Genomic DNA, 57,671 nt, shown 5'->3' with positions numbered 1-57,671 from the left:
GGCTTGCCTTCGTGAACTTCCTCATCGCCATGTTCTTCCTGCCTGAAACGCTCGATGAAAAGCACCGCCGCCGCTTCGAGTGGAAACGCGCCAACCCGGTCGGCACGCTGCTGCAGATGCGCCAATATCAGGGCATCGGCTGGATCGGGCTCGCCTTCTTCCTGATGACGCTCGGCCACATGATGTATCCTGCGGTGTGGTCGTTCGTGTCCAATTATCGTTATGGCTGGAGCGAGCAGCAGATCGGCTTCTCGCTCGGCGCCTTCGGCCTGTGTGGGGCGATCGTCATGGCGACGGTGCTGCCGCGCGTGATCCCCAAACTTGGCGAATGGAGGACGGCGGTGATCGGCCTGACATTTACTGCGGCCAGCGCCTTCGGCTACGCCTTCGCCTCGCAAGGCTGGATGATCTATGCGGTGATCGTCGTCGGCTGCCTCGAAGCACTGGCCGATCCGCCGCTGAGAAGCCTTGCCGCCGCCAAGGTGCCGCCATCGGCGCAAGGCGAATTGCAGGGTGCGATGACGTCGATCTTCTCGATCACCTCGATCATCACGCCGCTGCTGTACACCGCGATCTTTTCCTGGTTCACCGGGCCTAATGCGCCCGTGGTGTTTGGCGGCGCGCCCTATCTGGTTGGCGCGTGCTTCCTGACGCTTGCCGTCATTGTCTTTGTAACGAAAGTTGCGAGGCCGACGGCGGTGAAAAGCGTTGCCACCGGCGCTGCGGAAGATGGAGCCCAGATATGAGCCATGACAGCCGCATAGAGCTGACCAAGGACGGAGTGTCGCTGTCGCGGCTGGTGTTCGGCGCCTGGCGCCTGCTCGACAACGCCGCGCGCCCGGACGCCGATCAGATCGCGCGGCTGATCGGCACTGCGGTCGATCTCGGCCTGACCAGCTTCGACCATGCCGATATTTACGGGCATTACCAGGTGGAAGCTGCCTTTGGCGCCGGCTTGTCGCGCTGGAAGGGCAAGCGCGACAGCATCGAGCTGATCTCGAAATGCGACATCATTCTGGCATCGGCCAACCGGCCTCAGAACCGGCTGAAGCATTACGACACCAGTGCGGCCCACATTGCCGCCTCGGTCGACCGTTCGCTCGCCAATCTCGGCACGGACTATCTCGACCTGTTGCTGCTGCACCGGCCGGATCCGCTGATGGATGCCGACGAGACGGCGGCGGCCCTTGCCGGGCTGGTCAAGTCGGGCAAGGTGAGAGCGGTCGGGGTCTCCAATTTCACGCCGTCGCAGTTCGACCTTCTGGCCTCGCGGCTGCCGTTTGCCTTGGCCACCAACCAGATCGAGATGTCGGTGCTGAAGACCAATGCGCTGATGGATGGCAGCCTCGATCACGCGCAACGCCTCGGCTATGCGCCGATGATCTGGTCGCCCCTCGGCGGCGGCTTGCTGTTCACCGGCAAGGAAGGGCGCGAGGCGCGGGTCAGGGCGGCAATCGCGGCGGTGGCTGCCGAGATCGGCGCCGGCGATCTCGCCGCCGTCGCCATCGCCTGGCTGCTGCGTCATCCGGCGCGGCTGGCGCCGGTGCTCGGCACGATGAAGCCCGAGCGGCTGGCCGCCATGGTCAAGGCGCTGGAGATCGACCTCGACCGCCAGCAATGGTTCGCCATACTGGAGGCCAGCGAAGGCCGGCCGGTGGCATAAGGTCACCCAGGCGCGAACTTCGAACCCGCCATAGGTGTGTGCTTCGTCCGTTAATGCGGCGCGCAACCGAAGCGATGAGGGGGGCTTGGGCTCAGGGGATGCCGTCGGCGCTCTCGAAGCCTTCGTCGCTTCGCGCCGTCACAAACAGACCGGTTGACCGGTTTATTCCATTGACCCAAGACAAGGGCAATCGCGCCGCGTTTGTAACTCCGGCTATTCGGAGCATCACGATCTGGGCAACGGCTAGGCGAAGACCTGTAAAATCAAACCCGTTCGGCCAGCAGTTCCTCGCCGCGCTTTTCGCGGATCAGATTGACGAAACGGCGGAACAGATAGTGCGAGTCCTGCGGGCCGGGCGAGGCCTCGGGGTGGTGCTGGACCGAGAACACCGGACGTCCGGTCAGCGCGATGCCGCAGTTCGAGCCATCGAACAGCGAGACATGGGTTTCCTCGACGCCCTCGGGCAAGGAGTCGGCATCGACGGCAAAGCCGTGGTTCATCGAGACGATCTCGACCTTGCCGGTGGTATGATCCTTGACCGGGTGGTTGGCGCCGTGATGGCCCTGGTGCATCTTGGCGGTCTTGCCGCCCAGCGCCAGGGCCAGCATCTGGTGGCCGAGGCAGATGCCGAACACCGGGATGTCGGTCTTGAGCAGATCCTGGATGACCGGCACGGCGTAGTCGCCGGTGGCTTCCGGGTCGCCGGGCCCGTTGGAGAGGAAGATGCCGTCGGGCTGCATGGCCAGGATCTCTTCCGAGCCCGTGCCGGCCGGAACCACGGTGACCTTGGCGCCGAGGCCGGAAAGCAGGCGAAGGATGTTACGCTTGACGCCGTAGTCGATGGCGACGACGTGCATCGACGGCTCGGCCTGTTCGCCAAAGCCTTCGTTCCACACCCAGGGCGTTTCACGCCAGACCGAGGACTGGCCCGAGGTGACTTCCTTGGCGAGGTCAAGCCCGATCAGGCCCGACCAGGCGGCGGCGCGCCGCTTCAAATCGTCGATGTCGAAGATGCCGTCGGGCGCGTGCGCAATGACGGCGTTGGGCATGCCCTTTTCGCGGATCAGCGCGGTGAGCGCGCGGGTGTCGATGCCCGACAGCGCGACGATGCCGCGCTTCTTCAGCCACTGGTCCAGCCCGGCTCCGGCGCGGTAGTTGGACGGGTTGGTGACATCGGCCTTGAACACCGCACCGACGGCGCCGGCGCGGGCGACCGGGTTGAGGTCCTCGATGTCCTCGTCATTGGTGCCGATGTTGCCGATATGCGGGAAAGTGAAGGTGACGATCTGGCCGGCATAGGACGGGTCGGTGAGAATTTCCTGGTAGCCGGTGAGCGCGGTGTTGAAGCAGACTTCGGCAACGGCGGAACCGGTGGCGCCGAGGCCGCGACCCTCGATGACGGTGCCGTCGGCCAGCACCAGGACGGCGGTCGGCTTTTCGGTTGCCCAAGGCGGGGTCAGTTCGGGGGTCATCTCGGCCATGGCGACGCTCCTGTCACGCTGCGCGCTTCGATGGCGGGCCATCTGCGCAGCAAACGGCGCGGCCGATCTCTCGAGCCTGCGCGCATCAATTCTTTGTCTTGTGCAAGGCCGAGTACATAGGGGAAGGCGCCAGAGCGGTCAATGATGCCCGTGCCAAAAACGGCGAGCATTTGTTTCGTCGAACGATATCAGGGCTTTGGCGCGTTTGCTTTGCGGATGGGCCGCGGTTATTGTCCGCGCCGTTCGAAGGAGAAAGCATCATGCGCGCAAAAATCGCCGAATCCCTGAAAAGCGCGATGAAGGCGCAGGACAAGCACCGGCTGCCGACGCTGCGGCTCATCCAGGCCGCCATTCACGACCGCGACATCGCCAATCGCGGCTCGGCCAAGGACCCCGCCAGCGACGAGGAGATCCTGCAGATCCTGGCCAAAATGGTGAAGCAGCGCGAGGAATCGGCCAAGGCGTTCGAGGACGGCAAGCGCCCGGAACTGGCGGCGCAGGAGCGTGGCGAGATGGAGATCATCCGCGGCTTCCTGCCGACGCAGTTGGACGAGGCGGCGGTGACTGCAGCAGCGCGCGAAGCGATCACTGCTACCGGTGCGACCAGCCAGAAGGACATGGGCAAGGTGATCGCTGTGCTGAAGCAGAAATATGCCGGCCAGATGGATTTCGGCAAGGCCAGCGGCATCGTCAAAGGCCTGCTGCAGTAGGAGCCGACACCACTTCAATGGCGAAGGAGAGCAGGGGGCGGGACATCACCTCTGGGCAAGAAACGGTCCGCACCGGCTTAAGCGAGCCAAGCCTTGACCTGCCGGAGAGCCCCACCATAATCGAAATCGTCAAACCCACGCTCGAACATCTGCCCTCCTACAAGGCGGCGCTCGAGCGTGGCTGGTCGCCGGACAATGTCCGGCTGATGGAAGCGACGCGCGAGCAACTTGCGGCGATCGACGAGGATCCCGCGGCGTTCCTTGCCAGCCTCGACGATCCCGAGGCCAAAGGAGGCCCGATTACCTTGCCGGACGGCACGACCGTGCCGCGGCTGCCGGGCTTCCGGCGCTGGATCTGGGACGGCGAGGCCGCTGGCTCGATCGGCTTTCGCTGGCAGCCGGGTACGGCCGCACTGCCGTCGCATGTGCTCGGCCATATCGGCTATGCCGTGGTGCCGTGGAAGCGCGGACGAGGCTATGCGACCGAGGCGCTGCGGCTGATGCTGGACGAGGCGAGGGCTGTTGGTTTGCCATATGTCGAGCTCACCACCGACCTCGACAATCCGGCCTCGCAGAAGGTGGTGCTGGCCAATGGCGGCCGTGTGGTCGGTCCGTTCATCAAGGACGCCGCGTATGGCGGCGCCGAGAGTTTGTTGTTCCGGATCGATTTGTAGTCCGACGCTATTCGGCCGCTGCTGGCAGCGGTGGCGCTGCCCGGCTGCGCCCCTCCCAGATGTAGGAGGCAAGTGCCACCACCACCGCCACCAGCATGGCGGCAGCGCCCACAACCGGCAGGCTGCGAAAGCCGTAGCCGGCATTGAGCATGGCAGCGCCCAGCGACGCGGCGAGCGCGATGCCGACATTGAAGCCGGAGGGGATGAGCGAGGAGGCGAGGTTGGAGGCGTCCGCCGTCCAGGCCAGGATGCGGGTCTGGATCGGCGTGCCTATGGCGAAGTTGAGGCCACCCCAGACAACGATGGCGATGACCATCGGCACGGGGTAGGGGCTGACGGCATAGATCACGCCCAACATCACCGCCTGCAGCGCAAGCATGGTGATCAGCGACGGCATCAGCTTCCAATCGGAAAGCTTGCCGCCGAGAAAGACGCCGACCGTGGCGCCGACGCCGTTGAGCAGCAGCACCCAGGGGATCAGGCTCTCGTCGAGATGGCTCACCTCAAGCAGTGTCGGGGTGATGTAGGTGAACAGGCCGAACTGGCCGATCATCAACATCAGCATCAGGATCAGCGAGGTCCAGACTTGCTGGCGCGCCAGCACGCGAACCTCGCTGCCAAGGCTGGTGGATGGGCTCGATGCGCCCGTTTTGCGCGGCAGGAGGGCGGCCATGGCGGCAAACGCCACCACGCCCAGCGCGCACATCACCCAGAAGGTGGCGCGCCAGCCCCAGAGATTGCCGATTGCGGTGCCGGCCGGCACGCCGATGACATTGGATACGGTGAGGCCGGAGAGGATCACAGCCACGGCCATGCCGCGCTTGTCCTCGGGCACGAGGCCGACAGCCACCACCATGGCGACGCCGAAATAGGCGCCGTGTGCGACGGCGACCGCAATGCGCAAGAGCAGCATCGAGGTAAAATCGGGCGCCAGCGCGCAAGCGGCCTGGCCGATGGTGAAGGCGACGGTCAGGCAAAGCAGCAGCGTCTTGCGGGAAATGCCCTTGGTGGCGAGCGCCAGCAATGGCCCGCCAATCGCGATGCCGCCGGCATAGCCTGAGACGAGATAGCCGGAGGTCGGGATCGAAACGCCAAGGCCGTCGGCCACTTGCGGCAGCACGCCGGCAATGACGAATTCGGTGGTGCCGAAAGCGAAGGCGGCGATGAACAGGGCAATGAGCGGAAGCATGGCGCGGAAGCGATCCTTGAATGAGTTGGCCTCAAATCATGGATGGCGCTTGCCGGCAATGCAGAAATTTTTGCGGCCGGTTTAGGTTTTCTTGATCAGCTCGCCTTCAACCTGGAGCCGCCGAGCAACCCGCGCTCTTCCAGCACCGGATAGGCCATCGACGCCAGCAGCGAGTTGATCTGCTTCAGGTCGCGGATGGTGTCGAGGTGGATGGAACTTGTCTCGACGCTCTTGGCGGTGCCGTCGCGCAGGCGCACGAAATGGCTGGCGCTGGTTTCCTTTTCGCGGTCGCGCAGCCGGTCCTTTTCCAGCACCAGCTGGCGGGCAGTCTCAGGGTCGCGCGACACCAGCACGTTGAAGGCAAGCCTGGCATTGGCCAGCACCGAGGTGTGAAAGGCGAGCAGCTCGCTCCAGCCCTCGGGCGTGAACTCCAGCCCGCGCTCGAACTTCTTCTTCACATGCACCAGCATGTTGCGCACGATGATGTCGCCGACCTGCTCGAGCTTGACGCAGGCGCCTATCAGCTCCTGGCAGCGCAGCGCCTCGTCCTCTGTGAGCGAGTTCCTGGTCAATTTGGCCAGATAGAGCTTGATCGCCGCGTGCTTCCTGTCGACGCGGTCGTCAAGGGCGGCCAGCGCCTTGATCTTGTCGCCGTCGGCGCTTTCATACAGCTCGATGATACGCTTGAGCATGATCTCGACCGTCTCGCAGACGCGGACCACCTCGCGGGTGGCGTTGGCCAGCGCCTGGCTCGGAACGTCGAGCGCGCCGTCGTTGAGGGCGGAGAGTTCGACCACATCGAGCTCTGTAGCCGGCGCCGGCTTGGTGCCCATTGCGACGATCTTCTCGGAAGCACGATAGATCAGGCTGGCAAGCGGCAGGCCGGCGAGCAGGATCAGCACATTGAACAGGATGTGGGCGTTGACGATCTGGTCGGGCACGGTGGCGCCGAGGAAGGCGACCGGTGGCTTCAGCGTCATGAACAGGATCAGCATCACCAGCGAGCCCATGCCGCGCATCAACAGATTGCCGATCGGCACGACGCGCACGCCAGGTTCGGCACTTCGGGTGAGCAGCGGCGCGATGATCGACGAGCCGAGATTGACGCCGAGCACCAGCACGATGCCGAGTTCGGGCGGGATGAAGCCGCGGCCGGCCAGCGTCACCATCAAAAGCACGGCGGCGATCGAGGAGTGGAAGAGCCAGGTAACGAGCGCGGCGAGCAGATAGGCGGTGACGTAGTCGCTGGAGAAATATTCGATGATGAGCGGCATCAGCGTGCTCTGGCGCAGCGGCTCCGAGGCCTGGCCGATCATCTCCAGCGACAGTACCAAAAGGCCGATGCCGACCAGGATGCGGCCGAACTGGCGCCAGTCGCGCCGCTCGGTGGCCATGAACATGACCGTGCCGGCGACGAGGCAGATCGGCACCAGCAGCGTCAGATCGAAGGTCAAGAGCTTGACCACCAGCGCCGAGCCGATCTCGGCGCCGCGCACAGCCAATTGGCCCGACATGCCCGAGACGATGCCGGCGCCGGCGAAGGAGCCGACGAGAAGCGTGACGGCGGTCGAGCTCTGCAGCGCGATGGACAGGCCGCAGCCGGCCAGCACCGCCATGATCGGATTGCGCATGGTGGAGCGCAGCCGGTGACGCAGCACGTCGCCATAGGCGCGCTCGACGCCTGTCTTGACCATGCGGGTGGCAAACAGCATCAGCGCCACCGAGCCCGCCAGATGCAGCAGGACGACGGAGCCGCTCATTTCGAAACCCGCACGCAGACAGCTACCGCGACGCGGAGGGCGCGCAGTGCAGGGATGAAAACGGGGCTGCGAATCATGGTCATGACAGTCTTGAACAATATCCGGAATATTTTAGCCGGGTAATAAAATCTTGTCGATTTCAAGAGCCGTCGCGGCGCGACAGGGCGTGTCGGAAAATGGACGGATGCGCAAATGGTTGCATGGCGGATCCCTGGTGATGGCAGCGGATCGTCCCGGTTTGCCGGACTCCCGGCAATCGCCTTTGCGATGATGTTCAAATATCCAGGATAAGCGCCGGATTTCATTGCGTAAATGTAATGCTAGTGTTCAGTTTCGGTTCATCCTTCGGGCGCTATTCCCTAGGCATCGACAACCAAGGAGCCCCGCTATGAAACGTATTGTTCTTTCCGCCCTCGCTTTCTCGATGCTGGCCGCCACTTCGCTTACCGGCCAGGCCGCACCGGTGAACGCACCGGTCGCACCGCAGTCGAATTACACGCAGGTCGACTGGCAGAGGCCCGGCAAGCATGTCGATATCAGGAAGCGCGTCGTGAAGAAGACGGTGGTCGTCAAGCGCAGCCATTGGCGCAATGGCCAGAAATATTCCAGCTGGAAGCGGCACCAGCCGATCCGCGATTATGGCCGCTATGGCCTGCATCGCCCCGGCCGCGGCCAGGAATGGATCCGCGTCGGCAACGACTATGTGCTGGTCAGCGTCCTGTCCGGCATCATCTTCGGCGCCATTGCCGCGCATTAAGCCCGGCCTCGCCGGCGCAATGCAGAGACTTGAAAGGAGGCGGCCCGAAACGGCCGCCTTTCTTTTGGCTGTAGAAACCGGGCTTTTTGGCTGTGGAAACCGGGTATGGTCCGCAATAAGGGTCGTCGGATTCCGCGAGCATGATTATATGAGGGACAAACGAGTTCCCCAATGCGCTTTCCGCCCGCCTTTCTCGATGAGATACGCGACCGTGTGCCGATTTCATCGGTCATCGGCCAGCGCGTCGCATGGGACAGGAAGAAGACCAACGCCTCGCGCGGCGACTATTGGGCCTGTTGTCCGTTCCATGGCGAAAAGAGCCCCTCCTTCCACTGCGAGGACAAGAAGGGCCGCTATCACTGTTTCGGCTGTTCGGTGTCGGGCGATCATTTCAAGTTCCTGACCGAGCTCGACGGATTAAGCTTTCCCGAAGCGGTCGAGAAGATCGCCGACATGGCCGGCGTGCCGATGCCGGTGCGCGACGAGCGGGAAGAACAGCGTGAGAAGGAACGCGCCAGTCTGACCGATGTCATGGAGATGGCGACTGCCTTCTTCCAGGAGCGGCTGCAAGGACCGGAGGGTGCAAAAGCCCGCGCCTATCTCAGGGATCGCGGGCTGACGCCGGCGACGCAGCAATCGTTCCGGCTGGGCTTTGCGCCCGACAGCCGCAATGCGCTGAAGGAACATCTTGCCGCCAAGGGTGTGCCCAAGGCCGACATCGAGGCCTGCGGGCTGGTGCGTCATGGCGACGACATCCCGGTCTCCTATGACTGGTTCCGCGATCGCATCATGTTCCCGATCCCGGATTCGCGCGGCAAGATCATCGCCTTTGGCGGCCGCGCCCTGGCGCCCGATGCGCTGGCCAAATACATGAATTCGCCCGACACAGAGCTCTTCCACAAGGGCAACGTGCTCTACAATTTCGCCCGAGCCCGCAAAGCGCTGGCGAAAGGCGGCACGGTGATTGCCGTCGAAGGCTATATGGACGTGATTGCGCTGGCGCAGGCCGGCTTCGAGAATGCCGTGGCGCCGCTCGGCACCGCGCTCACCGAAAACCAACTCGAACTTCTGTGGCGCATGGCGCCTGAGCCGATGCTGTGCTTCGACGGCGACCAGGCCGGGCTGAAGGCGGCGTGGCGCGCCGCGGATCTCGCGCTGCCGTCGGTGCAGGCCGGGCGGTCGGTGCGCTTTGCGCTGTTGCCGGAGGGCAAGGATCCCGACGATCTGGTCAAGGCAGAAGGGCCGGACGCGTTTCGTGCCGTGCTGGCGGAAGCGCGGCCTCTCGCTGATTTGTTGTGGATGCGTGAGACATCCGGTGGCGTCTTCGACACGCCGGAGCGGCGGGCGGGGCTGACAAAGACGCTGCGCGAACTGACCAGCCGCATCCGCGATGAGAGCCAGCGCTACCACTACCAGCAGTGGATGCGCGAGCGGGAGCTGACCTTCTTCAGCGCCCAGCGCGAAGTGCGGCAAGGTCGCCAGGACTGGAAACCGGGGCAGGGCAAAACGCCCGCACCCGGCGGACAGTTCGCCAAAGGCAGCGGGGCAGGCGCGCGCGCCGCGATCACCGAAAGCCTCGGCCGCTCCGCCATGGTCAAACGCGGTGGCGAGATGATGTCGGTGCGCGAGGCGACGATCATCGTAGCCCTCGTCAACCATCCGGCGCTGATCGACGAGAACTTCGCCCATGTCGAGTTCCTCGATCTCGCCAACACCGATCTGCAGCGGCTGCACGCCGCCATCCTCGATGCGATGGCGCACGACATGGCCAATGACCGTAGCGCGGTGATCGCCACCATCGAACGTGCCGGCTGCAGCGATATCTGGGGGCGCGCCGTGGCGCTGATCCAACGGGCCAGGCAATGGCCCGCGCTGGAAACCGCAGCGCTTGACGATGCCCGCGACGCCTTCAACCAGGCGCTGCACTTGCAGCGCAGCGCGCGCACCTTACATAAGGAGCTGAAACAGGCGGAAGCAGCGCTCGCCAGCGATCCCACTGACGAAAACTACCGGCACCTCATCGAGATTCAGGCGCAGTTCCGTGATGTACAAGCAACGGAAGCGCTGATCGAAGGCTTCGGTGTGTCCTCGGGCAGGGGTGGGCGCGTGTAGGTCGAAACCTGCGCAAGAATCGATGATGTACGTGCTGCGCGTCGAATCGACGCCTCTAAGTCGGGTAATTGATTCGCTTTTTTGATGCGAATCATGCGAGAGGCGCTTGACCTTCTGGCAGAATGACGGAATCAGGACGATTCGAAACCTTAACCCGTGCCGGCGTCGATGGAAATGCACTGACGCGAGGTGCTGATCACTGGACAGGCTGTCAGCCTGCCACAGATATCAGGGTTAATCTGGACTTAATGCATATCGCCCAAAAGTGAAAACCGGTTTTGGGGGCACGATATGAACAAACAAAAGAGTTGATTCGGTTACCGGCCCGGTTAAGCGCCACCAGCGCATGTAGTTTGACCGGTGCGGCAGCTACGCGGCTTCGATGCTCGGCCGCTAGGAGAAGATAAAGACTATGGCGACAAAGGAAAAGGAAGAGGTCGAGACCGAACGTGAAGGCGCCACCGATGGGCCTCTGCTCGACCTTTCCGATGATGCTGTCAAGAAGATGATCAAGGCCGCCAAGAAGCGCGGCTATGTGACTCTCGACGAACTGAACGCGGTGCTGCCGTCGGAAGAGACCGATCCGGATCGCATCGAAGACATCAATGCGATGCTGTCCGACATGGGCATCAACGTGGTCGAGGACGACGATCAGAGCGAGGAGCCCGAGGCCGCCGACAGCAATGCCGACGCCGAGGAAGACGCCAACGAGCTGGCCGAGCAGACCGGCACCGCCGTCGCCGCCACGACCACCAAGAAAGAGCCGACCGACCGCACCGATGACCCGGTGCGCATGTATCTGCGCGAGATGGGCTCGGTCGAGCTCCTGTCGCGCGAGGGCGAAATCGCGATCGCCAAGCGCATCGAGGCCGGCCGCGAGACGATGATTGCGGGCCTCTGCGAAAGCCCGCTGACCTTCCAGGCCATCATCATCTGGCGTGACGAGCTCAACGAATCCAAGATCCTGCTGCGCGAGATCATCGACCTCGAAGCCACCTATGCCGGCCCCGAAGCCAAGCAGGCGCCGGTGGTCGAGCGCATCGAGGAGGCGCCCAAGGCCGAGGACAAGCCGAGGCGTGGACGCGACGAGGAAGACGACATCACCAATGTCGGCGCCGACACGCGCGGCCTAGTCGATGACGACGAGGAAGACGAGGACGAGGCGAGCCTGTCGCTGGCGGCGATGGAAGCGGAACTGCGCCCGCAGGTGATGGAGACGCTCGACGTCATCGCCGACACCTACAAGAAGCTGCGCAAGCTGCAGGACCAGCAGGTCGAGAACCGTCTGGCCGCGACCGGCACGCTGTCGCCAAGCCAGGACCGCCGCCTGAAGGAGCTGAAGGACCAGCTGATCAAGGCGGTGAAGTCGCTGTCGCTCAACACGGCGCGCATCGAGGCGCTGGTCGAGCAGCTCTACGACATCAACAAGCGGCTGGTGCAGAACGAAGGCAAGCTGCTGCGCCTGGCCGAAAGCTATGGCGTGCGCCGCGAGGAGTTCCTCAAGGAATATCAGGGCTCCGAGCTCGACCCGAACTGGACGCGCTCGATCGGCAATCTGACCTCGCGCGGCTGGAAGGAATTCACCAAGAACGAGAAGGACGCGATCAAGGATCTGCGTTCGGAAATCCAGAATCTCGCCACCGAGACGGCGATCTCGATCCTGGAATTCCGCAAGATCGTCAACCAGGTGCAGAAGGGCGAGCGCGAAGCCGCTATCGCCAAGAAGGAAATGGTCGAGGCCAACCTGCGCCTCGTCATTTCCATCGCCAAGAAATACACCAATCGCGGCCTGCAGTTCCTCGACCTGATCCAGGAAGGCAATATCGGCTTGATGAAGGCGGTCGACAAATTCGAATACCGCCGCGGCTACAAGTTCTCTACCTATGCGACATGGTGGATCCGGCAGGCGATCACGCGTTCGATTGCCGACCAGGCGCGCACCATCCGCATCCCGGTGCACATGATCGAAACGATCAACAAGATCGTGCGCACGTCGCGCCAGATGCTGCATGAAATCGGCCGCGAGCCGACGCCGGAGGAACTGGCAGAAAAGCTCGCAATGCCGCTCGAAAAAGTGCGCAAGGTCTTGAAGATCGCCAAGGAGCCGATCTCGCTCGAAACCCCTGTGGGTGACGAAGAGGATTCGCATCTGGGCGATTTCATCGAGGACAAGATGGCGATCCTGCCGATCGATGCGGCGATCCAAGCCAATCTGCGCGAGACCACAACGCGGGTGCTCGCCTCGCTGACGCCGCGCGAGGAGCGGGTGCTGCGCATGCGCTTCGGCATCGGCATGAACACCGACCACACGCTGGAAGAAGTCGGCCAGCAGTTCTCGGTGACGCGCGAGCGTATCCGCCAGATCGAAGCCAAGGCGCTGCGCAAGCTCAAGCACCCGAGCCGGAGCCGCAAGCTGAGGAGCTTCCTCGACAGCTGATACCGGCAACAGGCCAGCATTCGAAAAGGGCGCCGATGGCGCCCTTTTTGTTGCCCGGGTGAGGCTCTTGTCGCCCATCTCCGTCGGGAGGATACTTGCCTGGTCGGATGCATGTTCTGGGCGAAAAACCGGATGTCCGCCCAGGCTGATGTCCTCAGCCGTGCTCCGTGGCGCCGGAGGGAGGTGTGTGATGACAACCTACATCCTGCTGATGAACTGGACGGAACAGGGCGCCAGAAATATCCGAGAGTCGCCGAAGCGGCTCGATGCCGCCAAGAAGCAACTGGCCGACATGGGCGGCTCGTTCAAGGCGTTTTACCTGACTATGGGCGAATATGACATGGTGGCGATTATCGAGGCGCCCGACGATGCTGTGCTTGCTCGTTTCGCGCTGATGCTGGCAACGGGTGGCAGCGTCAAGACGCGAACGCTCAAGGCTTTCCCGGAATTTGCCTATCGCGAGATCGTCACTTCGCTTGGATAGCGCTGGGCGCGGGTCCGTGCGGCTCGGCGTCATATTGCGGGGCCGTGCCGTCAGGGTGATAGTCGCGCCATGTCCAAGCCTGCGCTGACCGTCTGGTACAACACACGCTGCCCCGTCTGCGATGGCGGCATCACCCGGCAGAAACGGCGGCTGATCGAGGCGATCAAGGCCGGGCGGATCGAATTCCGCGACATCAACCTCGAACCGGCGGCGCTCTCTGGCTACAGCGCCTCGCTGGAGGACATACGCCGCCGGCTGCATGCCACCGATGCCGAAGGCAGGCTGCTGGTCGGCGCCGATGTCGCGGTTGCCGTCTGGCGGGCGACGCCGGGCGAGGGCTGGCTGGCGACGCTCTTCGGCAATCCGGTCGCGCTGCCGCTGACGCGCTTGGCCTATGATCGTTTCGCCGATCTTCTCTATGCCTGGAACCGGCGCAAGGGCCGCTGGTAGCGAGGCAAGGCCCGCAGATATCTGCGGGCCTTACCGTCATGGGCGTTACCGGGACGCCGGCTCGCAAAGCCAGCCGACGATGCGGCGCACCGCCGGCAGCACCATGAGCAACGTTGGGAACGCTACCAGCCAGGACAGGCCCCAGGCAGTGAGCCAGACAGCCGGCAAATCAGGTTGCAGTCCAAGGCTTTTCAGCGTCGATATGAACGAGACGATGAAGGTCATCAGCAGCGACAGCACCAGCGGGCTGACGATCGCGGCATAGCGCGCCGGCAGCTTGCCGCGCTTACGGGTCGTGGTCATTTTTGGATTTTCCTGAAACATCCGGTCCGTCGCATTTGGCATCCATTGCGCCGGGTTTCCGGCGGAACTGCCCGGAAAGACCGGGGTGGATGCGTTGCTTGACGTCAGACGCTTACGGAGAGGTTTTGGCCCTCACGCGCTTTCTAGCTGCCGGCGGCGGCGAAATCAACCTTCTGGCGCCGCCTTTAGATACATCGTAAGATATATCTTGACTCGTCGGCGGGGCAAGCCTAATTAAGATGTATCGTAAGATATAACTCAAGGAGCAATTCATGCACAGACATCATCCCTTTGGCGAGCGCGCCGAGCGCGCATTCCTGCACATGGCAGGCAAATTTGGTGGAAGAGGGGGCGGCGGCTTTGGTCCGTTCGGCCACGGCGGACGTGGCGGTGGACGCGGCGGCCCGGGCGACATGTTTCGTGCCGGGCGCATGCTGGCCGACGGTGATCTCAAGCTGATCACGCTGTCGCTGCTGGCCGAGGCGCCTCGCCACGGCTACGACATCATCAAGGCGCTGGAAGAGCGCACCAGCGGCATCTACAGCCCGAGCCCGGGCGTCGTCTATCCGACGCTGACCTTCCTGGAAGAGGCCGGCTATGCGGCTTCAGCCGCCGACGGCAACAAGAAGGTGTTTTCGATCACCGAGGCGGGCCAGGCGCATCTCGCCGAGAACCGCGAGATGATCGACGGCGTGCTCGAGCATCTCGAGCGCTTCGGCCGCAAGATGGCCAAAGCGCGGGACTGGTTCGGCTGGAACGACGACGGCGAGGAAGGCGGACGGCGTGGTGGACGGGGTCGCTCGGAAGCCCGCGACGAGTTCCGCGCCGTGCGCCACCGGCTGCGTGCCGCGCTCGGCGATCTCGTCGACGCGCCGGCTGAAAAGCAGGCCGAGGCGATTGCAGTCCTGGAAGCCGCCGCTGAAGCCCTGGAAGCGCTATCGCGCGGTTGACCCCTGGCGAGAACGCTTGCCCGTTCGACTGAGGAACGGTACTGAAAATCATCCTGCACCGCGAGACGTGGTGCAGGATGATTGCCGTTGGAGGAAGCCCCATGTCTTTTCTGAAGCGTCTTTTCGGTGGTGGCGGTGAGGGGGGCGAGCCCAAGAGCGCAGCACCGGCAAAGCAGGTTGAGCACAAGGGATTTTTGATCAGCGCCACGCCCTACAAGGCGGAGGGGGCCAATACCAGACCTGCGGCGTGGTTTCGAAGGAAGTCGACGGCGTGATGAAGGAACACAAATTCATCCGCGCCGATCGCTTTGCCGGACTGGGCGACGCCGTCGACATCTCGATCAAGAAGGGCATGCAACTGGTCGACGAGCAAGGCGAGAGGATGTTCGGGTAGCCTACAGCCTCGGATCGATTGGCTCGCTCTCCAGCGCCAGGACGCCGAAAACACACTCGTGAACACGTCGCAGCGGTTCCTTGCCGACAAACCGCTTCAGTGCCTCGTGACCGAGCGCGAACTCTCTGAGCGCCAGGCTGCGCTTGCCACCCAAGCCTCGTTCGCGCAGGCGCACGAGATTGTCCGGCGCATCGTATTCGGGGCCATAGATAATGCGAAGATACTCCTGGCCGCGCACTTTCAGCGCCGGTTGCATGAGCCCCTTCTTGTTTCGGCTGACGAAGTCGTGCGGCTTCACTACCATCCCTTCGCCGCCTGAGTCGGTCAGCGTCTCCCACCAGGCGACGGCCTCCGCACAAGAACCGGCATCGGCCAGGTCAACCATCCGCCATTGCGTTCGCGTTACCACGCTGCCCCCGGCAGCCAGACGGTCCGCAAGCGTCATGTGCCAAACGTGGTTCTGGTCGTACCAGACGCATCCCTCACTTGCCAGCAGGTGGAACGGCGCGACCTTCAGGTCGTCGACGCCCGAGACCGGCCACACGTAAGGCGCCCAGGCAGTGGCGTATCTGGCGGCACGCGCGGCGCGGTCCTCAATGCGAGCCTTGAGCGCGGCCGTATCCACGCCGCGTGCCATCGCACGGGCCAGCGCTTCGCGGCTGGCCTGGAGCCCAGCGGCCGCAGACGTTGCCACTGGGGCGTACTGGCTTTCAATCAGGCTGCTTGCCTTGGCCGACCATGGCATGATCTCGGTGTCCAGCAGCAACCAGTCGCTGTTCAATTCCTGCCATAGATCCGCAGCGTCGACGCTGGCGCGCAGGCGATTGAGCAGGCGCTCCGTCATGCCGCTGTCGCTGAAAAAGGAGCGTCCGGTCCGGGTCCAGATCGCGCCTGTCTCGTCGCCAGATACCCCGAACCGGTCGCGCGCCGTCTGCGCGTTTCGGCACAGAGCGATGACTGCCCGCGAACCCATGTGCTTCTCTTCGCACAGGATTTGGGTGACGCCACGCTCGCGGAAATGACTGAAGGCTTCCTCGGGGCGTTCCAGCCAGCCGGCTTGGCTGCTGGTCTCGGATGGCGACATTGTCGGCGGCAGATATACCAGCCACTGCGGCGACAGCGCGAAGCGGCTCATCACCTCAAGTGCCGCCGACGCGTTCTCCTCGGCCACGACAACCCTGCCTTTCAGTTCGGTCTCGATCCAGCGTCGCCCAGAGACATCCTGATAGTCGAGCACGCCGTCGGCATCGGCCTGTGCCGATTTGCCAAGGCCCGGTCCACCGAGGGGACGCACGGGTTCGGACCAGGTCTCGACTGCCGGCACGTCGACCAGTTCGCGTTCCGGCCAGCGCAAGGCAGTCAGCTTGCCGCCGAACACGCAGCCGGTGTCGATGCAAAGCGTGTTGTTGACCCACTCCGCCGACAGCACCGGCGTGTGCCCGTATACTACGCTGGTTTTGCCCCGATAGGCGGCTGCCCAGTCGGCACGGACGGGCAGGCCAAATTCGTCGATTTCGCCCGTGGTTTCGCCATAGAGGGCGAACTCGCGCACCGCGCCGGAACCGCGCCCGATCATCTCTTCCTTGAGTCCGGCATGTGCCACGGCGAGGCGTCCGCCGTCCAGCCAGACGTGGCTGCGCAGGCTGTCGAGGAAGGCCGGCAAAGCCTCTCGCAGGCCGCGATCCTGAGCGTCCAACTGGTCAATGGTTTGCTGCAGGCCGTGGGGATCGTGACCTTGCGGCCTTCCAGCCAGCGGCTGAGTTTGCGTTCGTGATTGCCCTGGACACAGTAGGCGGTTCCCGCCGCGACCATGCTCATGGCGATGCGCAAGACGTCGGGCACGTTGGGACCACGATCGACGAGGTCGCCGACAAAGACGATCTTGCGGCCTTCTGGCGGCGTCACAGTGACGGTCCGATCGCCATGGCCATCGGACCAGGCGATGCTGTAACCGAGCTGACGGAACAAGGTCTGAAGTTCGTCGGCGCAACCATGGACATCACCTATGACGTCGAAAGGACCGCAATCGTCGCGCTTGTCGGTCCATAATGGCTGACGCGAGACCTTGGCCGCGTCGATACTGGCCTCACCGGTGAGCTTCCAGACCTGACGGAAACCTTCGCGTTGCAGGCCGCCGAGGCCCTTGCGAATTTCGGTCGTCATACGCTGGGCAACGCCGGGGCCGAAGGGACGATCGGCTCGTAGCGCGTTGCGGGCGATGCAAACATCAACACCCGGATCGATGACCACGGCGACCGGCAAAGCGTGCCATTTGCGCGCCAGCTCGACCCACGCCTTGCGATCAGCGGGTCGCACATTGGTCGCGTCGATGACGGCCAGCTTTCGATGCTTGAGCCGTTTGCCGGCGATTTCGCGCACCAAATCAAAAGCGTCGGCCGAGACATCCTGATCAGTCTCGTTGTCGCTGACGAACGCGCGACAGCGATCCGACGAGATGATTTCGGTCGGCAGGAAGTGCCTGGCGGCGAAGGTCGACTTGCCCGATCCCGTCGAGCCGATCAGCACGACGAGGGCGAAGTCAGGGATGGTGAGGTCGGTCTTGTCTGGCTCTCTCATCGGGTGAACACCGCCATCTGCGTCGGCGCGCCGAGCACGGGGTCCACGGCTCCGATGCCACTTAAGGCGGCGCTATAGCCATAGATCTCGCCGATCCTGGCCGCCCAGGCTTCAAACCGAACCCGGCCCCATTCGAAACGGTGATCCGGATGGCGAAAAGCGCCGGCGGCCAGACTGGGGAACAAGGGGTTGTAGTCAGCGTTCGGCGTAGTCACGATCACGAATTTTGGCGCTGTCTCGCCGAAGATAATACGCTCGATCATTGGCAGCCGGTCTTCGTCGAGATGTTCGATGACCTCGACCAGCACCGCGACGTCGGCTTCCGCCCATCGGCTGTCGCGATATGTCAGCGATCCGTGCAGCAGCGTGACCCGGTCTTCAGGCGGTCCCCCGAACTCGTTCAGTTTGAGACGCTTGGCGGCCCATTCCAGTTCACGAATAGCGGGGTCGAGCCCGAACAGCTTGTGGACCCATTTTTCGCGCACGAGTCGATAGAGCAGCTTGCCTTCGCCACACCCCAAATCTGCAACACTGGTCCCTCCGGTCGCCCGAATGGCTTGCACCACGGCGTCCATGCGCAGGTCGTTCAGCCGGATGGGCGCCTCCAGCGCTTGCTCAGGTGCAGCCCGGGCTTCGGGGGGTAGGACCTCATTGGCCGTCTCCGGAGCCAGCCGCTCCAGGGCGATGCGGGCCAACGCACCTCGGTTGCGCAGATAACGGCGCACGATCAGGTCTTTGGCTGGGTGGTTTTCCAGCCAGCCCTCGCCCTTGGACAGCAGCTTGTCAATCCGGCCTCGCCCACCCAGTAGTGCTTGGTGTCGTCCATCACCGGGATCAGGACATAAAGGTGGTTGAGCAGGCTGCTTAGGCGGCCGGTGCCAGTCAGCCTCAGATGACCGTATCGTGGTCCACCCGCGCCAGATCCGACAGTTTCGACCGGCGCCAGGTTGACGGTCCATCCCAGCGGTTCGAATAGATCTCGAACCAGGGCCTCGCCGCCACGCATCGGCAGCGGGGTCACCACAGCTTCGAGCGGGAGGTCGCTATCGGCCAGTTGCTGGCGCTCCTTCGAGATGCCGGTCATCGCTGTCCGTAGTACCTTGTTCAAAGCCACAGACAGAAATGACGATGCCGTATAAGGTCGGTCGTTTACATATTGATCCAGCAAGCCCTCTGCCTGGCCTTTGCCCCGAACGAGCCCTATCGGATCGACATCGAGCAGAAGCACAGCCTCACAACGCTCATCGGTCGCCTCCGGATAGAACAGCCAGGCCTTGCCGAAGGATAGGTCAGTCTCGTGCAGACGTTCGGGATGCTTGTGCAGCAAGAAGCCGAGATCTGTGGCTGGATGATGGGTTGTCGCGACGGAAAGGAACATCAGCGACCGATAACGCAGACAGGCCGAATAACCAATGGCGTTGCGCGGCAATCTAGTAACGCGATAGATCCGTTTTCGACACGCAACCTATCGCGCCGCCTGACAAGGAAGAAGGCAGGCGCCGAAGCGCCTGCCTTTTCAATGCGAATGACGGGGTGTGCTTACGCGGCGATTTGCGCGCTCGCGGTCTTGGCCACCACGGCATCGACCTTGGCCGTCGCATTGGCGAGCGCGGCGGTCACGGCGTCGGGACCCATGCCGACGCCTTCGATCCGGATGACGTCGACGTCGGTCATGCCGAGGAAGCCGAGCACGCCGCGCAGATAGGGGATGGCGTGATCGAACTGCACGGCCGCACCTTCGGAATAGATGCCGCCCGAGGCGAGTACGATATAGACCTTCTTGCCGGTGACGAGGCCCTTGGGACCACCCTCGCCATAAGAAAAGCTCTTGCCGGAGCGGGAGATGTGATCGACCCAGGACTTCAGGGTTGAGGAGATGTTGAAGTTGATGAAGCCGGTGGCCAGGATCACGGTGTCGGCTGCGAACAGTTCGTCAAGCACGATGTCGGAGACGCCGACGACTTCGGCCTGGCGCGGCGTGCGGGCTTCAACGGGGGTGTAGATGCCGGTCGCATAATCGGTGTCGATATGCGGCAGCGGGTTGGCCACGAGGTCGCGTACGACGAGCGTATTCGACGGGTCGGCGGCGACGAGCTTTTCAGCGAATTCGGTAGCGATACGGGTCGAGTGCGAGGCAGCGCCGCGCGGGCTCGAGGTTACAAGCAGGATAGACATAGCGGTTCTCTCCAGTGGGAATTGATTTCTCCCGCCTGATATGGGCCTACCGACCCATTCAAAAAACTGGTATATTATCTATATGATCCATCCATAAAGTAGGTATGCCGTGCAGCCCAATCCGACGCTCGACCAATTACAGATCCTGGTTGCGGTCGCCGACACCGGCAGCTTCTCAGCCGCCGGCCGCAAGCTTAACCGCGCGCAGTCCGTCATCAGCTACGGCATCGCCAATCTTGAAGCGCAGCTTGGCCTGAAACTGTTCGAGCGCGAGGGCACGCGCGAGCCGCAGCTGACCGAAATCGGCCGGGCGATGCTGGAGGACGCCCGGCGCATGGTCGGCATGCTGCAGCGCATCCGTTCGCGTGCCGACGGTCACCATCAGGGGCTGGAGGCTGAAGTTGCGCTGTCGGTTGACGCGGCGCTGCCCTCGCCGGTGCTGGTGCGGGTGCTGAAGGCGTTCGAGGCGCAGTTCCCGACCGTGATGATGCGACTGCATATCGGCACGCTCGGTCTGATCCCCGACCATGTCGTCAGCGGACAGTCGGATCTTGGCATCGGTGGCCTGCTGGGTGAGGTCGACGTGCATCTCGTGCGCATCGGCTTCATGTCGATCGTGCTGGCTGCCGCCCCCACCCATCCTCTGGCACTGCTGCCGAAACCGGTGGCGCTCGAGGATGCGCGCGAGCACACCCAGCTGGTTGTCACCGACCAGTCGGAACGCACCAAGGGACGCGACTTCGGCGTCTTTGCCTATCGTACATGGCGGCTGACAGACGTGCGTATCAAGCATACGTTGATGCGCGAGGGGCTGGGCTGGGGCGGGTTGCCGCGCTGGCTGATCGCGGACGATTTGGCCAGCGGCAGGCTGGTCGAACTCGACCTTGAACCCTTTAGCGAGGTGCGCTCATCGCTCTATGCCATGCACCGCGCCGACCGCAGCCCGAAACCGGCGGCGGCCTGGCTGATCGACCAGTTCAAACGCCAGCTCGGCTGCTTCAACGAGTTCGAACCGGACGACCTGCCTGAGGGCGAGCCGGAGACAGCCCATCGATCAGAGCCATGAGCACGGCGCGATAGTCTTCGGCCGAGGCGCCGGCCTCGACGGCAAGTGCTGCGCGGTCGAAGGCAGCGGCGAGCAAAGCGGTCAGCGCATCGGCAGGCAGTCTGGTCATCGACTGTTCGCGCATCGCCGCAACCAGGCCTTCGCGCAGCGACCGGTTGCCGTGGCGATTGTCGATCGCATCCATGGCGGCGCGGCCAAGCACGGCCGGTCCGTCAAGCAGCAAAAGCCGCGTGCGGCCGGGCGCGCGCATGGCGGCGAGATAGGCGTCCGAGCCGGCAATCAGCGCATTGCGGGCAAACAAAGAAGGCGGCGAGGCGCGCTCGATCTCTTGCGCCACCGCCGCCGCCTCCTGCTCGACCACGGCGGCAAACAGCGCCTGCTTGTCGGCAAAGTGGTGATAGAGCGCGCCGCGGGTGACGCCGGCGGCCGCAACGATCTCCGGCGTGCCGGTCTCGGCATAGGACTTTTCGATGAACAGTTTGCGCGCCGCGGCGATCAGGTCGGCGCGCGTCGCTTCGGTGCGGTCGCGGTTGGAGCGGCGCGGGGTTTCTCGTTGCATACATGCAGCCTGTATGTTATTTCGAATTGCATGCAAACTGTATGTTGGCTGACGGGAGAAAGAAAGATGAAGACGACGAGCTATTATCCGGTGCTGATGACGGGCGACGTAGCCGGCACGAAAGCCTTCTATATCAATCACTTCCGCTTCAAGCCGCTGTTTGCGAGCGACTGGTATGTGCACCTGCAGTCTGCCGAGGATCGCAGCGTCAATCTCGGCATCGTCCAGGGCGACCACGAGACGATCCCCGAGGAGGGGCGCGGCCGCACATCGGGGCTGCTGATCAATTTCGAGGTGAGGGATCCTGACGCTGTCTATGAACGGATCGTTGCGGCCGGCCTGCCGATCCTGTGCCCGCTGCGCGACGAACCCTTCGGCCAGCGCCACTTCATCACCAGGGATCCCAATGGCGTGCTGATCGACATCATCAAGCCGATCCCGCTCAGCCCGGAATTTCAGGCGCAATTCGCGGCGGGCGCGGCGGAAGGCTGAACAATGGCAGCAAATGTCGGCAGCGGCTCCGGCCGCTGTGGCCGGACCCGCACCATGCGGTCTATGTTGGTGATGTTGAAGCTGGGCCTGCCCGCATGCGTGACATCTGCCTTGTTCGTGCGCCATCCAATCTCGGCCTTCGGCCCTTGGAGCCGGGCCATGTGCCCGGCACCTGGCGTGCGCCGCAGGCGCTGAGCCAAGCTGGTTTGATCGAGTCGCTGGCGCCGGGGCGGGTGGTCGATCTCGACAGACCCGCCTACAGTACCGAACCGCAACCGGGCACTAGGCTGCGTAATGGTCCGGCGATCCGCCGCTTCAACCTCGATCTTGCCGAGATCGTCACCGGTGCGCTTGGGCAAGGCGAGTTCCCGCTGATCATCGGCGGCGACTGCTCGATCCTGCTTGGCGCACTGGTCGCCGCGCGGCGCTCGGGCGCGGTCGCCCTGGTCCATGTCGATGGCCACAGCGATTTCCGCCATCCCGGCAACTACGATGTCAATGCCTCACTCGGCTCGGCTGCCGGCATGGATCTGGCACTTGCCACCGGACGCGGCGAGGCTTTGCTGGCGCAATGGCCAGGTGTTGTCGGTCCGCTCGTCGCCGACGAGGCGGTGGTTCAGATCGGCGAACGCGAGAGCCGCGATGCCGATCTTGCCTGGCCCGACATCAATGCGACCGCCGTCACGCGCATCGACGTCTTTGCCGCGCAGGAACTCGGCGCGGCTGGAGTGTTGCAAAAGACAAGAGCGACGCTGGCGCGCGCCAGCTGTCCCTACTGGCTGCATCTCGATGTCGATGTGCTTGACCAGACGGTGATGCCGGCGGTGGATTCGCCCGGCAGCCCCGGCATTGACCCCGATGAACTCGTTGCCATTCTGTCGGCGCTGGCAGCGGACCAGCGCTGCACCGGCTTGGACATGACGATCTACGATCCCGACCTCGACCCGACCGGTGACCTTGCGCGACTGCTGGTGTCGCTGCTTGGGCGGGTGCTCAAGCCTCGATAAAGGCTCAGCTCGCCCTTGCTACCGGCGTCACCGTCACCTGGCTGACGCCGGTGCGGCGCACCACTGTGCACAGCGTCTCGCGGCCGATGCGTTCGGCGTCGAGCATGCGCACGAGGTCGTCGACGCCGGTGACCGGGCGACCGTCTATCGCCGCGATGATGTCGCCTTCCCTGAGGCCGGCCTTCGCCGCGGGTCCGTCTTTCTCGACGCTGCGCAGCCGCACCGCAGTACTGGTGGTCACCTGCGACAGGAGCGCTGCGCGGCGCGGCAAACTGGTGGTGTCGGCCGAGATGCCGATGAAGGCGCGCCGCACGCGGCCGAAGCGGATGATCTCCGAAATGACGAAGTTGGCGGTGTTGGAAGCGACCGCGAAGGCGATGCCTTGCGCGCCGTGGATCATGGCGGTGTTGACGCCGATGACCTCGCCTGCCGACGATACCAGCGGTCCGCCGGAATTGCCGGGATTGAGCGCGGCATCGGTCTGGATGACATCGTCGATCAGCCGCCCGGTCGAGGCGCGCATCGAACGGCCAAGTGCGGAGACCACGCCTGACGTTACGGTCCATTCGAAGCCGAGCGGATTGCCGATGGCAATGGCGATCTGGCCGCGCCGCAGCCGCTTGGAATCGCCGAGCGGCGCGACTTCGGTGAAGCTGCCATCGGCGCGCACCAGCGCGATGTCAGTGTCAGGGTCGCGGCCTAGCACGCTGCCTTCGCTGGAGGCGCCGTCGGGCATAGAGACGCGCACCGTTTTGGCATCGCCAACGACATGGAAATTGGTAACGACCAGCCCGTCCGGCGCGATGACGAAGCCGGAGCCATGGCCACCTTGGCCACCGACGCGCTCGATGCGGCAGACGGCCGGGCCGATGCGGTCGACGGCGTCGGCGACTGTCGTCGAATAGGCGTCGAGCAGTGTGTCGTCGGTTTCGAATTTGTGGGCGGCGAGGGCCATTGGCGGGGCTCCGTGTTTTCAGGCGCGATGATGACTATATGTGCGGAGCGGCTCGAACTGCCGCGACCTGACCAGATGGCCAGTCACACCAGTAACTAGCCGTCAGACGAGTACCTCCGGGCGCACTGCCGAGCGATATCTGGGGCATGAGAAAACCCAGGAGATCATCATGAGTGACTTCAACCTTAATGCATTTTCCGACGCCATCGCCGATCTCGCCGCCAAGGCTGCGCCCGCAACGGCAAGTTTCACCACCCATCACCATCGCACCGCCAGCGCCTTCCACTGGCGTGACGGCTATTTCGTCACCGCCGAGGAAGCTGTCGAGGCCGGTGAGGAGATCGAATTGACATTGGCTTCGGGCGAAGCGGTGAAGGCCGAACTGGTCGGTCGCGATCCGTCGACCGGCGTAGCGCTTCTGAAGCCGGCCGGCGCGGCCGCGGCGTCTGCGCTCGCCAAGGCGGATGGGGTGCGGCCGGGCAACGTCGCCATCGCTGTCGGCAGCAGTCCGGGCTCGGCGCTGGCTGTCTCGGGCTCGGTCGGCGAGGTCGGCCCCGCCTGGCGCTCGATGCGCGGCGGCACCATCGATCGGCGCATCAATCTCGCCGTCAATGCCGGCGGCCGTTTCGAGGGCGGGCCGGTGCTTGACGCCAAGGGCGCGCTGATCGGCATGCTGCTGTTTGGGCCACGTGGTCGTGCGCTGGTCATGCCTTATGAGACGATCGAGCGGGCCGTGGCGACGCTGCGTGAAAAGGGCCATGTCGCGCGCGGCTATCTCGGCGCCGGCCTGCACCCGATCCGTGACGGCGCGGCGCGCGGCGCCATGGTCATGAGCCTCGACGACAACGGTCCGGCCAAAGCCGCCGGCCTTGCGCTGGGCGACATCATCGTGGCGTGGAATGGCGAGGCCGTGCACGGCCCGCGCGAACTGATCCGAAAGCTTGGGCCGGATAGCGCGGGCGCTGCGGTGACGCTCGGCGTGGTGCGCGGCGGCGAGCAGCGCGACGTCGCGCTGACCGTCGGTGAAAAACCGCTGAGCTGAGAGGGCCGATGGAAAGCGACACGCTGACAAGGCCGGAGGCGGGTGGGCCGGAGGTGGGTGGGCCGGAGGTGGGTCGGCCGGAGGTGGCGGGCGGCGGACGCCAGCTCGTGGTGCTGATCGCGCTGCACGATGCCGCGCGTGCCGAGCGCCTGTCAGCTTCGCTTGCCATGGCGGACGATCTGCTTCCGGTCGTAGCCGGCAGCGGGATTGCCGACGTCGCTGTCTTCGATGACGCTGTTGCGAACAGTGCGGCCTGGCTCGATCGAGCCGATGGTGGCAACAGCGCAATCCCACGGGTGCTGCTATCCGCGAGCGCTGGCCGGCCGGAAAACCGGGTGCTTGCCGTGCTGCCTTTGGCGTCGGATGCGAATCTGATCGCGGCTGCCGTCAGACTGGCGGCGGCCGGCTACCGGGTGTCCAGGGATGGGCGTTCGACGCCCGCTCGCCACGACGATTTCGATGGCGCCGCCAACGGCGGAAGCCATAGCGGGCTGTTCGGCGAGGAGCCGTTGGACGATGGCGCTACCGCCCGTCCGGCGCTGTCGCCGCGCGAGGCCGAAGTGCTGGCGCTGCTGGCCGAAGGCGCGCCCAACAAGGTGATCGCGCGGCGGCTGAACATCTCCGTGCACACGGCAAAGTTCCACGTCGCCGCGATCCTGATCAAGCTGGGTGCTGCGAACCGCACGGATGCCATCGCGATCGCGATGCGGCAGGGCCTGGTGCTGGTCTAACCCCCTTATCCGTTTGAGCCTACGTTGCGTAACCCGTTGCAGGCTGCCGAGGCCTTGCGCAGTGCATTGCCGCCGCGCAATGGTTCGCGTCAGTGATGTAGCAAGGGAGGTGCCAAGACATGTCGCTCAAGGGAAAGACGCTGTTCATCTCCGGCGGGTCGCGCGGCATCGGGCTGGCGATAGCGTTGCGGGCGGCGCGCGACGGCGCCAATGTGACGATCGCGGCCAAGACCGCCGAGCCGCATCCGAAGCTGCCGGGCACGATCTACTCGGCAGCTGAGGAGATCGAGCAGGCCGGCGGCAAGGCGCTGCCTGTTTTGTGCGACATCCGCGAGGAGGCGCAGGTGGCCGAGGCGGTTGCCAAGACCGTCGAAAAGTTCGGCGGCATCGATATCTGCGTCAACAATGCCAGCGCCATCCAGCTCACCGGCACGCTGGAGACCGACATGAAGCGCTACGATCTGATGCACCAGATCAACACGCGCGGCACTTTCCTGGTGTCGAAAATGTGCGTTCCCCACCTGAAGTTGGCTGAGAATCCTCATATTCTGAATCTGGCACCGCCGCTCGATATGAAGGCCAAATGGTTCAAGAACCACGTCGCCTACACCATGGCCAAGTTCGGCATGTCGATGTGCACGCTGGGGATGAGCGCCGAGTTTGCCAAGGACGGCATCGCGGTAAATTCGCTGTGGCCGATCTCGACCATCGACACGGCTGCGGTGCGCAATCTGCTCGGCGGCGCGACGGTGGCGGCGATGAGCCGCTTACCCGACATCATGGCCGATGCCGCACACGCCATCTTCCTGCGGCCATCGCGCGAGACATCGGGCAATTTCTACATCGATGAAGAGGTGCTGCGCGCCGAGGGCGTGACCGATTTCGCGGTCTATGCGCCGGGCGCGACCGGGCCGCTGGCCGGCGACTTTTTCGTGCCGGACGCGGTATTTGCCAATTCGCCGACGAACGTCAAAAGCGTCTATTGACGGAAATCACGGGCCGCCGGCGCTGCCCCTCATCCACCTGCCGGCGTTGGTCGTTCGAAAAACCAAGCAGTTGCCTTTCGCCCGCTGTGCGGACCAGCCTCACCTCCCCATGAACGGGAGAAAGGGGCTCATCACGCCTCGCCCTTCTTGCCTTTGCTCAGTCCCATCAGCCGGTCGATATAGGCCAGCATCAGCGCCGAGACGACGAAGGCGAGATGGATGATGGTCAGCCACATCAGCTGGTCGATCGTATAGGAAGACGAATTCAGGAACACCTGCAGCAGGTGGATCGAGGAAATAGCGACGATGGTCGAGGCGACCTTGACCTTCAGCGAGCCGACATCGATGGTACCCAGCCAGTGTACGCCGCCATCCTGGTCGTCGAAACGGCTGACGAAATTCTCGTAGCCGGAGATGATCACCATCACCACCAGCGAGGCGACAAGTGCGGCGTCGATAAGGCCGAGCATCTTCAGGATGGTGTCGGTGTCGTCGAGTGTGAAGGCGACCATGACGAACTCGTAGAGTTTTTTGCCGAAGGACAGCGCATAGACGGCGAGCGCCAGGGCCAGCCCGATATAGAAAACCACCAGCAGCCAGCGTGAGGCGAGGATGATCGATTCGATGGCTAGTTCGAGACGTTTGATGCAGCGGTTCCGGTCAGCTTTGATGTCGACTGGGGTATTTCGATCAGCTTGCCGCGGTTTGCAAGGCAAATTGCGACGCAAAAAAACCCCGCCGGGAGGGCCGGCGGGGTTCAATGCATCCCGCTGGAGTCGGGACGGGGCAGGGAACGCCCAGCCTTGAATCTGGGGAGGGCGGCCGCTCTATTCAATGAGCCGGTTCTAATACCAGTACAATTCTTGTTGAACCGGGATTGCTGTCCGCAGCTCGACCCATCCCGGTCTGCCGGGATGGGTCCTTGTTGTCGATCTGATTCCAGAAAGCTGCTCAAGCCATTGGAAAGCAGATCAATTGTTACTCGCCACCGGTGCCACCAGCGAGGTGATGCGACGGATGCCGACGCGGCGGTTCTCGCGGTTGGGCGCCGTGGTGTTGACCTTGAGGTATTCCTCGCCATAGCCCTGAGTGGTCAGGTTTTCCGGCGGGATGCCGAAGGCATTGGTCAGCGCTTCGGCGACAGACTCAGCGCGCCGGTCGGACAGAGCAAGGTTTGCCTCCGGCGTGCCAACCGCATCGGTGTGGCCTTCGATCAGGAAGGTTTCGGCCGGGTTCTTCTTCAACAGTTTCTCCATGGCCGTGGCGACGCCTTCCAGTTTCTGCACTTCGGTGTCGGATATCGACGCCGAGCCGAACTCGAAGTTCAGCGTGTCGAGGTCGACGCGACGGGCAATGTCGCGCACGCGCGCCGAACGCTTCACTTCGTCGATGGAATAGAGGCGCTGGACCTTCTCCACCGGCGGTTGTTCGAGGAACTCGTAATAATCGTCCGGGCTTTCGACATCTTCCGAATCGAGGATGTACTCGCGGCGCGGGATGGTGAGCCGCATCGGCGGCAGGTCGTCACCGGGATCGCGCCAGTCATTGTCGTCGTCATAGCTGCGCTCGTCGACATAGCTCAGCACATATTCGTGCCCATCCGGCGTGATGCGCGATCGCCTGATGACGTCGCCATTGCGGTTGCGGATGGTGACGATCTGGATGCCATTGTCGCGCTCGACGATTTCGCGGGTGCGGTTGCCCGACAGATCCTCGTAGTAAACATTCCTGGCGCCGCGGTGCATGCGCGGGGCGTCATTGCTTTGCACGATCGTCTGGTTGTTGAACTGCAGGATGACGCGGTCGCCGAGTTCCCGGACGACGTCGACGCCTTTCGGACGCCGGCGGTCGCGGATGTTCTCATCGGGTGCACGCTCGACGCGTTTGCCTTTTTCCTCCGTCACCGGGGCGATCTTTTCTGGCTGAATTGCCTGCTGAGCCGACTTGTCGTCGGTGGGCGGCGGTCCCTGGTCGACCGGAGCCGGCTTTGGGGCTTGCGCTTCGGTGCCGCCCTGCGCGGGCTGCTCGCCCGTCTGGCCGCCAGCATTTTGGCCGTTCCCATTTTGGCCGTCGCCATTCTGGCTGTTGCCGCCCTGGTCCTTGCGGTGCTTGCGCCTGGCATCCTTCTGGCTGTCCAGAATGGGTGCTTCGTCGGGGTTGGCCGTGGCTTCGCCCTGCGCCGGCGTCTCACCTTGCGCGGGCTGCTCGGCATTGGCCGGTTGCTCCGCAGGCTGTTGTTCACCGGTCGCAGGCTGCTGTTCGCCCGTCACCGGCTGTTCGCCGACAGTTTTTTTGCCGTGCTTTTTCGCCTGATCCTTCGGCTGTTCACCTTCGGCGGGAGCCGCTTGCTGATCGGCCGGGGGCTGAATCGGCTCGGCCTGCGGCGCGGGCTCTCCGGCAGGCGCAACTTTGACGTCTGGCGCTTTGTCGGCAGGCGCGGCCTCAATCTGCTGATCCTGCTTGCGCTTTTTCTTGCCCGACTTGTTGTCGTTTGCCGGCGCCACCTGTTCGGTGGGCGCTGCTTGCTCGGCAGGCTGCTGGGCCGGCTGTTCAGCGGGCGCCGCTTCGATCTGCTGTTGGTCGCGCTTCTTCTTACGCGGCTTTAGCGGCTGTTCTTCATTTGCCGGAGCTACCTGTTCGGCCGGTTGTTCAGCCGGTGCTGCCTCGATCTGCTGCTGGTCACGCTTCTTCTTGCGTGGCTTGAGCGGCTGCTCATCGGTCGCCGGCGCTGCCTGGGCGCCGCCCTCATCCGTAGGCGCCGCCTCGATCTGCTGCTGTTGATTGCGCTTCTTTTTGCGCGGCTGCTGTTCCTCGGCGGCAGGTGCGGCCTGTTCGGCCGGGGCCTGCTCGGTCTGCTGCTGATCCCGCTTCTTCCTGCGCGGCTGTTGTTCCTCGGCGGCAGGGGCGGGTTGCTCTGCAGCCGGTGCAGGCTGCTCGGCGGCCGGCGCTGCCTGTTCGGCCTGCTGGCGTTTCTTTTTGCGCGGCAGTTCCTGGTCGGTCTGCTGACCATCTGCAGCAGGGTCGTCCTGGACCAGGATCAGTGGCGCGGCCGTGTGCTGCAAGGGGCCGAAAACGGCGTTGCCCTGCAACGGGGATGCGCCCAACGGCGCGGATGCCATAAGCAGGCCAAGTGCCGTACCTGCCAGTACCCGTGGTTGGCGTTTCATCTTAAATTCTCCTTGTGGGGTCCCATCCCTGCCCAAACTGTCCTTGACCGGATTGGTTCCGGTTTGCAGGCATTACCCGCACCCAAGGACGATTGACCGGCGTTTTGAAGGCAACTTCATGTTTTTCCTATGGTGCGGCCGGAACTTGAAGTCACACAACAGCTTGACCTTGCCGCATGCGGAGGCCACATCTCGACCCATAATGGAAACGCCGTTCTGGAAGACCAAGACGCTGGAAGCGATGACGCCCACCGAGTGGGAATCGCTGTGCGACGGCTGCGGAAAATGCTGCCTGTCTAAACTCGAGGACGAGGATACCGGCGAGATCTACTGGACATCAGTCGGCTGCCGGCTGTTCGATGGGCAAAGCTGCCGCTGTTCGGACTATGCCAACCGGCTGGCGCGCGTGCCGGACTGTGTCGGGCTGACGCCGCAGAATGTGCGCACCATCACGTGGCTGCCGAAAACCTGTGCCTACCGGCTGGTTGCCGAGGGGCACGACCTCTATTGGTGGCACAGGCTGGTGTCGGGAAGTGCCGAGACCGTTCATGATGCCGGCATCTCCATGCGCGGCCGCGTCCGCGCCAGTGAGACCGATCTGGCCGAGCCGGACGACTATTTCGACTATATGCTCGATGACGAGCCCTGAGCATTCTGGAACGGACGCTGCCATAGGGCGTTCTGCGCCATTGGACGTTTTTGACGGTCAGGATCGTTTGCAGCGGTGGAAGGGGCGGTTGCTTTCAACCTGTCGGGCAGATTAACCGAAAATGAACGGCCGGTTCGCGAAGAGTTCAGATTGCAAGGAGCATTCTCCCCCCATCGGTTCGACCAAGACGGGCGCAAGCCCTCAACAAGGAGAGAAGACAATGTTCAACTCATTCAAGACGGCAGCCCTTTCGGGTCTCGTAGCTCTCGGCACCCTTGCCGCAGTGCCCGCTCAGGCGGACTCGATCTATCTCGGCTTCGGCAACAACCATGACCGCCGCGTCGGCGTCTACACCGGCGACGATGAGGACGGCTTTCGCCGTGACCGCAATTGGCGCCGCTGCTCGCCGGACCGCGCCCTCGACAAGGCCGAGCGCATGGGCCTGCACCGCGTCCGCATCGTCGATGTCAATCGCCGCGTGGTGAAGGTCGCCGGCCGCCAGTATGGCGATCGCGTAGTGGTCGTGTTCGCCAATGAGCGCGGCTGCCCGGTTATCTATCGCTAAGAGAACCAGACTGATCTTCTGCGAAGATCAGTCTGGGATACGACCTTCTGCGAAGGTCGATCCGGAGGCATGTTCGTCTGCGAGGATCAGCCTGGAGTAGCGGCATGACCCTTCTAGGGTTAGCCAGGAGCCCCTTTCCCTCCGCGGAAAGGTGCGGCTCGAAAAAACCCCGGAGGCCAGCCCTCCGGGGTTTTTCATGTCGGAAATCTGCGGTTCCGGCCGACGGGTTCAGCAGAACCGCGCCCGGCCCCGCGGCCTGCTACTTAAGCTCGAATGTCACTGTTACCTGCACGGCGTAGGCATTCTCGCCGGCCTGCACGGGAACCGCGGCGCCTGCCGCATCGAAGGCCTTGGCATTGATCGGCATCGGCGCCGGCGCAACGTTCTGGTCGGTGATTTCCAGCACCCGGCCAATGCTGACGCCGGCGGCTTCAGCCAGCGTCTTGGCCTTGGCCATGGCATCGGCGACCGCCTTCTTGCGGGCTTCGGTGACGGCAGCTTTCGGATCCTCGTTGGAGAACGAAATGCCGCCGCCCTGGTTGACGCCGAGCGACACAGCCTTGTCGAGAATCTCACCTGTTTTGTCGATGTCGCGGATGCGCACCGAGAGTGTGTTGGTCACCTGGTAGGCGACAAGCTCGGCTTCCTGGCTGCCGTCGGGCTTGTTGGTGTAGGTGTAACGTGGGTTGATCTGGATGCCGGCGGTCTGCAGGTCGCGGTCCTTGATCCCTGCCGACTTCATTGCCGCGATCACGGCGGCCATGGCGTCGTTGTTGGCGTCGAGTGCCGCGCGTGCGGTCTTGGCCTCGCGCATGACGCTGAGCGTCAGCAGCGCCAGGTCAGGCGCCACGGTCGACTGGCCTTCACCCGACACGATGATGCGGGGCGGGGGCAGCGAATCGGCAGCGCTTGCCATCGCCGGAAAAGCGATCGCGGCGGCAAGTGCGAGCGGCAAAATATGTCTGGTCATGAAAATCTCCTCGGTGTGCGATCCAGTCGCGCCTGTCGACTAGGGCGCGAATATGGGCTGATTTGGGCGATCTCGGCCAGCCCGTCCGGAAAGCCTTGTGCCGCGCAAGGAAAAACACTAATCCAGCGCGCGTGGGGCCTGTAGCTCAATGGTTAGAGCCGGCGGCTCATAACCGCTTGGTTGGGGGTTCGAGTCCCTCCGGGCCCACCATTCAGTCCGCCAATTTTGGCGCGTTTTCGACCGTCTCAGAATAGTGTCGAGATTTCCGTAGGTTAGCTACGCTTTCGCGGCAACGCTTGGCGGAGATGCCGCCCTCTCGGCCCAGAACGCCTCGATTTTTGGGCCTTCGTCTCTGTGGGCCCATTTCCTTAGCCAACTGTTTGGAAATGCGATGCTCGGTTGATGCTCGGAATCAAAGCCCGAGGAGGTCAGCCTGATCGGTCCAGGCGATTGGAAGGCCAGACAGGCGCGACAGCCTATGGGCTGTGAGTTCGATTGGCTGGTTACCAACGAAGATCCTAGATACGATCTTCGGCGACAGAAACGCTAGCGGCAGAAGTCTGCTCACCTCGGAGACGGTGGTCGCGTTCAAGCTGGCGATCTCTGTCAGGCTTCGCCCAATGCCATCTGTGAGTTGCTGGAGATATAGCTGGGAGCGCTGGACGACGTCGATCAACGCCGCATCCGGCTCGGAGCTGTTGGACGAGGCATCGCTTAGAACAACGCGCATTTCGACGCCGTGCCGCTTGATGTCGAACGGACACGTGATGGATACCGTTTCAGCGCCGCCATCAAATGACAAAACCCTGTCGAGCAGATGTTCGGAGAGTGCCCGGCAATCAATGTCGATGGTCAGCGCCCTCTGACAAAGCGCGATGCGGCGGATGAGTTTTTGCAGCAGCGATCGCTTAGCGTCAGCAGTTTTGGAGCTCCAAGCAGCTCGGACCTCCGCCGCGCGACGCATCGCGTACTGGATTTCGCTGGGGCTGTCCCATCGCTGAATCAAATCAGCAACTTGTCTGTGGTCGTTGAGGATCTGAATCAGTTGATGGTCGACAAGCGATTCAACCGCTTGGGCAGGAAGACGCCATCCTTCGGATCTGCGTCGGCGCTGATCAACGAACTGTTTTGAGACATAGTAGCGGTAGCGAATGCCGCGCTTGTTGGCATGCACCGATCGCAGCTTCTCACCGGCCTCATCGAACAGCAGCCCGGTGAGAAGATGCTGCTGAGTGACGTTTGATGTGCTCCTGCGGCGCGGTGCCTGAGACCCCAGAAGCGCCTGCGCCTCGTCGAACACCGCACCTGCAATGATCGGCTCGTGCTCGCCGTCGTGGATCTGATCCTTGTGCCTGATCTTGCCGATGTAGATCGGGTTCGAGAGCAAGTGATAGAGGTTGCCTCGCCCGAATGGCATCGTGACGGCAACGGTCCCATCCTGGCGTTCGCGGCGTCGAGACGTAAGGCCATCCCGTGCAGCCTCTTCAGCAAGGTCCCGCACCGACTTCCGAACTAGATAGCGGTCGAAGAGGTGCCGGACGATTTTGGCCTCGGCATCGTCGATGACAAGCTTGCGGTACTGCACGCGATAGCCAAGCGGCACGACACCCCCCATCCACATACCCTTCTTCTTGGATGCCGCGATCTTGTCGCGGATGCGTTCGGCAGTGACCTCGCGCTCAAACTGCGCGAAGGACAAAAGCACATTGAGTGTCAGCCTGCCCATCGAGGTGGTCGTGTTGAACTGCTGGGTCACCGACACGAACGACACTGAACTCGCGTCGAAGATCTCGACGATCTTGGAGAAGTCCATGAGCGAGCGGGTGAGACGGTCGATCTTGTATACGACCACTACGTCGACCTTCCCGTCTCGGATGTCTTGGAGGAGCCGCTGGAGGGCTGGGCGCTCCATCGTCCCACCGGAGATGCCACCATCGTCGTAGCAATCAGGGGCAAGCTTCCAGCCAAGCCCAACTTGCGACGCAATGAAGGCCACGCAGGCCTCGCGCTGTGCATCGAGCGAATTGAATTCCTGATCGAGGCCTTCCTCGCTCGATTTGCGGGTATAGACCGCGCAGCGCAGGCGGGGTGTCGAGTTGCTGCTCATAGGCCGAAGAATCTCGGACCGGACCAATGCGCGCCGGTGATTTTTCGCGCGACTGATGACAGCGACGGGTAAAGCTTGGCCTCTAAGACGAAGCCACCTTCGACCACATCGACGATGTGGGTTTTCCCGTTCCAGTCGCGGACCAGCCGCGCGCCCGGCAAAACTTGTTTGCGTTTTGGAGCGGTCGTCACCTTGATGTCGTCGGTGACAACGCTAGGCTGCTTGTCGCGGTCGGCTAACTTCTTTTCGACCCTGTCTATGGCGGACCTGAGCATGCGACGCGTCTCGGTGGAAAATCCACCGAGACGCTTTGCCTGAAGATGCCAGGCTGCTGCCCTGACCAGAAGCTCACGCCTGACACCCTTTGGCGGCGGGCACTTGTAGATCTTCTCCCATTGAGCAGCGAGTTGTTCACGGGAGAGGTCGTCCAAGGCGGTGACCTCTGCTTCGATGTCGAGCTTGGCGCGCATGATGCTCAGGCGCCCTTCGCGCTGTTATCGATACGGTAGCGGCGAACCCCGTCTTTCCCGACATCGCTCACCAGGTTGAGGCCAAGCTTCTTCTTGACGATCGCCGACAAGAAGCCGCGCACTGAGTGCGCCTGCCAGCCGGTCGCTTCCATCAACATTTCGATGGTGGCGCCCTTTGCCAAGCAAAGCTTCTTCAGCACCTGGTCTGACTTGTTCGGCTTGGTGACATTGCGGGGCGCAGGCTTCGATGGCATCGTAGGTGCCGGCTCCGCGGTGCTCCCCGTATCACGCGTCTGTTTCTTGGTGGACTTGGCCTTCTTAGCCTGCTTGGGCGGGTTCGCTAGCGCATCCCAAATGTGCTCATGCGGAGTCGGTGGGATCTGAAGCTTGTCGTGGTCCGTTTCATTGCTCTGATTGGTGCCGAGTATCGCCATGGTCTTTCTCCATCATTTGCAGGCGTCAGCCGATCCGGCGCCTGTACTGACTTGAGCCCGCCTGGCGGGCTGGAGAAATCTTCGTCGCGGCAGAGGCGAAAACCACCGCGGCGTTCCCCACAGCAATGCTTGCGTGCGGAGTGAAGTCCAGCGGATTGTGAGTCGGCGGCTAGCAATTTTGGCAATGCCAGCTAAAAGGCAGTTAGACTTCGATTTGCTTCAAAAAAGGAATTTTCGCTGATGTCAGACGAACACGATCATGCTCGCACTGCTCTGATCGAACTCACAGCAGAGATCGTGTCTGCCTATGTCAGCAAAAACGCCGTTCCAGTCTCTGCACTGCCAGAATTGATTGAGAGCGTGAATTCGTCGTTATCAAAAATTGGGCAGACGCTCGAAGAGCCAAAGCCTGCACTCACGCCGGCTGTAAATCCGAAGCGGTCGGTGACCCCGGACTATATCGTCTGCCTTGAGGACGGAAAGAAGTTCAAATCACTCAAGCGTCACCTGGACACGCACTACGGGCTAACCCCCGACGCTTACCGAACCAAGTGGGGCTTGCCTACCGACTACCCGATGGTTGCGCCGAATTATGCGGCTGCCCGATCGCAACTGGCGAAAGCTAGCGGGCTGGGTCGAAAGGCGCCGGCGAAGTCTGTCAAAAAACGTCCCACAAAGCCAAACGCAAAGTGACGATAGCCAGGAGAATGAAGGCCGGTTTTGGGCTGATTGGGAACGCGATGAGAACGCCCCTCCAAAGCATCTTACGAACAATGCCACAGCAAGCGCGCTGAACCTCCTTAACAAGTCCTGCATTAAAATTGTGCGCTAGTTACCTAGACGTGACGCTCGTGAGCTATTGGGTGCGAAGCAGAGGACCCACCCTACTATTCGTATGCACCTTCAACTGAGGGGGAACGCGCAGTATAGGTGCACACTTGAATCATCGCTTGTACAGCGTGACATTTCGATGCAGTCAGCAACGCTGGCGAAAAAATAAAAATATCTATGGCTACTCGATCGGACCATTGAGCATCATGACAATAGCCCTAAATGCGACCGACCATGAAGACCTGTGCCATGGTTGGTCGTGGACAGTAGAGGACGAGGACGTCTTGGCCGAGCGCGTGGCACGCATCGCGCTCGGCCAAGCTAGGCATGTCGCACGAATCATCGACGGGCTGACGACAAAACCGGCAAGAACGACTGCTGAGCACGCGGCTGACGCCATAAAGAAGCTGGCGCCTGACGCCAACGGCGAAACTTACAGGCGAGATGGATGGCTTTTTCAGTCGATCTCGTGGATTGCTGCTCATCAAAATCGGAAAGGTGCAATCCTTCGAGCACCTCACATCAGGAAGGCAGATCACGGTTTCGATGGCTTGCAAATTGAGTTTTCAAGAGATGGATCGACGGTCACATCGGTTATGATCTTCGAGGACAAGGCCACCACCAATCCTCGCGATACCATTCGAGACGAGGTTTGGCCGGGCATAGCGGCTCTCGAAGCTGGGCAGCGAGTGACTGAATTGACGCACGACGTGACCTCCGTCCTCGAAGCTTACCAAGCCGTCATGCCATTGGATGTTGAAGATGCGGTAGCCGAGATCCTCTGGAAAGAAACCCGCACCTATCGCGTGAGCATTACGATTGGCGACACACACGCGGTACATGCTGCGCGCGCCGGCCTCTTTGCAGGATACAACGATCACGCTCCCGGGCTTGTTGCGAAGCGACGCGCCGAGACCATTTACTTTCCCAATATGCGGACTTGGATGGGAAATTTTGCCACGAAGATAGAAGCAAAAATCCACGAGATCGCTGCGCATGTTTGACGCATTCACGACAGCTCTTATCACATCCGCCCCCCAGCTTGAGGGGTTGGATATGGAGGCCTTGCCGAAGAAGCTTACACAAGCGTTCGCGGATATCGTTTCTGTCCGACTCAGGTTTCGTGGAAACCCAGATGCTCAGTTGCCCGAGGAGCTGACTGCTCTCCTACTGGAAATGCGTAGGATCGCGGCGTCGCACGAAGCTCTGGTAGCTCTCCTGCCAGAAAAGGAGAACCGTGGTGCAGCCGCCTTCGTCGCTGCTTCGGCTCATCAAGCGTTCGCGTTCGGTGAGCGCGTCAGAGGAGGGCCGAAGGGTAGCTACATCGCGGGCTCGAGCGTGTCTGCCGATGTCTGCGCGACTTTGCTTTTTTTGATCGCCGAAGCCTATGCGGACGCCGCGGAAGCAGCCAAAGCCATAACAGTGCCTGAACATGCGACCGCGACAGAACGGGCCCTATTGCTTGCTGTCATTCAGCTAGCCCGTGGGCAACTGCGCCCCCTTTCGGATGTCGAAGTGCCCCAGCTAGATGAGGCGCTGTCGCTGACCGACCAATCTATTCAAGTCTTACAAATCGAGCTTCTTTCCGGATTGCGTAACCTCGCTGCGCAGTTGCTCAGGAGAGTTGACCTCGCACCGGAAGTCGGCGGCGTCGAAGGTGCGAGAGCATTCTTTCAAAGGGTGAAGGCCCTGAGCGTAGACCGTATGGAAGGATTATTCGGCGAAGGGGAAGTGTTCAGCCTTTTTCCAGGGCCACTTCACATGGCCAACCTCTTATTGGCAGTTGAACGAGACTTTATCGAATCTGGAATTTCCCGCGTCCCACCGCCCAAGGGCGTGACCGATCACGCGTGGTGGCAGATAATCCGGCGGATGGCTCGTGAACGCCCTTACCTGTGGCGTAATCATCGCGACGCGATTTCGAAAGGGTATCTTGAACGCGGCACATCTGCTGCTATGAGCTTCCCCACTGGCGGTGGGAAGTCGACTCTCGCAGAGCTAAAGATTGCTGTTGCCCTACTTCTGGGCCAGCAGGTCGTCTTTCTGGCTCCCACCAATGCGCTCGTGGATCAAACGACGGCGGCGCTAAAGAGGACGTTCAGAGACTTCGAGATTTTGGGTGACATCGGCGACGAGGCCACTTTTGAAACGTTGCTTGTATTGCCGGAAGTTATCGTAACGACGCCCGAACGATGCTTGTTTCTGATGTCAGTACAGCCCGAGGTTTTCGATAGCCTGGGTCTAATCATATTTGACGAGTGCCACCTTCTTCATCCTCGCGAAGACGATCGAAGCCGTCGAGCCGTCGACGCCATGTTGTCCATTCTCAATCTGACCCGCATCGCGCCGGAGGCCGATCTCCTTTTGCTCTCGGCGATGATGAAAAACACCGATGAGATAGCGAACTGGATTAAGGAGATAACGGCCCGCGAATGCCTAGCGCTTGACATCGCTTGGAAGCCTACACGTCAGGTCCGGGGCTCTGTTGTTTATCCGGCAGGCCGTATTAGGGAGCTTGAGGCGTTACTGATAAACGCTCGTGCAGACTTTCCTAAAAAGAAAAATGGCGCCCCCGCCGCGATCGAGCGCCAGCTCACCGCTCCCCCGTTCGGCTTGTTTTGCCTCCTTCAGACATGGGCAAGCACAGATCGTGAAGACTACGCATTGTTGCCCCTGATTGATCAGGCTCCCCATTTCACCACGGCTAGAAACAAGAATGGCAGTTGGAGACTAACACCCAACGGTAACAAACTGGGAGCTGTGCTGGCTGCCTCGGCTGCGGCTAGCCATATCAAAACCCTTGTCTTCGTCGGGTCAGAGGTTTTAGCTCATTCAGGTGCCAAGGAGTTTAAGAAAGAACTGCCTGTTTCCGATGTCACCTTAACGGAGGACGAAAAAAAACTATACGATTTGGCGTCTGAGGAGATGGGTGGTGCTGACCACTGCTATCTCAAGCTAGATGACGATGGAGTTTGCAGAGCAGGCGCAACTAGCCATCATGCTCTACTCCTAAGAGAGGAACGCCATCTTCATGAATCTCTATTTAAGCGTAAGGATGGGATAGACGCGCTGTTTGCGACCTCCACCCTTGCTCAGGGAATGAATCTGCCGAGCGAAATCGTCATCATAGCAGGTGACAGCCGGTTTGATCCGGCTGCCGACAAAATGGCTACCCTCGAAGCTCACGAGCTTCTTAACGCCGCCGGTCGAGCCGGTCGCGCCGGAGAAAGCTCTCAAGGGTTTGTTCTTGTTATACCAAGCCGGGTGATCGACTTTGACGATGAGACCGGACAACTAGACAATCATTGGGCCACTTTGCAGAAGATTTTTGAGCAGGGCGATCAATGCCTCGTGATCGACGATGCGTTCACAAATCTGCTCGATCGCATCCACGACGGGGCGACCAACAGCGGAATGCCGGCGTATCTACTCAGTAAGCTCCCGGTCTCGAGCAGCGGCGATCCTGACGCGTCTGCGCGTGATATGCTGAAGCGTTCTTTTGCCGCTTATAGGGCTCGCACGGCCGGTAACGCAGAATGGGTAAACAGCAGGATCGACGCAGCTCTTGCAGCACGAAAAACGGATGATGATGCCTCTCAGATTGACTGGATTGTATCAGTTTCCGGTTCGTCGGGCGTCCCGATCCTTTTGCTAGAGCAAATTTGGGCACTCTTTGAGAATGACAAGCTCAACGGTACGGCTGGCGAGATCGCGCAGGCACTACTCTCATGGATTGCAGGAAAGCCAGAAACCCTTTTTGAGCTGACCCGGCCGGAGAACATCGAAGGCTTGTTCGGAGAAGAGTATAAGAAACTTGAAACCGACCGTGAGCGCGGGAAGCATGCCTTGCCCACGATAGAGGCTTTGCTGTCGATGTGGCTTTCCGGCGTCTCTCTTTCCGAGATCGAGAAGAAGCATCTCGAAAAGGATGATGTAGGCCTTTGCAAAACAGCCCGCCATTTTGTGCTCCGCGTCGTACCTGATCTCTCTTTCATTGGAGGGTTGCCGGCTCAACTGCTCAGGGCGAAAACGTTGCACGGCGGCGGCGATCCGGCCAACGTCGCAATGCCGACCGTTCTCGCGGTGCTGCCGTCGATAATCCGTGAGGGGTGCGATAGTCCAGAAAGCCTCGCCGCCAGATTGAATCTAACCCGAGCTTGGTCACGTGTGAAATCTCGAAAGCAATACCAGGAGTATATTCCGTATATTTCTGGCGGCGACCCTCAAGAAGATTTCGAGAAAACGAGAGAGCGCTTGCGGGCGGCGGCAGCCTTGTTTCTCTTGAACGAAGAGGACTAAGCGGGCAGGGCTGTACAGCTGCGGCCGGGTCATCTTCTGATCACGAGCGCGAGGTAGATGCTCGATCATCGTGAGCCGAGTCATGCAACCGAAAGGAGGCGCGTTTTATGCATTCAGCCCGGTAGGCCTTCGGCCGGCTACGACGGAACCTTCAAGGAGTTCCACAGTGATTGAGGCACAGGATCTCGAAGGTGCCAACGGACGGTAATAGGCGCTTCTCCAACCCAGTCGCTGAAATCGACTTCGCCGCAGTATATGAACGGTGTGGGCTTGGGACCGGTTTTCTTGGTGGGGCGCACCAACAAGTGGATATGAAGGCCGAGCGCTTGGTGGTCACGGATCATTCGACCGTGTTTTGAATCCCGCTTAGTTCGATTCTGGCTCTGCCATGAGAACTCCTGCTCGGAAACAAAATGATCCGCATATTGATGTTCATCACTCATATCGTCCTTAGTAAGAGTGACGAGCAAAAAGAGGTGAGGGGGCTTACTCACGAAGCCAGCGTTCCACGTCGCTTGGTCGAACGGAATGCCGAATGCAGGTCCGATAGCTTCACGGAGATATCGCTCCCACAGGCGTAGCCCATCGCCTGCTTGAGCGCTGGCCGCCATTGGCTCCATGACCCATCTGTCATCTTGCAAGCGCAGACGAACTTTGTCACTCCGTCCGGGAAAGCCAACTTCAGTGCCGAACCAGCCGGCAAGTATTTTGGGTAGCTCGTTCGTTTCCGAGATTGGGTCGCGTATTACATTGATTGCTATTTTGGCGACGACTGCCTCCAAGGGGCGATTGTCTACCCGGATTTCAACATTTCCATCTACTGGCAGTGGGTGCAGGCCGCTCGGTAGAAAGAGGATTGGTTTGCCACCTGCGTTACGGGCAACGCGGCAGATCACGTCATTGGATTTGCCGCTCCTGGCTAGGTATTGCGCAAGGCGCCAGTCGAGCACTTCACGTAGGAGAATTCCAAAGCTGGGCTCGTTAGCAAGAGAAGGAATAAGCGCGAATTCGCCGCCTTCGAGACGAAAGAAGGGCCCCCGGTACCTTGTGCATTCACAAACGCCTCGATCGGGTTCTGAACAAGCAGGCGCTGGACGGCCGATAGATCGTCCAAGTCGACGGAGAAATCCTCTGCCAGCCGATGTACCCGCCCAACCTGCGCTGCTACTCGTCGGGCCAGCTCGTCGACCGCGACTTGGCGATTGAGTTGAGATCCCTCGAACATGGCTTGCAACAAAACAATCTTGTAGCTGCGGGTGGTCTCGGTTTTCTCCATCGCTACAAAGAAGTCTCTAGCGGTTTCGAAGACTGACTGCTCTTCGGGTGCGAGTCCGCCCATTCGATCAACGAACCCCAACCACGAGCCCTCACTATTGCTCCGCGGATTAAGGCCGGCATGGAAGGCTTCGACGGCGTTCGGCCTCAGTCCGTGTCTCTCCTCAAAGTCCCGATAGAACGACTCCAATGCGGACTCAACGCCAGAAGGCCTCAGCAATTGCTGGAGGATATCCACTGCACTGAGGTCATAGGTAACTTCGCAGCCCGGCGGCAGCGAGATTGTCTCGCGACGGATCTCTTCAAGCACCTCTCTCAGGTGACCCTTGCTTTCAGCACTGCGGCTGATCAGCGCCGCCATCGCTCGGAGTTTCATCAGGAAGGAGCGGTGGTTGCCGATGTAATCGATTACCGTGAGATATTGCTTGTCCTCGGCTACGCGCAGACCTCGACCCAATTGCTGCATCCATATGACCGTTGACTCGGTAGGTCTAAGCATCATGACAGTGTCTATCGCGGGAACATCAACACCTTCGTTGAACATGTCGACGGCGAAGATCACATCAATTTCGCCTATGGCAAGTTGCTTGAGCGAGGTTGTCCGCGGTGCGCTTGAAGGGCCAGCGTGGACCGCCACGGCACGCAGTCCGGCAGACACGAAGAACCTCGCCATGAAATCTGCATGACGCTGTGAGCAACAAAAGCCGATGCAACGTCGGCCGCCCTTGGATTGAAACTGCTCCAGCGCGTTGCGGGCCCGCGCATCGGTTGCAACGGCCGCATCGAGCGCTTCCGGGTCAAATCTGACGCTGCGCCAAGGGATGTTCGAGTAATCGATGTCATCCGGGACGCCGAAATAATGAAAAGGGCAAAGGCGACCCAAGTTAATGCCGTCATGGACGTTGGCATTGAAGACCTCGTTCTCCTGGCAGAGCGCGAGGAGATCGGCGCCATCTGCCCTTTCCGGAGTGGCGGTGAGGCCTAACAAGAACTTTGGCTCAAAATACTCGATCACGCGCCGATAGGTTCCGGCTGCCGCGTGGTGAAATTCGTCGACTACGACATAGTCAAAATCGGTTCGCTGAAACCTCGACAAGTGATTGATGCGGCCGAGCGTTTGTATTGAGGCAAACACAAGGTCTGCATCGATCTCTCTCACTTCGCCAGTCATGCGACCAATTCGTGCCTCCGGCCGTATTCGTCGGAACGTTTCGATTGCCTGGGTTAGGATCTCATCACGATGGGCAATAAAGAGCACCCGTGCAAATTGTGATCGGTTAGAGTCAAATGCCGCGAGCCAGGTTTTGCCTAGCCCCGTCGCAAGCACTACCAAGCCTGCCGAATAGCCGTCTTCCCTAGTTCGCTCCAGCGCCTGCAATGCTTGCTGCTGGATCTCGTGCGGAAAAGGTATCGGGAACGGTTTCTCAAGTTCGACATCCGCGTCCGGGATTGAAGGTCCGTTCAGGCTTGGTACCGTTCTGCGGCGTTCGTACGCATCAATCCATTCTTGTGAGACCCTCGTAGAAACCGGCGAATTGAAAAGGTTCGCAAAGGCTGCGCGAATTTCGCTGAAGCCAGCAGTATCGTGGCTGGAAACAATCTTGTAGTTCCATTCAATCGAGTGGGTTAGAGCGGGCTCCGATAGGTTCGAGCTACCGACGAATGCCACGCCTTCTGCTCCAGCTAAGAATGAATAGGATTTGAGGTGAAAGCCGCGCCCTATTGCAGACTGGTAGATCCGAAGCGTGAGGTCACCCTCCAGATCTGATAATCGACGCAGCGCAATTGGATCAGTGACGTCGAGATAGTCTCCTACCAAAATCTCAGCTTGCCCACCTCGAACAAGAAAATCGGCCAGGTGGTGGGCGATTAGCCTTGCTCCACTGTCGAGCAAGAATGAGACCGCAATTTCGCATTTTTCTGCGCTGTCCAGATAACGAACGAGGTGCGGCAAAAGCGGGTCCTCGCCGCCGGTTACAAGCCGCTGCTCGTCATCCGATACAGTGCTCGTCTGCCTCTTTGCGAGATAGTTGCCCTTTGCTGGAATGACGTGTCGCACTCCTCCGCGGGGGTCGGCGACGTCTCCGGAGCGCCTCGGTATCACGTGCAGATGAAAATGGAAGACCGTTTGTCCCGCAGCGGCTCCATGGTTGAAACCGACGTTAAACCCATCAGTGCCGTAGCTGGAGCGGATCAGGTTGATAGCTTGATCGACAGCTGAGATGAGGGCAGTTTTCTCAGACTGATCGAGATCTTCCCATCCCTCCGCATGCCGCTTCGGTACTATGAGCATATGGCCATCGGAGACAGGAAACCTGTCCCAAACTGCGATTAGAAACTCATTTTGAAAGGCCAGGCGCTCTGGATCGACCGAACAAAAAGGACAGTTCTCATCGTGAGCCAAAAGAGGCACCTCGATTATCAGAGCTTGGCATTGTTCCCCCCAATTAGAAGCCACGGTGGCGGCCCCGATCGATTTTACATCGGTCGCGGGCGTCGCAAAATCAGCCGTTAGCTGATGAAGTTAGCTAAACAGCTTCCGATCGCCAACGCCTAAGAAACTGTTTTTCAATAGATCCTCGGGCATTTGCCTTACGCGGCTAGTCACTTTTCTCAGCATTTTAGTTGCAAGCAAGGCAATTCAAACGAGAGTCTTCAGCGTCCTCCGCCCTTCGCGCCAGTTCTTGGCATCGAACTGAGCTGGATAACTGGCTACTCGGCAAAGCTCTTGTGGCTCAAGTTGAACGTTGACCTTTCGTCGAGCTAGCGACCATGATCGCAAATGTTTCATCCCATAAATAACGTCATTGCAGTATGACTGAGCCTTTCCAACCCTTCCTGCAACGTTGCGTTTCAGTCGATCTGGAAGTGGATCCTGCAACCGCCACCATCTTTGGTTTTGCGGCGGTGCGCGTCGGTGCTGGTCCTACGATCCTGGCAAAGAAACACGATCTCGTGACGGCTCTTGACCGTCTGGAAACGGAATCAGCCGACGCCGAGCATCTGCTTGGCCACAACATCATTCGGCATGATTTACCTCATCTGGTCGCTGTGCGGCCTAAGCTGGCGAATATGTTTCGCTCGCCTATCGATACCCTATGGCTCAATCCTCTAGCATTTCCACGAAATCCCTACCATCACTTGGTCAAACACTACCATGACGGGCGCCTGCAAGCGGGCCACATCAACGATCCGGAAATGGATGCGCGACTGGTGTCTCAGGTGCTGCGCAATCAACTGGTGGTTTTGAGGCAGCAGAATGCCGACCAGCCCGATGCCTTGGCAGCCTTTCATTTCCTTACCACGAGAATGGAAAACCCAGGCGGGTTCGACGCAGTGTTCCAGGAGGTTCGGGGAGCTCCCGCGCCGGGACCTCTTGCGGCGAGCGAAGCGATTTCGCGGCTGCTGGCGGGGCGTGCCTGCGAGAGGCGGGTCGAGCAGACGCTGAGCCGCCTTTCGAACCCGCAACTCGGATGGCCTATGGCGTATGCTTTGTCCTGGATCCTGGTCGCTGGCGGGGACTCCGTCATGCCGCCCTGGGTGCGGGCGCAGTTCCGCGAGGCTGCACTGATCGTGCGGCACATGCGCGATACCAATTGCGAAAGCCCGGGTTGCGCCTGGTGCAGCGAGAAAAACGACCCGGTCCGCGCGCTGTCGCGCTGGTTCGGGTTCAATGCCTTCCGCGCGCAGCCGGTGGACGATATGGGCCGTTCCCTGCAGGAGCGGATCGTCGATGAGGCGATGGGTGGCGCGAGCATCCTCGGCATTTTGCCGACCGGCACCGGCAAATCGGTCTGCTACCAAATCCCCGCCCTCTCGAAGTTCGACAAGACCGGCGCGCTGACCGTGGTAATCTCGCCGCTGGTCGCACTGATGGCCGATCAGGTGCAGGGCATGGCACGGGCAGGAATTTCCTCGGCCGTCACGGTCAATGGAATGCTGTCGATGCCCGAGCGGCAGGACGCGCTGGACCGGGTGCGCATGGGAGAGACGGCGATACTTCTGATCTCGCCCGAGCAGTTGCGCAGCAACTCGGTGCGGTCGGTTCTGGCACAGCGTGAGATCGGGCTGTGGGTGCTGGACGAGGCACATTGCGTGTCGAAATGGGGACACGATTTCCGACCCGACTACCGCTATGTCAGCCGCTTCATCAAGGAATCCTCGGGCGATGAAACGCCTGCCCCAGTGATCTGCTTGACCGCTACCGCTAAGCCCGAAGTGGTGCGCGACATCCGCGATCATTTCCACTCGCGTCTGCAGCGCGAGCTGATGTTGCTGGATGGTGGCGCGGTGCGCACCAATCTCAGCTTTGAGGTCCGGTCTACGCAGCGCGGCACCAAACTCGCCGATATCCTCGATGTGATCGAGGGCAAACTGCCAAAGGATGGGGCTTCGGGAGCCGTAGTCTATTGCGCCACCCGCGGCGGGACGCAACGCGTCGCCGATTTCCTCAAACAGCAAGGTCTGTCGGCGGAACGGTTCCACGCTGGTCTGATGCCCGAGGAAAAGCGCGACATTCAGGAACGCTTCCGCATCGGCGAACTGCGGATCATCGCAGCGACCAACGCTTTCGGCATGGGGATCGACAAGCCTGATATCCGGCTGGTGGTGCATGGCGACATTCCCGGGTCATTGGAGAATTATCTGCAGGAAGCCGGCCGGGCGGGCCGCGATCGGGCGCATGCCAATTGCGTCCTGCTCTTCGCTGCCGAGGATGTCGAGCGCCAGTTCTCGCTTTCGGCCCGCTCACGCCTGGCCCGGCACGAAATCGGCGCCATCCTCAAGGCCCTGCGTCGGCTGGACGACCGGATGAAGAAGACCGGCACCGTGGTCGCCACCTCGGGCGAAGTCGTGCGAGCCGAACGCGATCAGAAGTTCGAGCGCGATAGCACCACCGACGATACCAGGGTGAAAACCGCGGTGTCCTGGCTGGAAGAGGCCACGCTACTGAGCCGCGAGGAGAACCGAGTTCAGGTCTTCCCCTCATCCCTCAGGATCCGCAAACTGGAAGAAGTCGAAGCGATCCTGGCAAGGGCCGCCATCACCGGGACCCGTCGCAAGCAGCTTCTGGATATCACCCGCTACCTGATGAACGCGCCCCCCGATCAGGGCATTTCCACCGATGAGCTGGCGGGGGTCAGCGGATTGACAGGCGGCATGCTGATCAAGGCAATGGCCGATCTCGAGGCGCTCGGGGTCGCCCGCAACGACGTGGCGGTGACGGTCTTTGTCCATGTCGCTGTCGAGGGGCATTCGCAGCAGCGGCTGGCGCAGGCCGCACAGCTTGAAACCGCACTGATCACCCTGATGCGCGAGGCCGCCCCCGATGCCGAAGATGCCGGAGGTATTCCCCTGTATCTGGCCGGAACCTGTCAGGCGCTCCGCAATCAGGGGCACAGCGCAGTGCGACCCGACTTCGTGGAAAAGCTGCTGCGCAGCATGGGTCGAGACGGGCGCGATCAGGACGGCGGCATGGGCAATCTGAGGCTGCGCAAGGCCTCGCGCAACACGTTGATGGTGACGCTGCAACGATCCTGGCAGGCGCTGGAACAGACGGCAAGCCTTCGGCAGCAGGCCGCCGAGCTGTTGCTGGCGCATCTTCTGGGCAAGCTGCAGAAGGGCAGCCACGGCAAGGACATCCAGGTTGAAACCACGATGGGCGATCTGCTCGCCGCCCTGACCGGAGACGCTTTGCTTCGCAGCAGCAGCATTCAGGACATGACGAAGCTGATGGACCGCGCACTTCTGTGGCTACACGAGCAGGAGGTGGTGACGCTAGGCAAAGGGCTGACGGTGTTCCGGCAGGCGATGACGGTCCATTTGAACCCCTCGGGCGGCCAGTTCACCGTGAAGGATTTTGTGCCCCTCGAGGAACACTATGCCGAGCAAACCATCCAGACCCATGTGATGGCGGCTTATGCCGAAAGGGGCCTTGCCGCGATGGATCAGGCGGTGCGGCTGTCCGAAGACTACTTCGTGCTGGAGCGTGACGCCTTCCTGCGCCGCTGGATGCCGGGAAAGGGCGTCGAGCTCCGGCGACAGACGACAGGGGCCTCGTGGAATGCCATCGTCGAGTCGCTGGACAATCAGGTGCAACAGAAGATCGTCTCGGATCATCGTGAAGAGACCAGTGTGTTGGTTCTGGCAGGACCGGGTTCGGGCAAGACGCGCGTTCTGGTGCACCGCATTGCCTATCTGATCCGAGTCCGTCGCGAAGATCCGCGCGGCATCCTTGTTCTGACTTACAACCGTCATGCCGCCGCAGAGATACGCATCCGGCTGCGCCACCTGATCGGCGATGACGCGAATGCAGTGACCATATCCACATGCCACGCCCTCGCGATGCGACTGGTGGGAGCGAGCTTTGCCGGAACTGCGAACGAGACGAAGCACGACTTCGACGGGATCGTCTTGGAAGCGGTGCGCCAACTGAATGGCGAAGGCCTCAGCAAGCCCGAGGCAGAGGCGCAACGCGAAACGCTGATCCAGGGTTACCGCTGGATTCTGGTAGACGAGTATCAGGACATCGGCCCTGAGGAATACGCCCTGATCTCGGCCGTTGCGGGCCGCTCGCTGGACGACAAAGAGCTCCAGCTCAGCCTATTTGCGGTGGGCGACGACGACCAAAACATCTACGCCTTTGCTGGGGCGTCCATCCGCTTCATCCGCCAGTTCGAGGCCGACTACAGTGCACGACCGGAATTCCTGATCGAGAACTACCGCTCGACCAAGCATATTATCGCGGCCGCCAACGCAATCATCGCGCCAGCCGATGAGCGTATGAAAGCCGGTCACGACATTGCTATTGATCGCAAGCGCAGTAAGACGCCGCCCGGTGGCGAGATGGCGGCGCTCGATCCGGTGGCCCAAGGGCGGGTGCAGTTGCTGGACTGTCCATTCGGTGATGTGGCGCAGGCGATGGCCGCAGTGAATGAACTCGTCCGCCTCTCGCGTCTTGATCCAGAGTGGAGCTGGGCCAGGGCCGCGATCATCGCGCGCGACTGGCGGCGACTAGCTCCGGTTCGGGCTTACGCCGAGGCACTCGGTGTGCCCGTGGAGATGGCAAACGAGAGCCTGCCCAGTATCTGGCGCCTACGGGAGATGCAGCAGTTCATCGACGCCCTTCGTCGCAATCCTGCCCGTATGCTCGCCGTCCGCGGTCTGGTCGATGTGCTGAACGCGATACCGTCCAACCGTTGGACGGATCTTATCGCCGAAGGGATCGCCGCACTGGCCAAAGAGCTTGCGAGCAAGACCATGCCCGTGCCGGACCTCGTCGAGTGGTTCGCCGAATGGGCCAATGATACCCGAAGCGACCAGCGTGCGCTGATGCTCCTGACGGCGCATCGATCCAAAGGTCTAGAGTTCAATGATGTCGTCATCCTGAATGGAGGGTGGGACAGACCTTCGAAAGGCGAGGACCTCGATGCACCGCGACGCCTGTTCTATGTCGCCATGACCCGAGCGCGACGCAGCCTCGCCATCATTGCTGAAGGGAACCACCCATTCATCAAGCAAGGCGCAGACTATGTGCTACGCCGAGCCGTACCGTTTGTTGCTGGCGCCGTGGCTCCTGCGGCTGCGCTATATCAAGTGCCGAACCTTCAGAACGTGGACCTGTCATGGGCGGGGCGTCTAAGGACGGGTCATCCATCAATTGCTTCAATATCGGCGGCGAAGGTTGGAGATCCAGTTCATCTCGTGCGAGAAGAGGCCGCCTGGATGGTACAGGATGCTCAGGGACAAGCCTTAGGGCGTATGGCCAAAAGCTGGTCACCACCAGAGCATCTTAGCTTTTTGCGTGGTGAGGTTGGCGCAATCGTGCGGTGGCGCAAGTCCGACAACCAGGAAGAGTATCGGGTGCACCTTAACCGGGATGTCTGGGAAGCAATCTTACCGGAGCTTGTATTCGGTTGAAGGTGCAGCCGTCCCGATCAGGTCGCTTCTGACGCGTTGCTGCCCCGCGCACCGATCAGCGGGTCCGTTCGCTGCCGCTTGCCATTCCGGAAAACATGGTTCGCTTCCTGCCTTTCCTGACATTCAGTCAAGATGTCGGTTTTGGGCCGCAAGCGGACTGACAGCTTCGGGCTTCGGATCCTCAATAGCGGAACTTTAATTCGGTGCGAACATCGTCGTGACGTGACCCGAAGCAGACTTTCGCAGGTGACATCGGGCATGACCGCCTCGCGCCTCATCTGGTTCAGCGGGCACCCATGGCCGCTCGCGAAAGCGGACATTTCTCATGACCGGGACTGGGTGATTTGTGGCAGAAGCGGACATCAGAGGCTAATGGCTGCGCAAAGACGCTGGCCGGGTACTGACAATCAACTGCGCGGCATGTAACAGTGCTTGCTAATGTATGATGAGCAGTTGGGGAAGGATGCCGCTCGCACTCTTGGCGGATTTTTGGGGGAGACAGCCGACATGCAGAGCTCAGTCGAAATCGACCTTGCTGGTCGACTCGAATCAGCGGACCGGTACATTGCCGAGCTGGAAGTCGCCAAAGCATCTGGGGCAACTCAACTCAGTCAACTTTCTGCCGACAACAAGCGTCTGCTCGACCTCACCGAGGACCGCGCAAAGGAACTCGCGATCCTCAACAGCGTCGGCGAAGCAATGGCCAAGACGTTGAACGTCAAGACTGTCACACGCATCGTCGGTGACAAGGTTCGGGAGATATTCGGGGAGGACATCACGGAAATACTGCTGCACGATGAGGTATCTGATCTCATCACCGTCCCGTATTCATTCTATCGTGAGTACCAGGACGTGGAGCCGTTCACTTTGGGCGCAGGACTTACCTCAAAGGTCATTCTCTCTGGAACACCGCTTGTTATTGATACGTTTGAGCAGTCCCTCAAGTTTGATGTGATCGCACTTACCGAAGCGGAGCGATCAGAATCGTACCTAGGCGTGCCGATCATCGCTGGAGGCAGAACTCTAGGAGTTGTCAGCGTGCAGAGTTACCAAAAGAACGCCTTTAGCGAAGATCACGTGCGTCTCTTGCAAGCTCTCTCGTCGAGCATGGGAGTTGCCATCTCGAATGCCCGCCTTTTCGACGAAACCCAGCGGCTGTTGAAAGTGTCCGAGGACCGCGCAAAAGAACTCGCGATCCTCAACAGTGTCGGCGAAGCAATGGCCAAGACGTTGAATGTCAAGACCGTCACGCGCATCGTCGGTGACAAGGTGCGCGAGATATTTGGAACAGACGTCACCGAAATCCTGCTGCGTGACGAGAAGTCTGATCTGATCACCGTACCCTATGCGTTTTACAGGGACTATCAGGACCCCGAGCCATTTGCGATGGGCGAAGGTCTGACGTCCAAGGTCATACTGTCAGGCAAGCCATTGGTTTTGGGCTCGACTGAGCAACACGTTGCTCTGGGCGCACTTATACCTACGGAAGATGACAGGACCGAATCCTACTTGGGCGTGCCGATCATCGCTGGTGACAGGATTTTGGGTGTCGTCAGCGTTCAGAGCTACGAGAAGAATGTCTTCAATGAAGATCATGTGCGTCTGTTGCAGGGGCTGTCATCCGGCATGGGCGTAGCCATCTCCAACGCACATCTGTTCGATGAGACGCAGCGCCTGCTGAAAGTGACAGAGGACCGCGCAAAAGAACTGGCGATTCTCAACAGCGTTGGCGAAGCGATGACGAAGTCGCTTAACCTGGACACTGTTATTCGCTTGGTAGGCGACAAGGTGCGGGAGGCTTTCGGCATCGAAGTCAGTGAAATTTTGTTACACGATAGCGAAACCGGCTTGATCCATGTCCCTTATGCATACTTTAGGACCTATAGAGCTATCGATCCATTCCCAATGGGCATGGGAGTAGCTTCGAAAATCATCACAACAGGTGAGCCCTTTGTTTTTGGCACTCTTGAGGAAGGAAAAGAGCTTGGCGCCTACTTTCCACACGAAGAGGATAGGACTGCCTCTTACATAGGCGTGCCGATCAAGTCTGGTGAGGGAACACTGGGTGTTCTCAGTGTGCAGAGCTATCAGAAGCATGCGTTCGACGAAAACGACGTGCGCCTGCTGCAGACGGTGGCCTCCAGCATGGGGGTCGCCATCGCCAACGCCCGTCTATTCAATGAAACTCAGCGTCTGCTCAAGGTGACTGAAGCCCGCGCTGCCGAACTTGCCGCCATTGGAACGGTTAGTCAGGCGCTCATAGCGGAATCGGAACTTGACAGCACGATCCAGTTGATCGGTAACCAGATGCAGGAGATCTTTGATGCCGATATTGTCTACGTCGCACTGCTTGATCCGGAAACCAACCTAATCCATTTCCCCTATCAGTTTGGCGAGGCCTTCAACACACTAACCCTTGGCGAGGGGCTGACAAGCAAGATCATAGAGACTGGCGAGCCGCTGCTGATCAATCAGGATGTAGCGGAACGTGGAGCTCAGATCGGGGCTACCCCCGTCGGCAAGGATGCATTGTCCTATCTCGGCGTTCCGATCAAGACCGCGCAAGGAACGCTTGGAGTTATCAGTGTTCAGAGCACTACGCGGGAGGGCATATTTACCGATGACTCGCTTCGCTTGCTTTCCACCATTGCCGCCAATGCCGGTGCGGCCCTCCATAACGCGCAGCTATTTACCGAGCTGAAACAGCTTTCCCTGGCGCTGCAGCAGGCAAAAGAGGCGGCCGAGGCGGCAAATGAGGCGAAGAGTTCTTTTCTGGCGACGATGAGCCACGAAATTCGCACACCAATGAATGGCGTGATCGGAATGAGCAACTTGTTGCTTGGTACAAAGCTTGACACTGAACAACGCGAGATTAGCGAGACGATCAGCAACAGCGGCGAAGCCCTGCTAACGATTATCAACGACATACTCGATTTCTCCAAGGTTGAGGCCGGCAAGCTGGAGCTTGATCCAAGTCCCTTCGAACTCCGGGAATGCCTTGAGAGCGCAATTGATCTGGTGGCCTCCAAGACCGCGGAGAAGGGACTCGACCTGGCATACCTGGTGGAGCCCGGTACTCCTGGCGGGATTGTGGCAGACAGCACCAGACTGCGACAAATCTTGCTTAATTTCCTCAACAACGCTGTGAAATTTACCGAGCGGGGTGAAATTGTCCTGTCGGTGATGAAAGTTCCGCCCGCAGTTGAGGGCGCGGGGACACCCCATGGCGGAAGCGAAGAGGGCTTCTCCACCCTGCAGTTTGCAGTACGCGATACCGGCATTGGTATACCCGAAGACAGATTGGATCGCTTGTTCAAGTCTTTCAGCCAGGTCGATGCCTCGACGACGCGGCGCTACGGGGGCACCGGGCTAGGGTTGGCGATTAGCAAACGCCTGGCAGAACTGATGGGCGGGGAGGTATGGGTCGAAAGTGTTGAAGGGTCGGGTACGACATTCTTCTTCACGATCCGCGCTGCCGTTGCGCCCGCTCCCAGGCAGGCGCAAATGTCGCTGGCAAAAGTTGAACTCGCAGGCAAGCGGCTGCTGATCGTTGACGACAACGCAACCAACCGGCGCATCCTGTCTCTGCAAGCCCAATCCTGGTCCATGATTCCACACACGACCGAGTCGCCTCTGGACGCATTGCGCAGGATTTCGAGCGGCGAAAATTATGACGCCATCGTGCTCGACATGAACATGCCAGAGATGGACGGGATAAAACTGGCCAAACGATTGCGTGGGCTTGGTGAAAGAGGTGACCTTCCACTGATATTGCTGAGTTCCTTGGTGCCTCTTGATGAGCGAAACAAGGCAGATATCGAGAGCATCAAATTTGCGGCGATGCTTCCTAAGCCGATCAAACCCTCGCCGCTCCTCAATGCTTTCATGTCCGTCTTTGCCGTGGCTCCAACGAGTTCAGCCAAGCCTGATCAACCCAAGGGACCATCCCTCGACAGCGAAATGGCGGCGAAATTGCCGCTTCGGATCCTGCTGGTTGATGACAACATCACCAATCGGAAGATTGGGTCCAAGGTGCTTGAACGGCTTGGCTACAAGGTAGACTTGGCGGTGGATGGAGAGACGGCGATTTCGTCATTTGCCAAGGGCCAACACGATGTCATCCTGATGGATATCGAGATGCCGGACATGGACGGGCTCGAAGCCACAAGGTTGATCCGCGCATCAGGCGCCGGGGACTCGCTGCAGCCTTTCATCGTGGCACTTACCGCCAATGCAATGGCCGGCGACCGCGAGCGCTACCTGGAAGCTGGGATGGATGATTACCTAAGCAAGCCGTTGCGCGTGGAGGAGTTGGTCGCCTCTCTTACACGCGCCCACCAACACAACTGACAACAAAGGTCCGGTCATGGATGTTGCGCAGGACGCTCTAGACAAGCTCCTTGATCTCATAGGTGGGGATCAAGACTCTCTTGCAGAACTCATTGAGAGTTTTCTGGAGGAATCCCCGTTGCTAGTCGAGCAGATGCGCCGGGCTGCGGAGTCCGGCGACCGTTCAGGTCTTGGCCGCGCTGCCCATACGCTGAAATCAAGCGCGCGGGACTTCGGCGCCAACCAACTTTCCGCGCTTTGCGCGGCAATGGAACAATCCTGCCGCGACAGTATGCCCGGCGCGGCCGCGACGGAAGTGGAACTCATCGCGGGCGCGTGTGACACGGCCAGCCGAGATCTAAGCTCTCGCCTTGCCGATTTGAAACGAGGGGGACAACCGAATGAGCATAGAATCGGAGACACAATCACCTGATGCTCGCGCACCAGAAGGTGCGCGCGTCCTCATAGTCGATGACTCAGGCACTGTGCGCCTGAAACTCAGCAAAGCCATCCAGTCGCTCGGCCATGAAACAACCGCTGTCGCAAGCGGCAAGCTGGCGCTTGAACAGGTTGCTCAGAATCCATTCGACCTCGTACTCCTTGATATCGTCATGCCCGAAATGGATGGCTTCGAAGTGCTCAAGGCGCTCAAGTCTTCGCGGGCCACTCGCGATCTGCCGGTGATCGTCATTTCGGCCCTCGATGAAGAAATGGGCAGCGTGATTAGCGCCATCGAGCTTGGCGCGGAAGACTTTCTGCCAAAGGACTTTGAACTAGCTCTACTCAAGGCTCGTGTTGAGACCTGCATCGAGAAAAAAAGACTCCGCGACGTTGAGACGGAATATCTGCGGCAGGTGGCCAAGCTGACCAGGGCGGCCGCCACATTGGAGACCGGGCGGTTCAATCCTTCGAAGCTTGGCATCCGCGACGTAGCAAGCCGTACAGATGGTCTCGGCAAGCTTGCCACAGTGTTCGCGACAATGGCCCAGAAGGTTTACGAGCGAGAGCGAAAGATGCGGCAAAATATTCGCACGTTTCGTGGCGCTCTACTGCTGCTGGCATGTGGCGGGTTATGGGGCGTCGTCGTTCCACTTTCCAAGATGGCTTCGCTTGTTGAGGCTCATCCGGTCGGATTGGCAATCCTCATCGACATTATCGGAGCCGTGTTCTGCATCGGGATTAGTTTGAAGCGACGGACAATGCCAAGAATCAAGGATCTCACGCGAGCCGATCGGACGTTCATCCTTCGTTTTGCGTTCATTAGCTCGGTGATCAACCAGGTTCTGGTGTACTGGGTGGCAAGCAAGCTTCCAGCTTCCATCGTCTCCATTGTCATCGTGCTCGAGGGATTTGCTGTCTTCTTGTTCGCCGCTCTGATGCGGACCGAAGCTCCGAATTTGAAGCGCTTTTTAGGGCTTGGATTGGGTCTCGTCGGCATCTCCATCATCCTCCTGTACGGAGAGCCCGGAGAAATAGCCACCAGTTGGGTGTGGTTTGTCATCGCTCTTGTAATCCCCGTGACTTACGCAGTCGAGGATATCTATCTCTCAGAGTCCAAGCCCGCCAAAATCGATAACGTCGCCCTGTTCGGCATGACCCTAGTTGTTTCGGTTTTGATGCTGATCCCACTTGCCGCTTTTTATCAGGACTTCGTGCCATTTGGTCTATTGGCTGGTCGGCTTGGCGTCATCGTCTTGCTGATGGCTGCCGCCAGCAATTTGGCGATGCTGCTCTTCATTTTGCTAGTCTCCAGCACCGGTGCGGTCTTCGCCAGCCAGAACGCCTATGCGGGGACAGCCGCCGGCATAGGCTGGAGCATGCTGTTGCTCGGAGAGTCGATACCAGCGCTGACCTGGGCCTCTCTGGCTCTGGTCGTCGTCGGTCTCCTGATGGTGGAGCCAAAGCAGGAGGCTGAGGAAGAACCCCCGCCACTTGATGACTCGCTGGAGGATTTTGTGCCGCTCGTTGATCTGCTGCCGTCACCCACAGAATGAAAGATCGGACATCGAAGTGTGATGCCAGTTGATTCAAGCGGACAAGCGCCCGAAAAGCCTTCCGAAGCGGATGCAAGGCAGCCGTACAGCGGAAGCAATTCGAAGGTATTTGAGGAGGTCGCCACCATCATGAGCGCTCAAGGCTTGCCCAGCGTTCTCGCATTTGAACGCTACGACCCAACCGGCGCCTCGCTGGACTGGCTGCGCGAGCGTGGGGTCAACGTCATTTTCGGCAATGCGCTCTGGGAAAGCCGTTCAAGCGCTTTACCGAGGATGAGCTGATTGCCCGGCACATGGCTGTGTCGCCTTGATGGGGGCAAGCGGCACCCGCATCACCAGGCGCGTGATGCAGGTGCTTCCGGAACTGCGGTACGTCTAAAAATACGGCATTGGTATCGACGGCATCGACCTCGACGCTGCCACCGAGCACGGCATTCTGGTTTCGAGTACGCCGAACGATTTTCGGATCTTCACGGTCAGCGAGCACGCGGTCGCCCTGATGCTGGCTGTTGCCAAACAACTTGGCACGTGGACGCCCGAATTCATGCGGCGTGGCGGGTGGCGCGGCCTGACCCATGGCGCGGCGCCACCGTCGGCATCCTCGGCCTCGGCCGCAGCGGCCGTGGCGTGGCGCAACGGCTTTCGGCTGGGAGACCCGCATCCTTGCCTACGATCCCTTCCTGAAGGAAGCGCCTCCGTCGAACTCGTCGACTTCTCCACCCTGGTGGAGCAATCCGACTTCCTGACGCTGCACGCAACGCCGAGCCCCGATAACCATCACATCCTGAACGCCGCCGCGTTCTCGAAGATGAAACCGTCAGCCATCGTCGTCAACACCGGGCGCGGATCGCTGATCGACTACACGGCCCTGCGAGCAGCGCTGGCCAATGGCCAAATCGCGGGTGCGGCTCTCGACGTGTTCGACCAGCAGCCGCCGAAGACCGACGATCCGCTGTTTTCGCTACCCAACGTCTTGTGCACGCCGCATGTCCTGGCGATGAACGATCGCGTCGAGGATCGCTTACCAAGCGGCGTTTACTAAGTTCCGCTGGTGCAGCCCTGCGCGAACACCATAACCACGTGATGACAAATCAGCCATGTGTGTGGCGCGGCGGGCTTGTTCCGCTTGTGGCCGGCGCCTACCCACCCGGGTTCCCCAACCATGGCGTCGGCCATTTTCGTTCTCTCAGCGATTATAGGCCTTTGCTATCGGCCTATGTGTTGGCCTTGGATGGCGAGATCGCGGTTAGATCGCCTCGTTCGTTTGGATGTTTCGCTGGCGTTGGCAGGAGGCGCATATGTTCGCCAGCCGGCGGATACCACACCGCCCCACCGGTCAGGCCCAGCGCGTCCGCTGCAAAGTCCCCGCAGACCGCTGCTGGGCCGCTGGCGGGCAGCGGCTACTTGCTGACGATCCAATCCACCAAGCCAGTTTCGATCAGCTCGCACCCAGTGAAATCGCGCACCAGGGCCTTGGCTAAATCGCGCCATTGACACTCAGGCGTACCCGTTTCCCCTACTAGGGCTCGGAATGCACATCGGAGAACGTCGGCTTGAAAGGCGGAGACGGCAACAGTAGACGGGTCGGCATCTTCCCAGCCTAGCGCCACGTCGCGACGACGTTGACCAAGGCGCTTCAGAAGCTCGCGTGAGGCTCGGATGGCCCTGCGCGATTGATCCATGTCCCGGCGAAATGTGGCGGGTTCCGCC

Annotated in this window: 46 protein-coding genes, 1 tRNA gene and 2 pseudogenes (1 of these 49 running past the window's edge); 29 read left to right on the top strand and 20 right to left on the bottom strand. The window is 60.9% G+C overall.

Annotation, left to right across the window (positions count from 1 at the left end; genetic code table 11):
* Positions 1-746, top strand: the 3' portion of a protein-coding gene (locus tag NKH35_RS21255) for a TCR/Tet family MFS transporter (RefSeq protein WP_352916263.1). It extends 520 nt beyond the left edge of the window; only the last 746 of its 1,266 coding nucleotides appear in the window; the start codon falls outside the window, past its left edge; it ends in the stop codon at positions 744-746.
* On the top strand, positions 743-1,663 hold the full coding sequence (locus NKH35_RS21250; protein ID WP_352757631.1) for an aldo/keto reductase: 921 nt from the start codon (positions 743-745) through the stop codon (positions 1,661-1,663). Before NKH35_RS21255 ends, NKH35_RS21250 begins: the two co-directional genes overlap by 4 nt.
* Before the next feature lie 263 nt (positions 1,664-1,926).
* Here the strand turns inward: NKH35_RS21250 and carA are convergent, their stop codons facing one another.
* Positions 1,927-3,144, bottom strand: a complete 1,218-nt coding sequence (gene carA / locus NKH35_RS21245; protein WP_081730888.1) for a glutamine-hydrolyzing carbamoyl-phosphate synthase small subunit — start codon at positions 3,142-3,144, stop codon at positions 1,927-1,929.
* A 260-nt stretch (positions 3,145-3,404) separates the two neighbouring features.
* Here carA and NKH35_RS21240 point away from each other — a divergent pair, with 260 nt between their 5' ends.
* On the top strand, positions 3,405-3,854 hold the full coding sequence (locus tag NKH35_RS21240; protein WP_031197556.1) for a GatB/YqeY domain-containing protein: 450 nt from the start codon (positions 3,405-3,407) through the stop codon (positions 3,852-3,854).
* A gap of 116 nt (positions 3,855-3,970) precedes the next feature.
* Positions 3,971-4,528, top strand: coding sequence for a GNAT family N-acetyltransferase (locus NKH35_RS21235; protein WP_023672441.1), 558 nt, complete (start codon positions 3,971-3,973; stop codon positions 4,526-4,528).
* A gap of 7 nt (positions 4,529-4,535) precedes the next feature.
* On the opposite strand, the gene NKH35_RS21230 is transcribed toward NKH35_RS21235, so the two are convergent.
* Positions 4,536-5,717 (bottom strand): MFS transporter, encoded by a 1,182-nt coding sequence (locus NKH35_RS21230; protein WP_023683793.1) that lies wholly within the window; start codon positions 5,715-5,717, stop codon positions 4,536-4,538.
* Positions 5,718-5,812: 95 nt separating this feature from the next.
* A complete protein-coding gene (locus NKH35_RS21225) occupies positions 5,813-7,477 on the bottom strand; it encodes a Na/Pi cotransporter family protein (RefSeq protein WP_352497543.1) in 1,665 nt (554 codons plus the stop codon).
* A 388-nt stretch (positions 7,478-7,865) separates the two neighbouring features.
* Between NKH35_RS21225 and NKH35_RS21220 the strand changes: the two genes are divergently transcribed.
* The 5 genes from NKH35_RS21220 to NKH35_RS21200 all read left to right on the top strand — a co-directional run bounded on the left by NKH35_RS21220 (position 7,866) and on the right by NKH35_RS21200 (position 13,717).
* Positions 7,866-8,234, top strand: a complete 369-nt coding sequence (locus NKH35_RS21220) for an RcnB family protein (protein WP_023754527.1) — start codon at positions 7,866-7,868, stop codon at positions 8,232-8,234.
* 171 nt (positions 8,235-8,405) lie between these two features.
* Positions 8,406-10,346, top strand: coding sequence for a DNA primase (dnaG, locus tag NKH35_RS21215; RefSeq protein ID WP_023683795.1), 1,941 nt, complete (start codon positions 8,406-8,408; stop codon positions 10,344-10,346).
* 412 nt (positions 10,347-10,758) lie between these two features.
* On the top strand, positions 10,759-12,783 hold the full coding sequence (gene rpoD / locus NKH35_RS21210; protein ID WP_023672446.1) for an RNA polymerase sigma factor RpoD: 2,025 nt from the start codon (positions 10,759-10,761) through the stop codon (positions 12,781-12,783).
* Between the two features lie 190 nt (positions 12,784-12,973).
* Positions 12,974-13,267, top strand: coding sequence for a GYD domain-containing protein (locus NKH35_RS21205; protein WP_023672447.1), 294 nt, complete (start codon positions 12,974-12,976; stop codon positions 13,265-13,267).
* A gap of 69 nt (positions 13,268-13,336) precedes the next feature.
* The gene (locus tag NKH35_RS21200; RefSeq protein WP_023697082.1) at positions 13,337-13,717 is read left to right on the top strand and encodes a thiol-disulfide oxidoreductase DCC family protein; all 381 of its coding nucleotides are present in this window, start codon (positions 13,337-13,339) and stop codon (positions 13,715-13,717) included.
* 45 nt (positions 13,718-13,762) lie between these two features.
* On the opposite strand, the gene NKH35_RS21195 is transcribed toward NKH35_RS21200, so the two are convergent.
* Positions 13,763-14,020 (bottom strand): DUF2798 domain-containing protein, encoded by a 258-nt coding sequence (locus NKH35_RS21195; RefSeq protein ID WP_023672449.1) that lies wholly within the window; start codon positions 14,018-14,020, stop codon positions 13,763-13,765.
* 272 nt (positions 14,021-14,292) lie between these two features.
* Between NKH35_RS21195 and NKH35_RS21190 the strand changes: the two genes are divergently transcribed.
* Together NKH35_RS21190 and NKH35_RS21185 are read left to right on the top strand one after the other, a co-directional pair.
* Positions 14,293-14,970, top strand: a complete 678-nt coding sequence (locus tag NKH35_RS21190; protein ID WP_023672450.1) for a PadR family transcriptional regulator — start codon at positions 14,293-14,295, stop codon at positions 14,968-14,970.
* A 101-nt stretch (positions 14,971-15,071) separates the two neighbouring features.
* Positions 15,072-15,364 (top strand): annotated as a pseudogene (locus tag NKH35_RS21185) (HlyU family transcriptional regulator).
* Between the two features lies 1 nt (position 15,365).
* On the opposite strand, the gene NKH35_RS21180 reads toward NKH35_RS21185, so the two are convergent.
* From NKH35_RS21180 to NKH35_RS21160, 5 genes and pseudogenes are all read right to left on the bottom strand, one after another.
* A complete protein-coding gene (locus tag NKH35_RS21180; RefSeq protein WP_352916278.1) occupies positions 15,366-17,039 on the bottom strand; it encodes a polynucleotide kinase-phosphatase in 1,674 nt (557 codons plus the stop codon).
* Entirely contained in the window at positions 16,937-17,941 is a 1,005-nt protein-coding gene (locus NKH35_RS21175; RefSeq protein ID WP_352916259.1) for an AAA family ATPase, read from the bottom strand. The genes NKH35_RS21180 and NKH35_RS21175 overlap by 103 nt, the downstream gene beginning before the upstream one ends.
* Entirely contained in the window at positions 17,938-18,666 is a 729-nt protein-coding gene (locus tag NKH35_RS21170; protein WP_352916276.1) for a methyltransferase domain-containing protein, read from the bottom strand. Before NKH35_RS21170 ends, NKH35_RS21175 begins: the two co-directional genes overlap by 4 nt.
* A pseudogene (locus NKH35_RS21165) lies at positions 18,667-19,319 on the bottom strand (3' terminal RNA ribose 2'-O-methyltransferase Hen1); the annotation flags it as partial.
* 161 nt (positions 19,320-19,480) lie between these two features.
* The gene (locus NKH35_RS21160; protein ID WP_023672454.1) at positions 19,481-20,116 is read right to left on the bottom strand and encodes an FMN-dependent NADH-azoreductase; all 636 of its coding nucleotides are present in this window, start codon (positions 20,114-20,116) and stop codon (positions 19,481-19,483) included.
* 109 nt (positions 20,117-20,225) lie between these two features.
* On the opposite strand from NKH35_RS21160, the gene NKH35_RS21155 reads away from it, so the two are divergent.
* Complete coding sequence (locus NKH35_RS21155; RefSeq protein ID WP_352803871.1) at positions 20,226-21,182, top strand: LysR family transcriptional regulator; 957 nt, start codon at positions 20,226-20,228, stop codon at positions 21,180-21,182.
* On the opposite strand, the gene NKH35_RS21150 is transcribed toward NKH35_RS21155, so the two are convergent.
* Complete coding sequence (locus NKH35_RS21150; protein ID WP_023691512.1) at positions 21,115-21,741, bottom strand: TetR/AcrR family transcriptional regulator; 627 nt, start codon at positions 21,739-21,741, stop codon at positions 21,115-21,117. The genes NKH35_RS21155 and NKH35_RS21150 overlap by 68 nt on opposite strands.
* 66 nt (positions 21,742-21,807) lie before the next feature.
* Here NKH35_RS21150 and NKH35_RS21145 point away from each other — a divergent pair, with 66 nt between their 5' ends.
* Both NKH35_RS21145 and NKH35_RS21140 read left to right on the top strand, forming a co-directional pair.
* Positions 21,808-22,233: a VOC family protein gene (locus NKH35_RS21145; protein WP_352916257.1), complete on the top strand. Its 426-nt coding sequence runs from the start codon at positions 21,808-21,810 to the stop codon at positions 22,231-22,233.
* A 95-nt stretch (positions 22,234-22,328) separates the two neighbouring features.
* Positions 22,329-23,240, top strand: a complete 912-nt coding sequence (locus tag NKH35_RS21140) for an arginase family protein (protein ID WP_023713893.1) — start codon at positions 22,329-22,331, stop codon at positions 23,238-23,240.
* Positions 23,241-23,244: 4 nt separating this feature from the next.
* On the opposite strand, the gene NKH35_RS21135 is transcribed toward NKH35_RS21140, so the two are convergent.
* Positions 23,245-24,195, bottom strand: a complete 951-nt coding sequence (locus NKH35_RS21135) for a S1C family serine protease (RefSeq protein ID WP_023713892.1) — start codon at positions 24,193-24,195, stop codon at positions 23,245-23,247.
* 169 nt (positions 24,196-24,364) lie between these two features.
* Here NKH35_RS21135 and NKH35_RS21130 point away from each other — a divergent pair, with 169 nt between their 5' ends.
* From NKH35_RS21130 to NKH35_RS21120, 3 genes are all read left to right on the top strand, one after another.
* Positions 24,365-25,237: a S1C family serine protease gene (locus NKH35_RS21130; protein WP_023713891.1), complete on the top strand. Its 873-nt coding sequence runs from the start codon at positions 24,365-24,367 to the stop codon at positions 25,235-25,237.
* Between the two features lie 8 nt (positions 25,238-25,245).
* On the top strand, positions 25,246-25,968 hold the full coding sequence (locus tag NKH35_RS21125; protein WP_156937171.1) for a helix-turn-helix transcriptional regulator: 723 nt from the start codon (positions 25,246-25,248) through the stop codon (positions 25,966-25,968).
* A 119-nt stretch (positions 25,969-26,087) separates the two neighbouring features.
* Entirely contained in the window at positions 26,088-26,954 is an 867-nt protein-coding gene (locus NKH35_RS21120; RefSeq protein ID WP_023733288.1) for an SDR family oxidoreductase, read from the top strand.
* Between the two features lie 131 nt (positions 26,955-27,085).
* Here NKH35_RS21120 and NKH35_RS21115 read toward each other — a convergent pair whose 3' ends face one another.
* Both NKH35_RS21115 and NKH35_RS21110 read right to left on the bottom strand, forming a co-directional pair.
* Positions 27,086-27,601, bottom strand: coding sequence for a TIGR00645 family protein (locus NKH35_RS21115; protein WP_023733287.1), 516 nt, complete (start codon positions 27,599-27,601; stop codon positions 27,086-27,088).
* A 324-nt stretch (positions 27,602-27,925) separates the two neighbouring features.
* On the bottom strand, positions 27,926-30,121 hold the full coding sequence (locus NKH35_RS21110) for an OmpA family protein (RefSeq protein ID WP_023733286.1): 2,196 nt from the start codon (positions 30,119-30,121) through the stop codon (positions 27,926-27,928).
* A 202-nt stretch (positions 30,122-30,323) separates the two neighbouring features.
* On the opposite strand from NKH35_RS21110, the gene NKH35_RS21105 reads away from it, so the two are divergent.
* Both NKH35_RS21105 and NKH35_RS21100 read left to right on the top strand, forming a co-directional pair.
* The gene (locus NKH35_RS21105; protein WP_023672465.1) at positions 30,324-30,770 is read left to right on the top strand and encodes a YcgN family cysteine cluster protein; all 447 of its coding nucleotides are present in this window, start codon (positions 30,324-30,326) and stop codon (positions 30,768-30,770) included.
* Between the two features lie 220 nt (positions 30,771-30,990).
* On the top strand, positions 30,991-31,335 hold the full coding sequence (locus NKH35_RS21100) for a hypothetical protein (protein WP_023672466.1): 345 nt from the start codon (positions 30,991-30,993) through the stop codon (positions 31,333-31,335).
* A gap of 259 nt (positions 31,336-31,594) precedes the next feature.
* Here the strand turns inward: NKH35_RS21100 and NKH35_RS21095 are convergent, their stop codons facing one another.
* On the bottom strand, positions 31,595-32,305 hold the full coding sequence (locus tag NKH35_RS21095) for an SIMPL domain-containing protein (protein WP_023733285.1): 711 nt from the start codon (positions 32,303-32,305) through the stop codon (positions 31,595-31,597).
* A 134-nt stretch (positions 32,306-32,439) separates the two neighbouring features.
* On the opposite strand from NKH35_RS21095, the gene NKH35_RS21090 reads away from it, so the two are divergent.
* Positions 32,440-32,515: transfer RNA gene (locus tag NKH35_RS21090), tRNA-Ile, on the top strand.
* 202 nt (positions 32,516-32,717) lie between these two features.
* Here the strand turns inward: NKH35_RS21090 and NKH35_RS21085 are convergent.
* From NKH35_RS21085 to NKH35_RS21075, 3 genes are read right to left on the bottom strand one after another with little or no spacing between them, the layout of a single operon-like run.
* Positions 32,718-34,412: a recombinase family protein gene (locus tag NKH35_RS21085; RefSeq protein WP_352916254.1), complete on the bottom strand. Its 1,695-nt coding sequence runs from the start codon at positions 34,410-34,412 to the stop codon at positions 32,718-32,720.
* The gene (locus NKH35_RS21080; protein WP_352916251.1) at positions 34,409-34,882 is read right to left on the bottom strand and encodes a DUF2924 domain-containing protein; all 474 of its coding nucleotides are present in this window, start codon (positions 34,880-34,882) and stop codon (positions 34,409-34,411) included. The genes NKH35_RS21085 and NKH35_RS21080 overlap by 4 nt, the downstream gene beginning before the upstream one ends.
* 5 nt (positions 34,883-34,887) lie before the next feature.
* A complete protein-coding gene (locus NKH35_RS21075; RefSeq protein ID WP_352916248.1) occupies positions 34,888-35,316 on the bottom strand; it encodes a DUF3489 domain-containing protein in 429 nt (142 codons plus the stop codon).
* A 240-nt stretch (positions 35,317-35,556) separates the two neighbouring features.
* Between NKH35_RS21075 and NKH35_RS21070 the strand changes: the two genes are divergently transcribed.
* The 3 genes from NKH35_RS21070 (at position 35,557) to NKH35_RS21060 (ending at position 40,446) form a co-directional block, all read left to right on the top strand.
* Positions 35,557-36,009 (top strand): Ros/MucR family transcriptional regulator, encoded by a 453-nt coding sequence (locus NKH35_RS21070; RefSeq protein WP_352916246.1) that lies wholly within the window; start codon positions 35,557-35,559, stop codon positions 36,007-36,009.
* A gap of 266 nt (positions 36,010-36,275) precedes the next feature.
* Positions 36,276-37,151 carry a hypothetical protein gene (locus tag NKH35_RS21065; RefSeq protein WP_352916273.1) on the top strand — a complete coding sequence of 292 codons (876 nt, stop codon included), beginning with the start codon at positions 36,276-36,278 and terminating at the stop codon, positions 37,149-37,151.
* Entirely contained in the window at positions 37,144-40,446 is a 3,303-nt protein-coding gene (locus tag NKH35_RS21060; protein ID WP_352916243.1) for a DEAD/DEAH box helicase, read from the top strand. The genes NKH35_RS21065 and NKH35_RS21060 overlap by 8 nt, the downstream gene beginning before the upstream one ends.
* A 137-nt stretch (positions 40,447-40,583) precedes the next feature.
* On the opposite strand, the gene NKH35_RS21055 is transcribed toward NKH35_RS21060, so the two are convergent.
* Both NKH35_RS21055 and NKH35_RS21050 read right to left on the bottom strand, forming a co-directional pair.
* On the bottom strand, positions 40,584-41,396 hold the full coding sequence (locus NKH35_RS21055; protein ID WP_352916240.1) for a DUF3427 domain-containing protein: 813 nt from the start codon (positions 41,394-41,396) through the stop codon (positions 40,584-40,586).
* Positions 41,366-44,125 carry a DEAD/DEAH box helicase family protein gene (locus NKH35_RS21050; protein WP_352916237.1) on the bottom strand — a complete coding sequence of 920 codons (2,760 nt, stop codon included), beginning with the start codon at positions 44,123-44,125 and terminating at the stop codon, positions 41,366-41,368. Before NKH35_RS21050 ends, NKH35_RS21055 begins: the two co-directional genes overlap by 31 nt.
* 410 nt (positions 44,126-44,535) lie before the next feature.
* On the opposite strand from NKH35_RS21050, the gene NKH35_RS21045 reads away from it, so the two are divergent.
* The 6 genes from NKH35_RS21045 to NKH35_RS21020 all read left to right on the top strand — a co-directional run bounded on the left by NKH35_RS21045 (position 44,536) and on the right by NKH35_RS21020 (position 57,003).
* The gene (locus tag NKH35_RS21045; RefSeq protein WP_352916235.1) at positions 44,536-49,638 is read left to right on the top strand and encodes a RecQ family ATP-dependent DNA helicase; all 5,103 of its coding nucleotides are present in this window, start codon (positions 44,536-44,538) and stop codon (positions 49,636-49,638) included.
* Positions 49,639-50,145: 507 nt separating this feature from the next.
* On the top strand, positions 50,146-53,988 hold the full coding sequence (locus tag NKH35_RS21040; RefSeq protein ID WP_352916232.1) for a GAF domain-containing protein: 3,843 nt from the start codon (positions 50,146-50,148) through the stop codon (positions 53,986-53,988).
* Between the two features lie 16 nt (positions 53,989-54,004).
* Positions 54,005-54,400, top strand: a complete 396-nt coding sequence (locus NKH35_RS21035) for an Hpt domain-containing protein (protein ID WP_023699256.1) — start codon at positions 54,005-54,007, stop codon at positions 54,398-54,400.
* Entirely contained in the window at positions 54,369-55,961 is a 1,593-nt protein-coding gene (locus NKH35_RS21030; protein WP_023733670.1) for a response regulator, read from the top strand. Before NKH35_RS21035 ends, NKH35_RS21030 begins: the two co-directional genes overlap by 32 nt.
* An 18-nt stretch (positions 55,962-55,979) precedes the next feature.
* Positions 55,980-56,243 (top strand): hypothetical protein, encoded by a 264-nt coding sequence (locus NKH35_RS21025; protein ID WP_352916228.1) that lies wholly within the window; start codon positions 55,980-55,982, stop codon positions 56,241-56,243.
* A 106-nt stretch (positions 56,244-56,349) separates the two neighbouring features.
* Positions 56,350-57,003 carry an NAD(P)-dependent oxidoreductase gene (locus NKH35_RS21020; RefSeq protein ID WP_352916271.1) on the top strand — a complete coding sequence of 218 codons (654 nt, stop codon included), beginning with the start codon at positions 56,350-56,352 and terminating at the stop codon, positions 57,001-57,003.
* 358 nt (positions 57,004-57,361) lie between these two features.
* On the opposite strand, the gene NKH35_RS21015 is transcribed toward NKH35_RS21020, so the two are convergent.
* Positions 57,362-57,671 (bottom strand): hypothetical protein (locus tag NKH35_RS21015; protein WP_352916225.1); only part of this gene is annotated, 310 nt, incomplete at its 5' end.

The sequence above is a fragment of the Mesorhizobium sp. M1143 genome, assembly GCF_040318435.1.
Classification (GTDB): Bacteria; Pseudomonadota; Alphaproteobacteria; order Rhizobiales; family Rhizobiaceae; genus Mesorhizobium.
Note: the sequence above shows the minus strand (reverse complement) of the source record. Positions and strands in the feature narration are given on the sequence as shown.

Coding starts and splice junctions, on each gene's coding strand:
- NKH35_RS21240 (WP_031197556.1), top strand. CDS start 3,405: ATGCGCGCAAAAATCGCCGAATCCCTGAAAAGCGCGATGAAGGCGCAG.
- NKH35_RS21040 (WP_352916232.1), top strand. CDS start 50,146: ATGCAGAGCTCAGTCGAAATCGACCTTGCTGGTCGACTCGAATCAGCG.
- NKH35_RS21080 (WP_352916251.1), bottom strand. CDS start 34,882: ATGCGCGCCAAGCTCGACATCGAAGCAGAGGTCACCGCCTTGGACGAC.
- NKH35_RS21230 (WP_023683793.1), bottom strand. CDS start 5,717: ATGCTTCCGCTCATTGCCCTGTTCATCGCCGCCTTCGCTTTCGGCACC.
- NKH35_RS21150 (WP_023691512.1), bottom strand. CDS start 21,741: ATGCAACGAGAAACCCCGCGCCGCTCCAACCGCGACCGCACCGAAGCG.
- carA (WP_081730888.1), bottom strand. CDS start 3,144: ATGGCCGAGATGACCCCCGAACTGACCCCGCCTTGGGCAACCGAAAAG.
- NKH35_RS21135 (WP_023713892.1), bottom strand. CDS start 24,195: ATGGCCCTCGCCGCCCACAAATTCGAAACCGACGACACACTGCTCGAC.
- NKH35_RS21075 (WP_352916248.1), bottom strand. CDS start 35,316: ATGGCGATACTCGGCACCAATCAGAGCAATGAAACGGACCACGACAAG.
- NKH35_RS21225 (WP_352497543.1), bottom strand. CDS start 7,477: ATGAGCGGCTCCGTCGTCCTGCTGCATCTGGCGGGCTCGGTGGCGCTG.
- NKH35_RS21030 (WP_023733670.1), top strand. CDS start 54,369: ATGAGCATAGAATCGGAGACACAATCACCTGATGCTCGCGCACCAGAA.
- NKH35_RS21130 (WP_023713891.1), top strand. CDS start 24,365: ATGAGTGACTTCAACCTTAATGCATTTTCCGACGCCATCGCCGATCTC.
- NKH35_RS21145 (WP_352916257.1), top strand. CDS start 21,808: ATGAAGACGACGAGCTATTATCCGGTGCTGATGACGGGCGACGTAGCC.
- NKH35_RS21220 (WP_023754527.1), top strand. CDS start 7,866: ATGAAACGTATTGTTCTTTCCGCCCTCGCTTTCTCGATGCTGGCCGCC.
- NKH35_RS21085 (WP_352916254.1), bottom strand. CDS start 34,412: ATGAGCAGCAACTCGACACCCCGCCTGCGCTGCGCGGTCTATACCCGC.
- dnaG (WP_023683795.1), top strand. CDS start 8,406: ATGCGCTTTCCGCCCGCCTTTCTCGATGAGATACGCGACCGTGTGCCG.
- NKH35_RS21195 (WP_023672449.1), bottom strand. CDS start 14,020: ATGACCACGACCCGTAAGCGCGGCAAGCTGCCGGCGCGCTATGCCGCG.
- NKH35_RS21125 (WP_156937171.1), top strand. CDS start 25,246: ATGGAAAGCGACACGCTGACAAGGCCGGAGGCGGGTGGGCCGGAGGTG.
- NKH35_RS21200 (WP_023697082.1), top strand. CDS start 13,337: ATGTCCAAGCCTGCGCTGACCGTCTGGTACAACACACGCTGCCCCGTC.
- NKH35_RS21110 (WP_023733286.1), bottom strand. CDS start 30,121: ATGAAACGCCAACCACGGGTACTGGCAGGTACGGCACTTGGCCTGCTT.
- NKH35_RS21035 (WP_023699256.1), top strand. CDS start 54,005: ATGGATGTTGCGCAGGACGCTCTAGACAAGCTCCTTGATCTCATAGGT.
- NKH35_RS21070 (WP_352916246.1), top strand. CDS start 35,557: ATGTCAGACGAACACGATCATGCTCGCACTGCTCTGATCGAACTCACA.
- NKH35_RS21045 (WP_352916235.1), top strand. CDS start 44,536: ATGACTGAGCCTTTCCAACCCTTCCTGCAACGTTGCGTTTCAGTCGAT.
- NKH35_RS21175 (WP_352916259.1), bottom strand. CDS start 17,941: ATGAGAGAGCCAGACAAGACCGACCTCACCATCCCTGACTTCGCCCTC.
- NKH35_RS21190 (WP_023672450.1), top strand. CDS start 14,293: ATGCACAGACATCATCCCTTTGGCGAGCGCGCCGAGCGCGCATTCCTG.
- NKH35_RS21100 (WP_023672466.1), top strand. CDS start 30,991: ATGTTCAACTCATTCAAGACGGCAGCCCTTTCGGGTCTCGTAGCTCTC.
- NKH35_RS21140 (WP_023713893.1), top strand. CDS start 22,329: ATGCGTGACATCTGCCTTGTTCGTGCGCCATCCAATCTCGGCCTTCGG.
- NKH35_RS21205 (WP_023672447.1), top strand. CDS start 12,974: ATGACAACCTACATCCTGCTGATGAACTGGACGGAACAGGGCGCCAGA.
- NKH35_RS21160 (WP_023672454.1), bottom strand. CDS start 20,116: ATGTCTATCCTGCTTGTAACCTCGAGCCCGCGCGGCGCTGCCTCGCAC.
- NKH35_RS21120 (WP_023733288.1), top strand. CDS start 26,088: ATGTCGCTCAAGGGAAAGACGCTGTTCATCTCCGGCGGGTCGCGCGGC.
- NKH35_RS21250 (WP_352757631.1), top strand. CDS start 743: ATGAGCCATGACAGCCGCATAGAGCTGACCAAGGACGGAGTGTCGCTG.
- NKH35_RS21095 (WP_023733285.1), bottom strand. CDS start 32,305: ATGACCAGACATATTTTGCCGCTCGCACTTGCCGCCGCGATCGCTTTT.
- NKH35_RS21105 (WP_023672465.1), top strand. CDS start 30,324: ATGGAAACGCCGTTCTGGAAGACCAAGACGCTGGAAGCGATGACGCCC.
- NKH35_RS21060 (WP_352916243.1), top strand. CDS start 37,144: ATGTTTGACGCATTCACGACAGCTCTTATCACATCCGCCCCCCAGCTT.
- rpoD (WP_023672446.1), top strand. CDS start 10,759: ATGGCGACAAAGGAAAAGGAAGAGGTCGAGACCGAACGTGAAGGCGCC.